The following is a 57,671-nucleotide window of genomic DNA, read 5'->3' as shown; positions in this document are numbered from 1 at the left end:
AATGATATGATATTCATTAAAATTTTTATTCAGAGCACTGCGAATTTGTTCTCCTTCATAAATTGGGATGCCATGCGATAAAACCCAAATAAGTCCAGCGATAGCAAGAATTGTTTTCATACGATCTACCTCCTTGGGAATATAGTGAACTTTTAATCCATGCTTTTTCAACTCTACGAATCATGATTGAAATAAACCAAGCCTTTTTGGAAATAAGTTCATTTCGTCTATTTTATGTTTATGCTAATTGTGACCGATTTGTGACAATTTTTTGTCTCTTTAGACGAAAAGTTGAAACAAAACTTTCGAAAAGGACAATTCTACATATTAAAAAAGGTTATGGAATGTTTTATCCATAACCTTTTTTCCTATACGTAACTAATAAACCTCAATCCTTTACTTAAAGACGTCGGCACAACAGATGCATGATTCTCCCCTTCAGCTTCATAAAACTTAAATTTAAGTTTATCGTGGTTTACTTGGAGAAGGCGCTCTGATAATTCATTTGCACCTACAACCATATGCTCTCGTTCTAGTGACCCAACTGTAAGGAACACTCCTGTTTCAAACTTAGCATTGTTTAATTCATGTATAAGGTTCTCTTCTTTTTCAAGTACGGATTTATTATTCCACCATATAGATGGACTACTAATAAAATAATTTTGAAAAGCATTTAAGTTTGTAAATAGTATATAAAGAGCAAATAGTCCACCTAGAGAATGTCCAAATAACGTTTGCTTACTTTTATCAATCTCAAAATTCTTTTCAATTTGTGGTTTCAGTTCTTCTTCAATAAAAGTATAGAAATTATGTGCTCCTCCTGTTTTAGGCCACGGTTTACCGTCTGGTTTTAAAGGGGCATCTTTTGAAATTACGCTAGGCGTAAAATCATAGCACCTTTCTGCCCCTGAAAATGCGCCTTCAATTGGATAACCCACTCCTACTATAATAGCTGGTGAAACACCGGTTTTTTCCGCTCTTACTGATTGTATTTTAACTGCTTCATGAAATGTTTGAAAAAAGGCATTGCCATCTAATACGTAAATGACAGGATATCCTGAATCCGGTGCTGGTTGCCTCGGCTTTGAAATATGAATTTGATATTCCTTACCTTCTAATTTTGAATACATTTTCCACTGCTCTGTATTAGATGTTATAATCTGCTGTTTTTCAACTGTAGTATTCACCCTATTCCCCCTCTTTTTTAACTTGTTACATATATTTCGATTTTTTCTTCTTCAGATACAAGGCTATCATATCCGAAACAAACAGGAGCCCCGTTATACGGATCAATCATGACACGTGCATCAATATGAAATACTTCTTTTAACACTTCATTTGTAATGATTTCTTCCGGGCTACCAGTTGTAACAATTTCTCCTTCCTTCATTGCAATAATTTCATCTGAAAATCTTGCTGCATGGTTAATATCATGTAATACCATAACAACCGTACAATTATGTTCTTTATTTAACTTCTCCACAATTTGTAATACATCTAATTGATGAGACATATCAAGGTATGTAGTTGGCTCATCTAATAGCAACACTTCTGTCTCTTGTGCTAATGCCATCGCTAGCCATACCTTTTGTCTTTGACCACCTGATAAATTTGCAATTTGTCTCGTTCGAAATTCAGAAGTTTTCGTTATATCTAATGCCCAATCAATCATTTCTTTATCTTTTGTCGTTAACTTATTTACGTTATTTCGATGTGGATAGCGTCCATAAGAAATTAATTCTTCCACTTTAAGTTCACCTGGTGCAATTGGAGTTTGCGGGAGTAAAGCTAACTGCTTCGCAATTTCTTTCGTTGGAATTGTATGTAAATCCTGTCCTTGCAAATATACTTTACCGCTTTTTTGTTTTAAAATTCTTCCCATTGTTTTTAACAATGTCGATTTACCGCAACCGTTTGGACCTATAATTGTCGTTACTTTTCCTTCTTGTATTTCCACATTTAAATCGCGAAACACTGTAAGCTTTTCATAACTTGTTTCTAAATTTTTTGCACTTAAAATACTCACTTTTATTCCTCCTCTTACGCTTTCGCCTTATAAAGTAAATATAAGAAATACGGTACACCGACAATAGAAATAACGATTCCAACTGGTAGCTCTACAGGTGTAAAAACTGTTTTCGCAATAAAGTCTGAAGCAATTACAAGAAACATTCCGATTACGCCGCACGTAGGAATTATATACTTATGTTGAATACCGACAAGCCTTTTCGCTATATGCGGTGCCATTAAGCCAATAAAACCGATACTCCCTGAAACAGCAACACATGCGCTCACAAGCCCGATACTACTTAATAGTAAAATCGATTTCTCTCTTTCTACTGAAACACCTAAACTTGTAATACTCGTTTCTTCCAATTGAAATAAATCTAATAAATAAGCTTTCTTTTGTATAAGCGGAATTAAGATAATAAGCCATGGTAACATAGCCACAATATACTTCCAGTTTGCACTATATATGCTTCCAGACACCCACACTGCGGCCATTTCAAAATCAGTTGACTTCATTTTGAGTGATAAGTACATAGAAAAGGCTCCAAATCCTGATCCAATTGCAATCCCTGTTAATAAAAGTCGCTGCGAATCTAATTTCCCGTTTTTCCAAGAAAACAGATAAATGATGATAGCTGCACCTAATCCGCCTACTAAACCAAACATTGGCATCATCATAATAGAAACCCAGTCTGTGCTTTTTAATTGCCCTTGAAAGAAAAACATAAAAATGACAATCGCTGTTCCTGCTCCGGCATTTACGCCTAAAATACCTGGGTCCGCCAACCCATTTCTCGTAATCCCTTGAATAACGGCACCCGCAACACCAAGGCCTAATCCTACTAATCCAGCAATTACGATGCGCGGAAGGCGAAACTCAAAAATAACTAAATCATGTTCTGGTACTGGATCAATTCTAAACAGTGTTTTAAATACATCTGTAATCGTAATGTCGAACGTACCATTTGTTAAACTAATATAAATAGCACATAGTATTAAAAATATAATAATCCCCATCGTCATTCCGAAACGTTGACTTGAACTTTTAAGCATGTCTCTCTCCTCCTCTAGTACGGATTAAATAAAGGAAGAAAGGAATTCCAATTAAAGAGGTAACGACTCCAATAGGTGTTTCAAATGGATAGTTTACAAATCTACTCAAAACGTCACATAACGCTAAGAAAACGCCACCAATAACACCTGCACATGGCAAAATCCACTTATAATCTACCCCAATTATAAAGCGCGTAATGTGCGGAATAATTAAACCTACAAAACCAACTTTCCCCACTAAAGCAACTGCTGTTCCTGTTAAGAAAATTACCGATAAAATTGCCATCGCTTTAACTAGTTTTGTACGTTGCCCTAAATTAATAGAAACCTCTTCGCCTAATGAAAGAATGGTAATAGATTTTGATATTAACAATGCTAAAATTATTCCAATTATCCCAAACGGTATCGTGATTTTAATGATATTAGGATCTACTTGATCTAACTTTGCATTAAACCAAAAACTAACATTTTGAGAAATTTGGAAATACGAAGCCATTGCAGCCGATACACTACTTAAAAATGTTCCAATAACTGTTCCTATAATCGCTAACCTAACTGGTGATAAGCCATTTTGAAGGAGCGAACCAAAACCAAACACGATACCGGCTCCTAGTGCAGAACCAATCATTGAACATACAACCATACCAATTGATGACATTCCCGGAAGAAAAATCATACAAAGTGTAATAACAAAGGCAGCACCATCCGTCACACCCATAATAGAAGGGGATGCAAGATAGTTTCTTGTCATCCCCTGCATAAGCGCTCCTGATATGGCTAGAAATGCTCCGACTAAAAGAGCTGCAACTACCCTTGGTAAACGTGAAGTAATAATAATATTATGATTTACATCGCTTGAATCAAAATGAAATAATGCGTTCCACACTGTTTCAGCGTCAATACTTTTTGCCCCATACAAAATCGAAAGTATAACTGTAAATAAGATGAGTATGGGTGCTATACATAATATAGTTACTGGTACTGCATTTGTTTTCTGCATATCATTCAACGCACCTTACTTATTGTATTATTTAGATAAATTTTTCACTGCTTCTTTTAAGAATGCTGTTTTACTCCAAGCTGTACCACCTTGTGCCATTGGATCTACAACATTTACAAATACTTTCTTTTCCTTCGCAGCATTCATACTTTGCCAAATTGGATTACTTTCAATTTCTTCTAACACTTTCGGGTTTTTATTTTCACTTGCCTCATATTGTAAGAAAATATAATCTGGGTTAAGTTCAGCAAGTTTTTCAAATGAAATTTTCTCTTGTGCTTTTACAGTTTTCAATTGTTCTGGAGCAGTTAGTCCAAGATCTTTATAAATTACAGGATTGAAGTATACTCCTTCTGGATATAGGAATAATTCGTTTGCTCTTAGTCTTATGACAAGTACTTTTTTATCTTTTAACTTACCTCCTAGTTTTGCTTTTGCTTTTTCAGCGTCCGAATTGTAATCCTTAATAATTTTTTCGGCTTTATCTTTTTTACCAGTTAATTCTCCCATTAACTTTAAGTTATCTTCCCAATTTGTTGAAACGTGTGATACCGGGAATGTAGGAGCTACTTTCGTAAACTTTTCAGCTGTTTCTGCTGGGAATTTCGTACTCGATGTAATAACATCTGGTTTTAATTGTAGTAATGTTTCGAAATTGGGTTGCATTTTCTCACCAACAGATTTAGCACCTTCTAACTCTTTTTCAAGATATTTTGGTAATTTACCACCTACAGTAATGGCACCAACTGGTTTAATTCCAAGTACTGCCGCATCTTCCATTGACTCTAAACTAGCTGTCGCAATTTTATCTACTTTTGCTGGCACTGTATACTCTTTACCTAAATATGTGATTTTTCGTTTTTCATCTTTTTTCGTTTCCGTAGCTTTTGTCTGTTGTTTTTGCTCGCCTGAAGTTTTATCCGCACTATTACATGCTGCTAAACCTACACTTAAAACTGTAACCATCCCTAAAGTAAATAATTTCTTGTTCATCTTTATATGTCTCCTCTCAAATTTTCAAACTATATTCTCAATAAAATTTAACTATATGAACCTTGTCCCATATATATATTTCATTAGATTAATAATTTTATCCAGAACTCATTCCCGTTCACTTCCCCTAGACTATAATTCTTTTACGCCTCCATCACTTGATAATCATTTTCAATGATAATGATTATCGTTACTAAGTATATATTTAATATGAAATTATTTCAAGAATGATTTGAAAAATTTTAACAAATTGAATTAAAAAAGAAGTATCTCCCTGATATTAGGGAGATACTTCTTTTTTTAGAAATTTATATGCAATTCAACTGGACAATGGTCTGATCCCATCACTTCACTATTAATTTTCGCTTCTGTTATTTGGTCTTTCATTCGTTCCGAAACAACAAAATAATCTAAACGCCATCCGATATTTTTCGCTCTCGCGCCCATACGATACGACCACCACGAGTATGCACCTTCTTGATCAGGATAAAGGTAACGATATGTATCAATAAATCCTTCTTCTAAAATACTTGAAAATTTCTCTCGCTCCTCATCAGAGAATCCAGGATTTTTACGATTACTTTTTGGATTTTTCAAATCGATTTCTTTATGAGCAACATTTAAGTCTCCACAAAAAATAACTGGTTTTTTCTCATCTAATCGTTTGATATAGGACCTGAAATCATCTTCCCATTTCATTCTGTAATCTAATCGTTCTAATCCACGTTTTGAATTTGGTGTATATAACGTTATCATATAAAAATCTTCGAATTCTAAAGTAATAAGTCGCCCTTCTTGATCATGCTCTTCAATGTCTAAACCATATGTAACTGAAAGCGGTTCTTTTTTCGAAAAAATAGCAGTTCCTGAATATCCTTTTTTCACAGCATAATTCCAGTATGTATAATATCCCTCTAGATTTAAATCAATTTGCCCTTCTTGTAATTTAATCTCTTGTAGACAAAATATATCAGCACTTGATTCCTCGAGATATTCCAAGAATTCACCTTTTGCGATAACTGCTCGCAAACCATTTACATTCCATGAAATTAACTTCACTTTTAGCCCTCCTCTTGATGTTTATTTCCAAATTTCATGCTATCACAAAATAGAAAAACAATCATATTTTCACCTTTGTAATCTTGCTCTTACATTTATGAATACATACATACGCACTTTATTCAGGTTATACTAATTTCAGAGGTGATGTTCTATGCACAATGAAGGAGTTACATTAACAAATGAGTATTGGCAAGCAATTATTCATAATGATTCTTCCTATGATAGCAAATTCTTTTATGCTGTGAAATCAACTGGAATCTTTTGCAGACCATCATGCAAATCAAGAATACCGAATAGAAACAATGTACGAATTTTTCATCATGCAGAGCAAGCATTAAGTGAGAACTTTCGCCCGTGCAAACGTTGTAAGCCAAATGGGATCACTTTACCTAATGAAGAGTGGGTAGAACAAATTAAAGACTATATCGAAAAGCATTATGACGAATCCTTAACTCTCGACATGCTTGCGGAAATGTGTCACGGTAGCCCTTTTCATTTACAACGTACTTTCAAAAGAATAATAGGGTTAACTCCTATAGAATATATACAACAATTCAGGGTTCTTAAAGCAACCGAATACCTTTTACACACAAATCAATCTATTAAAGAAATTAGTACTGCTGTCGGGATAGAAAACCCAGAGTATTTCGCAACTTTATTTAAAAAGAAAACCGGATTTACTCCTACTGAATATCGAAAAAAGAACGAAATGAAAGAGGGATACGATAATGAATTCCTACAAAAATAATTATATATATTGGACGCTACTTACACATAAAAATTGGCGATTTCATATTGCTGCAACTGAAAATGGACTATGTTTCATTGGATCACAAGACGAAAACTTTGAAGAATTAAATATATGGGCTAGAAAAAAACTGCCCCAACATATATTGATCCATAGTCCAGATTACTTGCAAATATATACGAAAGAAGTTATCGAGTATTTAGAAAACAAGCGAGAAACTTTTACATTCCCTATCGATTCTTATGGAACTAATTTCCAATTATCTGTTTGGAATACGGTACGTGAAATTCCTTATGGAAAGACATATTCTTATACAGAAATTGCTGAAAGAATTCAAAAACCTAAAGCTGTGCGCGCCGTTGCTTCTGCTATTGCTGCTAACCCTCTTCTTATCGCCATTCCTTGTCATCGCGTTATTGGGAAGAATGGGAAACTAACCGGATTTAGGGGTGGATTAGAAATGAAGAAAAAATTGCTTACATTAGAAAAGTTGCAGGTGGAATTCATATGACAGCAGAATATAATAGCGTATTATCTATAGCAGTTCCAAAAGAATTTTGTTTCCAAGAAAATTTACGTTATCTATCACGTTCTAACAATGAATGTATGTTCCATATTGAAGATAACAAAATTTATAAAGTTATCCCTGTTCAAGATGTAAATCCTTTAGTTGAAATTAGTGTGAATACAGATGGCAATATTCAAATACATTGTTTAAAAGAATCATATACATCTGAAAAATCGATACGTGAAGCTGTAGCTAACTATGTAAAAGAATGGTTTGATTTAACTACTGATTTAGCTCCCTTTTATACATTAGCTAAACATGATTTACTCCTTCAAGGACCAATTGAACAATATTACGGCCTTCGTACTTTAGGTATTCCAGACTTATTTGAGGCACTTTCCTGGGGAATTATCGGTCAACAAATTAACTTAACATATGCTTATACGCTAAAAAGAAGATTAGTTGAGCAATTTGGAAGTTATGTAGAATGGGACGGTAGAAAGCATTGGATATTCCCATCACCTGAAACAATTGCAAATCTACATGTAGAAGATCTCCAACAATTAAAAATGACGACTAGAAAATGTGAATATTTAATCGGTATTGCGAAGCTTATTACAGAGAGAAAACTATTAAAAGAGGATTTACTGCAAACACAAGATGTAAAGGTTGCTGAGAAACAATTAACCGCTATCCATGGTATAGGACCATGGACTGCCAACTATGTTTTAATGCGTTGTTTAAGATTTCCTTCAGCTTTTCCAATTGATGATGTTGGTCTGCATAATGCAATTAAATTTATAACAGGTTCCGAAAATAAACCGACTAAAAATGAAATAAAAGATTTCGCGGCAAACTGGGCTAATTGGAAGTCTTATGCGACTTTTTATTTGTGGCGAGTACTATATTAAAAGAACCAAGTAGCACATTCGTACTACTTGGTTCTTTTTTAAGCTTGCTCCTCAAAACGTCTTGCAATTTCCACAATAACTTGAACAGCTTTTTCCATAGTATCTACCGAAACATACTCAAATTTACCGTGATAGTTTTCACCACCAGTGAAAATATTCGGCGTCGGTAATCCCATATATGATAATTGTGATCCATCTGTGCCTCCGCGAATCGGATGAATATTTGGTTCAATGTCTAAACTTTTCATTGCTTCATATGCAATATCAACAATTTCTCTTACCGGTTCAATTTTTTCAAGCATGTTATAGTATTGATCATTCATTTCTAAAACGACTGCATCTTCGCCATATTTTTCTTGCATAGTCTTCACAATATTTTTAACGTTATTTTTACGTGCCTCAAAATTTTCACGATCAAAGTCTCGAATAATATAATACGCTTTACTTTGCTCAACATCACCATTTAAAGAAAGTAAATGATAGAATCCCTCATAGCCTTCTGTATATTCTGGCGCCTCTTCTACTGGTAAATACCCGTTAAACTCCATAGCCAGTTTAGTAGCATTGCGCATTTTATTTTTCGCTGTTCCAGGATGTGTATTCGTTCCGTTAAACGTTAACTTAGCACCTGCAGCATTAAAACTTTCATACTCTAAACCACCTAATGGACCTCCATCCATCGTATAAGCGAATGATGCACCAAACGCTTCTACATCAAAATGCGCTGGCCCACGACCAATTTCTTCATCCGGTGTAAATGCTACTCTTATTTTCCCGTGCTTAATTTGCGGATTATGTATTAAATGGTTCATTGCAACCATAATTTCTGTAAGACCAGCTTTATCATCTGCTCCTAGAAGTGTTGTACCATCAGTTGTAATAATGGTATGTCCTTTATATGATGGTAATTCCGGGAACTGCTCTGGTGTTAACACAACATTTAGCTCTTCATTTAACGTAATTGCATTACCATCAAAATTTTCATGAATTTGTGGTTTGACGTTTTTCCCTGTAAAGTCTGTTGCCGTATCTAAATGGGCTAAAAATCCGATTACAGGAACATCCTTGTCCGTATTAGCTGGAAGTGTTGCCATTACATAGCCATTATCATCCATCGTTACTTCTGTTAAACCAATTTCTTTTAGCTCTTCCACTAATAACTTACCAAACTCAATTTGTCCTGGTGTTGTTGGTACTGTATGACTTTCTTCATTTGATTGCGTATCAATTTTTACATATCTCGTAAATCTTTCAATAAGTTCTTGTTTCAAGTTCATTCACTCCCTTTTATGTTCCTCCCTCCATTATAATCCTTAAAACGAAATATTTTAACTTTTTTGACTGTGAAGATGTATATTTCATTTACATTGTTAACACTTTTACATAACAAAAAGAAAATTAGTGAACATATTTAAAGTACAGCTTAATACAAATAAATTCACCCTATTTACGACTCTCATCGCAAATAGGGTGTTTCTGTTTTTATCTCGCAATTTAAGAATATATACTACTCATTTACAATAAAAGTATATACATCATCATAAATACAGCCATTTACTTTAATCACATACTTCCCAGGTTTATTAAAACTAATTGTGTATTTATTTAACTGAATTGCTTCTTTATCTCCAGAAAGAATATCAATGCTTCTGCCACTTAATACATACAATTCATTTAGATTCATCGTTACATCAATTGTATTGAAATTTTCTACTTTCACTTGCTGTGCTTCCGCAACGCTTACACTTGGTTCTAAAAACAGTAGTCCACTTAATCCAATCGTACCTGCTAAAGCAACTCCCGCAAACTTTTTAATCTGTTTCATTACAATGACCTCCTTATAGATTTTACGTAAAGGCAATGTCCTCCCTTACACCACAAAGCCTATATGTAATGAAATGAAAAGTAAACGGGGACTGTAAGACAAAATTCTACATCTTTTTCTCCTATTGAATATAAATCCAACGTTTGGAATTTTGACACATTTAAAATTGTTTCCCTAAACCAATTTCTCCATAATTTATTCAAAGACTGAATAATTACTTATTTATTTAACATTCTAACAATAGTTGATAAAGATGCTTTCTATTCAAAAAAAGACTTTGCTATAAAAGTAACTTTTACAACAAAATCCATGCAACTAATTTTATTCAGCTTTCCATAATCTCTCTACATTCATTAATTGTTCTTCTTTAAATTCCATCTTATATATATCCGGTTTTGACGTATTCATTAAAAATTCAAAACCATATTGTTTATCAAAATAGTTCATCATTAATGTCATGACAAGCCCATGTGTACCAATTACAATTTTGCATCCTCGAAAATCCATTAAGATTTCTTTTAATACTTTCACTACTCTTCTCTGGCAATCTGCATATAACTCTCCTTCCGTTCGTGCAAAGTCCGGATTAGAGAACATCTTCTGTACAAGTGGATACACCTCTTTGTCTGATATAACCTGATCCTCACTTGAAAACATACACTCTTTAAGATTTTCATATACTACTATTTCTTTTTCATGGAAATTAGCTGACTCCTCTATCGTTAGCATAGCCCGATTATAAGGACTGGAAATAAAAGTATCAATCCTCTCCGCTTTTAATATGTCAGTTACTCTACGGGCATCCATATGTCCCCTCTCAGTTAATCCACGCATTCTTTCATTTCCTTCTAGTTTTGGTGATTCACCATGTCTAACCATATAAATATATGTGCTCATAATTTCTCCTTAAAATTTTTTATAAAGTGAAACTTTAATCAGCCCTCACTAATCGGGCTGCCCGGCAAATAGCGAGATAAGTTAATAAATCACGTTCATTTATCCCATTTCAACACTTAGGGGTAATACTAAAATACTTTATAAACTGTGCTGATTTGTTCGTCTAATCCATTCTCCTACTAAACTCTCAAATAATTCAGGCTGCTCAATTTGCAAATTATGCCCTGCCATATCTAACACTGCTAATGTTGCCCTTGGATATTCTTCAATAATTTCTATAATATTTTGATAACCTACTGATATATCTTGTCTTCCAGTCAGTAAAAGAACGGGATTTTCATATTTTTCATGCTGAAAATCCATAGTAAGAGAGTAATTCTTTTGCAACCTTTCAATAAATTCATAATTAGCAACATCTAACCCAGGCTTAATTTCTTCTTTAAATCGCTTATATGTATATTCATTTGCTATTACAGCTAACTCACAAAATTCCTCTCTTTCTGTGGAAGTGAGCGTATTTAAAAATTCCTCATCTTGTACAATTACCTGTTTATATGGAAGAATCCTTTTTTCTGGCTCCGCTACAACAACAGGACATACTAATAGTAATCCGCTAACTCTCTCAAACATCTTTGCAAGTATACCTTTGGCTAAATAGCCTCCATATGATTCTCCTACCAATAAAAATTTTTCAGTAGAAATGATTTCCTCAATAAATGTGATAAGCACTTCTACTATACGATCTGAACTATTTATCCAATTTGGAGCATTCGATTTTCCCATTCCAGGTAAATCAATATATATTCGCTTATAACCTTCATATTTCTGAAATACTGATTCCATACATTTCATCATTAACCTATGGTCAGGGGCGCAGCCATGTATGATAATGACCGGTTTACCCTCTCCCACAATTTCATAGTATATTTCTGCATCTTTAATTCGATATATCATAAAAAAAGCCTCCCTATTTAGTGGCAATACTATTCCACTCTGTAAGAATACACGTTCTTATTTTATATCTTTTCTCAACATTTTCACAAATATTAATTTTCAGATTAAAAATAAAAAGCTCACCAAAAAAAGATACTCATCATTTTATATGCAATTTTGCATCTCCACTTACAAATCACTAAAAAAACTTTACAATTCAAAGGATGACTAAATATACAATTTCTATTTAAAGTCTTAATACAGTCTGTACTATCAACCGCAATATTTTTTCAACCTTAAGAATACTTACACTCTTTAACACTTTCCTTATAAACATGATTTTTATAAGGAAATCTGATACAATTCTTAAATAATATTATTATGTATAGATATAACGAACATAGTGCATAATTAAAGAAGGTGATTTCATTGAAATTAAATAAAAATTTACAATTATGTATATTAATCGGAACATTAATATGCTATTCAATCTATTTTATGTTTTTCTATCTATTCCCTACTCATTTTTCAAATTCAGATGTACGCTTCGCTTCACTTGTCGTTGAAGCCATTACATTTGTATCACTGATTTACTCTATATATTCTAAAAAAGTCAGTTCAAATCCGTTTTGGATATGTATTACAATAGCAATTGGTAGTTTTTTATTAGGGAAAATAGTATATACATATCAAGATAGCTTCTTCGAAATTCCAATACATCGTTTTACGGTTTCTGATGTATTTTACATGTTTTTTCTATTTTTCTGTCTTATCGCTTTCTGCTATAAAATCTTAAAGGAATGCAATAAATGGGAAAAAGCGTTCTTTATTTGTGATATATGCATAGTGCTTACTTCCATATTTACATTAGAATGGTATTTATTTAATCAACCAAATTTAAATATATTCGCTCTTTCACTAGGAGATGTTTTCCTTTCATTTTTATACCCAATTGCAGATTTATTATTTCTACTGCTAGGTGTTAGTCTCATTTTCCGTCCAACAATTTTTAATTCCAAACGGAAAATTTATATCTTTATTTTTGTATTAATAAGTTCTGCAACTTTTAACTATATTTATTTTTACTTAAATAACCACTTATCAACTGAAATGATAATATTATTACGTCTTTTATATAGAATACCTATATTACTTATTGCAATAGCTGGCTCTATTTCAGAAGATCATAATAGCCATAAAAATTATTTCCTTGTAAACCCTATAATAGGAAAAAAAGCTTTAGTTGTATTTCCCTATCTTGCTGTTGCAATACTAATCGGGTTTACATTAAAAGAACAAACATCATCTTCAACTCTCATTACAGGAAATTGTATTACTTTTATTTTCGTACTCATTCGTCATTCTATCGTACGTATGCAAAACAATTCCTTAACAAAACGTTTGCAGGCATTTAATGCCCAACTAGAAGAAAAAGTTACTTTACGGACGTCTGATTTAGTTCATAAATCAGAGGCTCTTTCTCAAAAACAGCAAAAGTTTAAATCATTATATGAATATCATCCTGACCCTATCTTCACCATTGATTTAAATGGAATATTCTTAAATGTAAATAAGGCTGGGAGTGTACTACTTGGGGCACCAACGGATGAGTTACTAGGTGAAACTTGTTTTTCGATCATTTTAGATGAAGATAAGCATAAGCTAGCATTGGCATTAGAAAAAGTGAAACAACAAGAATCGGCATTCTTACAACTTAGTTCTCAATATAAAGATGGCTTTACTTATTTTTTATACGTTACAATCATTCCTATTATAATAGACGGACAAATTTCAGGAAGCTATATTATGGTGAAAGATATTACTGCACTAAAAAAACAGCAAGAAGAAATAAAATATTTAGCATTCCATGACACTGTAACGAAAATTGGTAACCGTGCCTTTTTCCATAAGAAATTAAAGAGAGTTATAAAAAATGCTGAAATAACAGAAAGCGAGTTTGCATTATTATATTTAGATTTAGATCGCTTTAAAGCAATTAACGATACACTTGGACATTCATCAGGAGATTACATATTAGAAGAAGTAGCAAAGCGATTCCAATCATGTCTTCCATCACATACTCATCTTTCAAGAATCGGTGGCGATGAATTTACAATCATAATTGAAAACTATACTGACGAAGATTACTTATTCCAATTATGTAACCAATTATTTAAATGCATGAAAAAGTCATTTATCATACATGAGCATAAATTAACTTTATCACTGAGTATCGGCATCGCTATTTATCCACATTCCGGAATCGATACCGCTACACTTCTGAAAAACGCTAATGTTGCAATGTATGATGCAAAAGCAAAAGAACTTAACTCTGTATCTATTTATGACGATGTAATCGCTAAAAAAATTGAAAGACGATTGCGATTAGAAAAAGATTTACCAAACGCACTACAAAATGAAGAATTGTTCCTTTTGTATCAACCTCAAGTTGATAGTGAATCTAATAAAATTATCGGTGCAGAAGCTTTAATTAGGTGGAATCATCCTGAATTAGGTATTATTTCTCCATACGAGTTTATTCCGATTGCAGAAGAAACACTACAAATTATTTCAATAGGTAAATGGACATTAGAGCAGGCTTGTAAACAAATGAAACGTTGGCACGCACTCGGATATTCACATTTAAAAATAGGTGTAAATTTATCTGCTAAGGAATTTGAACAAGAGGATTTTGTAAAATCTATTTCTTCTACTTTAACAAATACAGGTTTACCAGCAAGCTCTCTTGATCTTGAATTAACAGAGCGAATTGCAATGATGGATGAGAGAGAAACATTGATAAAACTGCGTACACTAAAAAGTTTAGGGATTCACATTTCTATCGACGATTTTGGTACAGGTTATTCTTCGCTAGCCTACTTACCTTTGTATCCAATTGATACGTTAAAAATCCCGAGAGAATTTATTACAATGTCTGAAACATGTGATGATGGAATGGAAATTATTAAAACGATCATCACATTAGCAAATACATTAGGAATGTCTGTCATTGCTGAAGGTGTAGAAACGAAAGAGCACGTAAATTTCCTTCAAAAAAATAAATGTCAGTTTATTCAAGGTTATTATTACAGTAAACCTATCCATATTCATGCATTTACTGAGCTATTAGAAAACGGCATTCACCCATAGTACATAACTAATTAGAACAAATATAGCAAAAAGGAAAGAAGATACCTTCTTTCCTTTTGTTTTTCTATTTACATTTCTATTACTTCACCACTTCATTTATTATATCTATTATTTGATGAATTCCCTCATCATTTGTTTTCTTATATCCATTCATGTTTTGAATATATTTCTCCTTATTTGTATACAACTTATTTACTGCATGTATAAATGTATTCGTACTTACTCTGTCTTGGAGTATAACTTCCGCATATCCTTGCCGTGAAAAATATTCAGCATTTAAAACTTGATCTCCCCTACTGGAACTGTTAGTTAACGGGATAAGCAACATCGGTTTCTTCAAAAATAACAATTCAGAAATAGCAGTAGAACCCGCTCTAGAAACTACAACACTTGCCATATTTAGTATATGCGGCAACTCGTCGCCTATATATTCAAATTGCATATATCCCTCCATGCCAATAGATGGGTCTACCTTCCCTTTACCACATATATGAATAATATTAAAGTTTAATAGTATTGTATCTACACATTCCCTTACCATATCATTTATCCACTTAGCACCCTGACTCCCACCCATAATTAATAATACTGGTTTATCTTGCTGAAATTCACAATATCTTCTTCCTCGTAATACGTTACCCTTCTCAATTTCTTCCCTTACAATTGGTCCTACATAAACCTTCTTCTCATTACTTACATTTTCTCCTGTCTGAGGAAATGTTGTGCATAGCTTTGTAGCAAAAGGTAATGCTATTTTATTGGCAAGCCCTAATGTGCTATCTGGTTCACGTATAATTATAGGCACACGATTTAACCATGCTCCTATAGCTACAGGAACTGAAACAAATCCTCCTGCTGAAAAGATAACGTCAGGCTTTGTTTTCTTAATTAAATTATAACTTTGTAAACAACCGCGTATAATTTTAAAAGGATCTTTAAAATTCTCCCAATCCCAATATCTCCTAAGCTTTCCCGTTGAAACACTATTGTATTTAACATTTTGCACTAATGATTTTTCAATTCCATTTTTGGATCCAATATACTCGACTCTCCAGCCTTTCTCTATAAATTTAGGAATTAATACAATATTAATCATAACGTGTCCGGCTGTACCGCCCCCAGTAAAAAGAATCGTTTTGCTCATAACTTATACCCACCTTTATTATTAAAAATCTAGCTTTCTCTTTACCTTTTAAATGTAAATAAACTTATTATTTTTTATATAAATCTTTAACTCCACCTCTATATCTTGTAAAAGATCGTTAATGAGTTCATAAAAATCATTTCCATACTCACTACACTCGTATTGAGCAAAGATTTGAATCACATACCTAGTTTCCGTCTCTAATGCTGACTTTATTTGATTAACCCTTTTTTCTTCTACATACGCTTGATATTTATGTATTGCCTCATACAGACGCAATACATGCGCTTCTTCATCTCTCCAATCCAACGTATCAACAATTGAAAGAAATAGCGTATTTTGATTATCTATTATTTCATAATCATTCATATATTTCTTACACCCTTTTTTGTTTTTCATTGCATGCAGATGTCACTACACTTCGCATACTCAAGTACATCTTTTAATGATTGATGAAATTCAATTTCTGGGATCCAACCTAACCTTTTTATTTCCTCTATTGCTAAACTCTCATTTGAGTCGCTCCCACTTTTCCCTGTTTCCTCTATAAAAAAATTTAGCTGTGTTAATTCTTTATATTGTTCTAGTACATTTAATAAAGATTGTTTTACTCCTGATCCGATATTATATTGTTTTCCATTTATTCCATCTCGTAATAACACATGATACGCTTTAATCGCATCACGTACATCTAGAAAATCTCTACTATCTTTCAAACTGTTTACTTCAATAATGGCTTTACTTCTACCTGATTCTATATCTATCATTTTCTTTGCGAGAATCGAACAAATGCCATTCGATTCCCCTGGACCAATTAAGTTTGAGGGCTTTGCAATGATAATATTTGAATCCATTAATCCTCCCCAAGCCTCTGCAATAATGACTTGCATCGTTTTACTTAAACTATATGGATTTGAAATTTTTATTTCGTTCATACTATCTGCTTGCAAAGCAGATCCTATAACTAATGTTCTACAATGCGAGGCTTCTTGCTTAATTGCTTCTAATAAATATAACGTTCCTATTACATTAATCTCTATATACTCAAGAGCAGCTGTCCAAGATTCTATAACCGAATTCCTTCCTGCTAAATGCAATACGTAGTCTGGCTTTATTTGTTTCATTACCTTCATTACTTCGCTCTTATTAGTTAAATTACACGTAATACCATTTCTAATTTTTTCTCTATGTGCACGATTTTGAAACATAGGAATTACATGAAAGCCCTGCTCTAAAAAATAGTGGCAAGCATGGCGTCCTGTGAAACCATTTGCACCAGTTATTAAAAGGCTCGCATTTTTTTTCATCGCAAAAACCCTCCTTTTAATAGCATTTGTTTCACCTCATGTTTTGCAAGCAAGTCTTGTTGAGAACTAAAACTCTTCACATCCACTAGCGGATAGCTAGAATAATATTCTTGAAGTCCTTCAATAGGAATCGTCGGTAGTACCACAAAATAATTTTGATCAAAACTTATACTTGTTTTACTCTCTACCTCAGATAGAAGCATTTCACTTAATTTTTCACCCGGTCTTATCCCTACCTCTTTCACCTTAATATTTTCTTTTTTTGAATCTTCAATTAATATTTCTGCTAAATCTGTTATTTTACATGCCGGCATTTTCATAACAAAGATTTCCCCGCCTCTACCTTGATATACTGCTTTAAATAACAATCCAACAGCATCTTCAACTGTTAAGAAAAATCTAGTCATATTCGCATCGGTAATCCCTACTTGTGAAGATCTTTTAATTTGTTGTTTAAAAAGTGGTACTACACTTCCACTCGTTCCTAAAACATTTCCACCACGAACACAAATGAATTTTGTTTTCTTCGTTTGTATATTCGCATGAACCATTAATTTTTCACCAATTGCTTTTGTCATCCCATACGTATTTGATGGATCGGCTGCTTTATCCGTTGAAACATATATAACTTTTTCAACTTGCATCTGTATAGAGGCTTCAATTACATTTTGCGTACCATGTATATTGGTTTTTATAGCTTCATAAGGATAATACTCACATACTGGAACATGTTTTAAAGCTGCAAGATGGAACACATAATGTACACCTTGGCAAGCATAGACTAGTTGATCTTTATCACGAATATCTCCAATAATAAATTTTAACCTATCATCATTTATATACTTTTGCTGCATTTCAAACTGAACCGTTTCATTTCTTGAAAAAATTCTAATTTCTTTCGGTGATTTTTCTAATAGTTGTTTTATAAGTTCATGCCCCCACGAACCTGTCCCACCAGTAATTAAAATTATTTTATTTAACATTCTTTTTCCTCCTACGAAACATCTCAATTTAAATAATATTTATTGAATTATTTTCAATTGATTCAAATCATAATCGTCGTTTGTTACATTTAATTGACAAAATAAAAAAACAGAAACTATTAAACATAGTTTCTGTTTTTCATTTCACCTCACAACAGTAAGATTTTTTATACTGTTTGCATGATAAATAAATTCCTTGTAAAAAAACACCGCTCATTTATTTCTTATACTCGTAATAAAATAAATAGAATGATTCATAGCCAATAATCATGTTTAAATTTATGAAAAAGGGAGGTAACGGAATGGACCGAAGCAATTCAAATCATACATATAACGGACCTTCCAAAGCACTGCCTCTCTCCCTATTCGACGTAAAAAATGAATTAAAACAAAAAAGCAAGCTTATTCCTTCTGACACCATGTATAAATTAACGAAAGAAGAACAACTCATCATCAACAAAATAAAAATACAAACAGAACAGCTAAATAAAAATAATGTTACAAGAACACGCGCATACTACCAATTTTACATTCAATATCCAGAAATACATTGGGCACTGCTTGGACATATGGTATCACGTAACGGCGGTTGGAATATGACTGATTTAAAGGGGGATTTATATACGAGAATTTTATCAGAGAAAGATCAATTCATATTTTTTTCTTTTTTAGAAAGAGGGAATTGGCTTATTTTCCAAGATGTATACCCTCAATTTTTACTTTACGAACAAAGTGTAAAGAGATCACAAAAGTTATTTCACCTTCTTTCTCACCTAAATGTTTCTACATTTATGGAAACGATGTGGAACCATTTTTGGAAAACAGGTAACAAAAAAACTTTAGCGATTGCAACTATTATTAATGAACAAAACTACTTAGAAAAAAGAGTGATTCAAAATGTACAATTTAAAAAGACTGTACTAAATAGTATTGGATTTAAACTCTTTGATTTCTTTCAGTTTAATCATATTCTTTTCCCATTCTACGAAAATGATAAGAAACAAAAAGTATTACTATTTGGTGATACAATGAAACATTTCACTTCCTTACATGAACGGATATTAATCGGAAAAAGATTGTACTCATTATTATTTCGAGATACACATGTTTTATCTCAAATAATAAGCTGGGCTCAACACCATCCACATACAGGATCAAGGAAAGATTACTGGCCCCATTTATTTTCAAGTGTAAATGAATCTTTTTCCCGTGAGTTTTATAAGCGCCGAATAAAGAAATGCCAGTTACGAAATGGCGCTTATCGCATATACAGCCCTGCACTCATCTATGCATGGCGAGATATGAAGCATGACGAAGTTGACAGTGAAGATTGGTTTACCGATTGGCAAGTTGTAAATTACTTAGTTGATAAGGAGGAAAATATAAATGGACAAATTACAGAAGACTACTGCAAAACACTCGAAAAAATTGAACTCGCCATTCTCGCAAAGAAAAATGTCCTCCTCCGAGAAGAAGAATGAGTTTCTAGCATTAGTAGTTACAATCTTTCTCTCTTCTATTATTGGAACTTGCTTAGATGCCTTTTTTGTTCATAAACAAATATATTCCTTTCCGGCTAGGCCCTTCTCATCCACTTTTTCGGTTAATATAGCTTTTACATTGTTCGTACTGCCGATTTTAACAGTTATCTTTATACACATTTCAAAAAAATTATCTAAAGTTTCTAGAATTTTATTTATTATTTCAATCGGTATTTGTGCTAGCCTTTTTGAACAGGTTGCTGAAAGTTTAGGTTTATTTGTACATAGCGCGAATTGGAACCATACATATTCTTTATTTGGTTATATGATTTTTCATTCTTTTATTTGGAACGTATATAATTGGATAAAAAAATAAAGAGACCATTATAGGTCCCTTCTTAAGCATACTCTTCCGTTATTGCTACTGGTGCCAATGTTTGAAGGCTTTTAGAGCGTAAACGATAGGCAACGACTTTCTTCTTATATTGCTTAATGACATCAACATGTTCCTCATAGCTATATAGAGAAAATCTAATCTCTTTATTCCCTTTCTTCGTATCAATGACTATTGGTTTCCCTTCTCCTTGCGGCGGGAAATAATGTTTATCTAAAAACAAAGCCTCATTAAATTCATGAATAACTTGTAGTTTCATTTCTCCCTCTATATTTTTTCCATCTATCGATATAGAAGTATTTTCCGCCTCAAGCTTTTGATGCAATTCAAATCTACTAATAATTGATTCTACAACAGAAGTGGGCATACTAGAAACTAGCACTTTAAGAGCGCCAAAAATAAATAATGTAACTATAAACCATGTTGTCATTTTCATCATCTCCATTACATTTTAAAATATAAATTTCGTTCCATACGGTATGAATATACTAATGAGTATTCCAGTTACAATCATCGTCACCGAACCGATTGTCGCCTCTTTCTCGCCTTCCTTCACGAGACGGCTCACACCGATAATATGTGATGCACAGCCCATTCCAACTCCTTTTCCAATCGTACTTGTTATACTGAAAAACTTAAGTACTGTTGGTCCGATCATAGCGCCTGTTATTCCTGCAACAACTACAAAACTAGAAGTCATAGATGGAATACCACCAATTTGATCCGCTAATGATAGGGCAATAGGCATCGTTGCTAACTGTGGTAAAGTAGTTAATATAAGTTCCTTATCTATATTTAAAATTCCGCCAATCACTACATTCATACTCGTTACAGCCACTATACCTATCACTACTCCAATAAGTATCGATAAAAAATTTTTCATAAGTATCTTTCGCTCTTTAAATAGAGGTATGGCTAATGCTACAATTGCAGGGCTCAATAAGCTTGAAAGAATGTCTCCTCCAATTTCCCTATACTCATGATGAGAAATACCAAAAATGAAAAATAAACAAATCATAATTGCCGTAACTGTTAACACCGGTAACGTAAATGCAAACGTAAATTTTTCATATAGCTTTGTCGCCAAGAAATAAATTGCTACAGTAATAATAATTAAGACCATTTGAATCGTGCACCTTGTCGATTTTATTTTTTTGTTGTTATTAATAATTGACTTATATACCCTGAAACAATCAAAGTTACTACAGTACTTGCAACTACTAAAAGGAATATAATACTCCCCTTACTGAAAAGAAAAGACCCGTATTCCATCAGCCCTGTTGTCGAAGGGATTAAAAATAACGGTAAAAATACGATTAACTTTTCCGCACCTAACTCAAACCATTTTAACGGTAAAATGCGAGTGGAAAGGAGCAGGAACAGCATTAACATCCCTATTAAACTTCCTGGCATTGATAGATGGAATACTCCTTGAATCCACGTACCCACTAGGCTAAATACATATAGCACGCCTACTTGAAGTAAAAGCGTCACGTACTTCATTTCTTTCCCTCATTTCACTATCACACATCCATATTATGAAATCTCATGTAGCGTGTCGGCAAACCGTTTAATTCCAAGTTGAATTTGTTCTATATTCGCTCTACCAAACGTAAATCGTATATATTCATTTTTCGAACCTAAAACACTGCCCGGAACAAATGCGACACCATTCCGTATAGATTCACCTAATAAGTGATATTCATCAAACTTTCCTTTCACTTTACACCATACATGTATTCCACCCTCTGGCACGAAACATTCAACTCGGTCTCCCAATGTTCCTTCAAGCTCTGCAATTAATTCATCTCTTCTTTGCTTCAATTTTCCACGAAGTATCGTAATATGTGTATGAAAATCCTTTGATTCTAAAAATTGATTTGCTACCCACTGCGTAAATACACTATGGCCAAAATCAACTTGTTGCTTTGCATCTGCTAAACGCTCAATTACACGTGTAGGACCAATTATCCATCCAATACGTAATCCTGATGCAACAATTTTTGATAATGAACTTATATAAAGAACATTTCCATTTTGGTCCATTGATTTTAATGTCGGGTTCACTTCTCCATTAAAAGAAATTAAACTATACGGATCATCTTCTACAATTGGTATACCGAACTCAGAAGACAGTTCTAAAATTTTTTTACGTCTCGCTAATGAAAGCACAGTACCTGTTGGATTTTGATAATCTGGATTCAAAAATACCATACGAATGCGATGCTTTTTGTGCAAATCTATTAAGTCATCTGGATTCATTCCATGCTCATCAACAGGTAAATGAAATATGTTTAAACCGGCCGATTTAAACATTGGAAGCGAAAAACAATATGACGGATCTTCAATCGCAATCGCATCGCCAGGTTTTAATAAACATTGAACGATAAGATTAAGCGCCTGTTGTGCTCCTGACGTAATAAGAATAGAGCTTGAATCTGCTTCAATTTGTTTATATTGCTGAACATGTGCTGCAATTGTTTTTCTCAACATCTCATTTCCAAGTGGATGGTCATAGCCGAGGTTTTCCATAAATGTTTTCTCCGACAAAATTGTTCGAAATCTATCACTTGGAATTAATTCTGGTGACAGTTCACCACTTGCTAAATTAATTAAATCATCTTTTTGTGTTTCCGTTCGAATTTGTTGAACGAGTGGTACGTTAGGTAAGAACGATCCATCCTCCACGTACCTACCCCAGTTCGGTATTCGTTTATGTGAGACACCCCATATATCTGTATTGACCCGTGTTCCGCTTCCCTTTTGTCGTTCTACTACTCCAAGTGATTTTAATTCTTCATACGCAGCTACTATTGTACTCCGGTTCACCTGTAATTTCTTTGCTAACATACGCTCAGAAGGTAACTTACTATCAGAAGGAAATTCGCCTGAAGAAATGCCTCTTTCAATATAATCCGCAATTTGTTTATATACAGGTGTCTTATCTGCACGATTTGGTTTCCATTCCATATAGTTGCCCCCTCTCAAAACTAACTATATTTTACTCACTAATAACAGTATTGACTGTAATAATAGTATTAATTAATTAATTAATTACATGATTTAAAAATCTTTCTACTGTCATATTAAAGCTACTTGGCTTTTCTAAATAAGGTAAGTGTCCACTATTTTTAAACTCAATAAAAGTTGTATTTTTCAAACGGCTTTCAAACTCTCTTACATATTTCTCGGGGACAAAATCATCATTTTCCCCTCTTATAATTAAAGCGGAACATGTAATATTCGAAAGAAATGGTCTTTGATCATAATCTACTAATTCAGCAAATAATCTTTGAATATGTACCGGATTAATAAACTGTAAAGATTGATAAAATCCCCTGACAATTACTTCATTATTCGCTACTCCCATCGCCTTCAACAATGTATCCGCCCATTTTTTCCCGTTATCATGTAAGCTAAGCAAATCATATACTTCAAGCCGCTTCTTTCGATCCTCAGGCTCCAAATAGGGAAATGCATTTACAATAATTAAGCTAGAAACACACTCTGGATATTGGATAGCAAAATCAACACCTACTCTAGCCCCTTTTGAAAGTCCACAAATGACTACTTTTTGTAACTTTAAATAATTGCATAACTCATACAAAACATTTACATATTCTTTAAAGTTAATTTCTAGCCCTCCAGATTTTCCATGTCCTGGTAAATCGAGTGAGATCACTGTCCATTTTTCCTTAAAATATTGCCTTTGATATAACCAATTATTTGCGTTTCCTCCAAGCCCATGTAAAAACAATATGACTGGACCTGATCCTTCTATATTATAAAAAACCTTTCGATTCTTATATACAAAATACATATTCATCACCTTCAGCTGTAGCATCACTTATTTTTATCTTTGAATGAATATATCCAAAACGGTTCTCTTTCTAACCACTCGACTGTTTCCGGTACACCATCTTCATACTCTCTTTTTAGTTCTGTTACTTTAGTCGTAAACTGTGATGCATGTGCTTGCAATGCTTCTAGCTTTTTTGGAACATATTCTTTCACTTCATTTTTAAAATGTGGCGGACCTATTTCCACTTCATGATTATTTGAAAAAGCTACCGCATAAAACGTTGGTCTTTTATTTTCCTGAATAGTAGCTAAAGCCGCAGCCACCGCTTCTCCTGTTGCATCATGATCTGGATGAACTGCATATCCCGGATAAAAAGAAATGACCAATGAAGGATTCAATTCTTCTACACATTTTTGTATTACACGTCTTAACTCTCCAGGAATTTCAAATTCAAGGGTCTTATCACGATATCCCATCATACGTAAATCTTTAATACCTAAAATATTTGTAGCCCTCTTTAGTTCTTTCTCTCTTATAGCATATAATGATTCACGTGTTGCAAAAGGAGGATTTCCCATCACTCTCCCCATTTCACCTAACGTTAAGCAAACATAAGTCAGAGGAACATTCCGCTGGACATAAGCTAAAATTGTACCCGCCACGCAATATGACTCATCATCTGGATGCGGAAAAACAATTAAAACGTGACGTTCATTTTTTATCAAAATCATCTTCCTCCATCATACACAATATTAACCTTTTTCTTTAAAAACTATTAAATCACTACTGCATACCACGTTACTCCAACAAGTAGTACGAAAAGAAGGATAATATAAATAGTTGATAAGTTTTTCACATTTCTCTTTGTAGACTTTCCGTAATTCTCCTCCACGTTTCTTGCAACTAGTACAGTCCCAAATAGCGATACAATTACAATAATAACGACTAGTGAAATTGCAAAACTCATTGTCTTTTCACCTCTCTAAGACCCATCTATTTTAATTAAAGAACTTACATAAAAACCTTCCTCTTTAAAACGTTGATAACATACTACCTTTCTTCTCTTATCATAATAGATGTTTGTAAAAAGCGGACCAACCACTTTCGTGTTTTTTTACTCATCCACTTTAAAAATAAAAAGCAACTGATCACTTAGGACCAGTTGCTTTTTTCACACGATAATTTTTCATTTAAAATTAATTCAATTTAAAAGTTTAGTCTTTTCATAATGAAACATCAACTGAGATAACTCGAAAATTGTTCCATTTACAAGATACACTGTATCTCTAATGTTGGTTATTGGAAAATAAAAAGAAGCGATATATTTTATCGCTTCTCACTCTCATCATCTTTATTCTTTTATTAATGACTTATTCGCTCTTATAACTTCTTGATACAATAATGGTGACCACTTTTCATTTATGTAGTCTTGAATTACCCAGCCTACTCTCGCAGGATTCTTTTGTTTTATATGGTTTGCAATTTCAGGATTTATATAAGAGGCATAGTAATATGGACTATTCCATGCTGTACCACCAGAAGACAAGCTTGTAAAATTTATATATAGATGATTTAAATCCTCACCATTGTTCATCGTTTCATTCATTGTATCTTTAATAGATTTTACTTTCTCATCATAACTCACTTTATATTTATCTTGTACTGTTACATTTACATTTTGATTTACAGTTGTGGTAAACGTCTCATTATCTGGCCAATAAAAATTATTATATCCTCCAGATTCATTACTACCACTATATCTTTTTAGTAGTACAATTTTCCCACGAGCATCTCCAAGTTTTATATTTCCTTCTGTTTTTAAAAAGATAGGATCAACAAAATAATTTTTTTCAAACGTACTACTAAATGAATCTTCTGCCCCTTTCATATCCTCATACTCTTTTTTTAAAGACATAATAATCGTTTCACTCGGATTATCTCTTAAAAATTGTTTCGCTTCGTTTATGAATTCATGCAGTGTTACATAAAGATATAATGGCCCATGATGAAGAACTATCGTATTATCATCTGTTAAACGTCCTCTTATATCAAAAATGCGAGCTCCATGGTCCATTTGATAGCGAAAATCATATTCTTGCGTCATTCCCCATACTTGCTTAATCGGATTTTGCAACTTGAACGTCCCACTATCGTGTGTTCCTGGAATTGAAATTCGTGCTAACGGGATATTATCAGGTATAGGTTGCATCCATTTCGACCAATTTTCAAGCTCATTAACAGAGCTAGCTGCAACTACTTGCTTATCATGTAAAGCAAATACAAATGTGATAAATATTGTACTACATATGAATAATTTCAAAATTAACTTCTTATTGCTCATTATTATCCCTCTCTTTTTCTGTTTTTATATCAAACTTATTGAATATAATATAAGCTAGTTCAGAAAAAATAAATAACATTTCATCAATATGAAATATTGCATAGAAGTAAAGTTAAAAAATCATTCACATATACTAAATTAGAAAAATTTAAAGGAACTTCATCTGAAGTTCCTTTTACTTATTTTATGTTCAATACGTATGAACCATCTTTATTCTCATATTTATAGACGTATAAATAATATTTACCTGGCTTTGCATTATAAGTTCCTTTAACTACATTGCCTTCATTTTCACCATATGCTACATAGTTATTTAAATCTGATTCATGATGAAGTACCCATGTCATTCCGATATTTTGTTCATTTAGTAGAGAAATATTAATATTTTCCGGCGAGTCAATTTGGAAAGTAAATACATCTACTCTATCACTATTATGTAGCGTTCCTTTCACCGGTGTATGAAAGTTAACTTTATTTGCCTGTCTAGGATCATTATTTGGTTCATTTTCTGTTACTTGTAATTCATTCCCACCGTTTGGTTTTCTTTGTTCATAGCCTAAGTTTACTAGTATAGACTTCAAATCTGGTAAAACACCAATTTTATCTGCATATGGATCTTTAGATTTTGTTCCTGTGCTCTGGTTGCTTAATATTGCTCTTAGTTCACTAGGTCTATATGGTTGTCCTAAATGTTCTTTAGCAATGCTTTGTACTAAAGTCGCTGCCCCAGCAATAATTGGCGAAGCACTAGATGTTCCGCTAAAGCTTGAAGTATAAAGATTTACAGCACTTCTACTTTGTTCAGCTGTAGTTGTATCTACATTTTCTCCCCATCCGTACACATCAATACGGCTTCCATAATTCGAAAACCACATACGTTCATGAGGGAAAGATGAAGAGCCAGCGCCTACCATAATTGCACCCGAATCTTTAAAATCTTTACTATTACGATTTAAGACTTGCTTACCTTTTCTATCTTTGAACTGGTCTAAATCATTCCACCCATTTGCTCCAGCCTCTATAATTACAATCCCTTTATCTGTACCAGCACGAATTGCATCAAAGATATCTGGTTGTACTTCAACAGGTAAATATTTATCACCATATCCATCGAAAGATGCTTGCGCCTCTAACAATAAAACATCCCCAGCTTCTAACTGATTTACAGCGCTTAATATTGCATCAGCCGTATTATACTGTCCGTTATCTCTTATTTGAGAGATAACCTTTGCTTTCGCTTTTGGCGCAATCCCAATATTCCCGACTTCATTGTCCTCAGAGGATACAATTCCTAGTACAGACGTCCCATGACCGACATGCTGATCTATATTTCTTCCAGACATTAATTCAATATTTTGATGTAATAAATCCTCATGATTTAATAGCCATCCGTATTCCATATCAACAAAAGTGATACCATTTCCATTACCGCCTTGAATTTCCCAGGCGAAAGGCGCATTAATACCGTATGGGGCCGCTTCAAGATAACCTTGCTTTTTAAATCTAGGATTGTTACTAGGATTAAGAGCTACACTTGATGATTGCACTTCAGGTGGCATTATTTTCTCTTTTCTCTTCATATATGCATCTTCTATTAAAGAAGATGCCTTTAACTTATCTACTATTTCTTCTTCATACCCACTATTTTGATTTTGAAGAATATAGTAGTTTAATAAACTTGTAGATACATGATTAGGTGCTTTCACTTCAAGGTTTTGTATTTGTTCCGGGCTTACAGATGTGAATAAACGAGTAAATGTTACATCTGGATATTCTGTCAAAAGATCTTTTATTACTTTATCATTCGTTTGAGATTGTATTTGTTTTTCAATACCATCTTCATATGGCAAATCCAAATCCGCTTTAAATTTTACAATGATTTGCTTATCTGTTTCTTGTTCTATCCCTGATTTAATCTGCTGTTCTATAGAATCAGCATGTACACTATTGATAGTACCTCCTGTTCCTAAAAGTGCTGTAATCATTACAGTTGACGCACACATTTTTTGAAATATTTTCATTCCATTAATCCTCCTATTAATAATTAATTATTATATTAATCTATAATGATTTTATTTCTATAACGTATTCCCTTTCTACTAAATAGATTATAGTAATCAGAAATATGAACTTCAATGTATTTTCATATGCAATATTTCATATTCGGACTCTACACTACACGAATATGAAACTTATAGTGATTATTTATTTTATATATGCTAATATACTTACATTAATATATTACGCATATATACATTCCAAACTACATTACTTAATAGTTTCACCTTAATTTTTTCTTAGGAGGATTTACAATGAAATTACTAAAACTAAAACATATAATCCCTTTATCTGCAGCTGCAATTACATTCGTATGTAGTCAAAGCACAGCTGAAGCTTCTACCATTCATACAGTAAAAAAGAACGATACACTTTGGGGCATTAGTAAACAATACGGAGTTTCAATACAATCCATTAAACAGGCTAATAATAAAGGAAACGATCAAACCTTTATTGGCGAACAGTTACATATTCCAGGGTCCGTGAAATCAAATGAAATCACTGTTCCTCAAAACGCCAAGCCAGCGAACATTTCTGGACAAATTATTTATCAAGTACAACCGGGAGATTCATTAGAAACGATAGCAAGGCGTTACAATGTTACTGTCCAATCTATAAAACAAATAAACAATACAGTCGGAAACAAGCTTTATACAGGACAACATTTAAAAATCAACTCAAGCATTTCACAAAAAGAAAAAGACTTAATGGCACGCTTAGTTACTGCTGAAGCAGGTGGCGAATCGTATAAAGGAAAAGTAGCAGTAGCGAAAGTTATACTAAATCGTGTAAATGCAAAAGGTTTTCCAAATACAATAACAGGCGTTATTTATGAACCTATTAAATACGGATATGCATTTACTCCTGTTACAGATGGAAGAATTAATCAGCCTGCAAGCGCAGAAGCAAAAATGGCTGTAGAAGAGGCTATCTCCACAAATGGAGTACATTCTGACTGGCTTTATTTCTACAATCCAAAAACATCAACAGACAAGTGGATTACGACACGTCAAACAGTAGCAGTAATTGGTAACCATGTGTTTGCTAAATAAGATTTAAAATCATTAACAGACCTCTTCACTTAAAAGGTCTGTTTTTTTCTATGTAAGATGTTATTAATCATATGACATAGTTATTTTTCAAACTATTTTTTCTTTCAAATAAAAATTTTTGTATTTACTCCACCACTCGTAGAAATTAATAAAGCATCAAGTTCAAAAACTCCCACTTTATTAATAAAAGCTATTTCTTAACTTCATAAAATTGTTATACACTAGAAAAATAAAAAACAAACTATTCGTTAGCAGGTGGAAGAATATGTATGATGTTACGATTATCGGCGCTGGAGTAAGTAGCATTTTTATGGCTTATTCACTAGCTAAAAGTAACAAAAAAGTTTTAATTCTTGATAAAGGTAAAGCGCTAGAAGATCGCCATTGTCCTTTAGACGAAGGAAAAGTGTTTAATTGTACTACATGTGATAAATATTTCGGGTTTGGTGGTTTAGGCAAATCTGAAGGGAAATTTAATTATACAAACGGATTTGGCGGAGAACTTGAGAAAAAAGTCGGTAAAGAGGGTTTTATACAACTCATGGCTGAAGTAGATGAAATTCTATGTCAGTTTGGTGGAAGTTCAGTTTCAAAATATTCTACTGAAAATTCAAGTCTCACTAAGAGAGCTGAAGCGTGTGGTTTACAAATGCTAACAACAGAAGTAAGACATCTTGGTACTACACTTTCCAGTAACATTTTTCAGCAGCTCTATGAATTTTTACTGACGAAAATAAAGATCCAATTTCATATAGATGTACAACATATTCTGAAACAGGAAGATCATTTTACAATAGAGACAAATCAAGGAACAGTTCAAACTAAGCAACTAGTATTAGCAACTGGGCGCTCTGGAGCCGATTGGTTAAAAGAAATGTGCAGTTCCCTAAATATTTCTCAGGAGCAAACACGTGTAGATTTAGGAATTAGAGTAGAAATGAAAGAACATCAATTACGCTCTATATTAAAAGATACTTTTGAAACAAAACTTTCTTATCAAGGTGAGCATTTCATAGCAACTACTTACTGTATGAATCCAAAAGGACGCATCATTCGAAAGTACGAAGAAGGTTTAGTTATGCCTGACGGTCAAAATTTTCGAGAGCAAGGAACTGGCACTTCTAACTTAAATTTCACTTTATTTATTCCTCGCTATTTTCCAACTCTCAAAGAAGCAAATGTATACGCAAGTTCAATTATTCAAGGCATTAACCAAGGACGAGATCGGATTGTTATACAGCGCTTAGAGGACTTACTAAAGAAACAACCTACGGTGGAAAACAGCATGGAACATAATCGTATACAACCTACACTACAGGGAGATTATGGAGATTTGAATCAAGAAATTCCTCAATTATATATTGAAGGGCTAAAAGAATTTTTATTACGTTTAGAACAATTTATACAAGAGCCTATCGATCAACATACTTTACTATATGGAATTGATGGAAAGTTCTATGCTCCTACGATAAAAATTAATAATCATTTTGAAACTAGTGTACATGGGCTATTTTTAATTGGAGATTGTTCAGGCGTTACGCATTCATTATCTCAAGCAGCTGCAAGTGGCCTGTATGTTGGAAAGTACTTATCTGACATTTAATTTTTATCATTAAGATGTCAATCAAATATTTTCAATTTCAAAACACTTTACTTATATAGTAAAAGTATATTAATAAGTCCCCTACCCTTCACGGCTAATGATTAACAGACAAAAAATCTTGATTTTACAAAATACATATGTAATATAACTGTATATTTAAAACGATTGACATTCAATTCTAATAAATTGAATGTCAACCGTTTTAAAAGTCTCTATCCATTTTCACTTTTATTTGTTCGATATTTTGTAACATCATCATAGTGTTTAATATGGTAGGATGTCTATAAGTCAATTTCACTACAACTATGACTTGTTCTGCCCGTTTCTCAAAAAGAGTTATATTTATGCTACTACGCTTTAAAAAACCCCATTATATATATGAATACTTCAAATTATTCCCTTTAGAAAACAAAGTCTAAATGGTTCATTACACTCTAATAGTTATAAAAACATAATATATAACTTTAGTTAAATAAATTATATAAAGAAGGTGTAAAAATGAAGAACAAAATAAATTTACAAATACAAAATATAAGTTTTGTTATAATAATGGGTTTAGCAGTATGGTTAAAAACATATCTTATTACGCGATTCAGTTTTGATTTAAAAATCGAGTCTTCGATGCAAGAGCTCATTTTGTTTATTAGCCCTCTAGCCGCATCATTAGCATTTGTTGGATTAGCATTATTTGCAACTGGTGAAAAGCGAAATTATATAGCGCTCTGTATTAATTTCTTATTAACAATCGTGCTTGTTGGAAATGTAATGTTCTATGATTTTTATAATGATTTCGTTACATTACCAGTACTTGGACAAACCTCAAACTTTGGCCAATTAGGCGGCAGTATTATAGAAATATTAAACTACAAAATTATACTCGCATTCGTAGACATTGTTTTCTTCTTTATTTTATTAAAAAAGAAATCATTGGTCTTTAAAACAGAACGTGTAACTCATTCTACGCGCTTGTTATACTTTCTTTTAACGATTGGTGTATTCTTTGCGAATCTACATCTTGCAGAAAAAGAGCGCCCTGAATTATTAACAAGATCATTCGACCGAGTCATGCTTGTCAAAAATTTAGGCTTATATACTCACCAAGTATATGACTTAACACTGCAAGTAAAAGCTGGGTCACAAAAAGCACTTGCTGATAGTAGTAAATTACAAGAAACTGAAAACTACGTAAAAGCAAATCAAAGCGAGCCAAACCCTAATATGTTTGGTGCAGCGAAAGGAAAAAATGTAATTGTCGTCACTCTTGAATCCTTGCAGACCTTCTTAATAGGCGCATCAGTGAACGGGCAAGAAGTTACACCATTCCTAAATGAATTCATAAATGAAAGTTATTACTTTGATAACTTTTTCCATCAAACTGGTCAAGGGAAAACATCTGATTCTGAATTTCTAATCGATACGTCGTTGTATCCATTAAATCGAGGAGCTGTATTCTTTACACACGGTAACAATGATTATACTGCAACTCCAGAAATTTTACGTCAGCAAGGTTATTTCACTTCTGTATTTCATGCGAATAACGCAACATTTTGGAATCGTAATATTATGTACTCCGCTCTTGGTTATGACCGTTACTATAATGAACTTGATTACAAAATCACGCCAGAAACAAATTTAAATTGGGGATTAAAAGATATCGAATACTTTGATCAATCAGTAGATATATTAAAAACTGTTAATCAACCATTCTATGCTCGTTTCCTTACTTTAACAAACCATTATCCATTTACGTATGATGAAGATACAAAATTCATTGAACCATACAACTCTGGTAATGGCGTATTTGATCGTTACATCGTAACAGCACGTTACTTAGACGAATCCATTAAAAAATTTATTGAACGTCTAAAGGCCGAGGGGCTTTACGATAATTCTATTATTGTGTTATACGGTGATCATTATGGCATTTCCGAAAAACATAATCGTGCAATGGCACAGTTTTTAGAAAAAGATCAAATAACAGAATTTGATACTTTAAATTTACAACGTACACCTTTATATATTCATATTCCTGGACAAACAGAAGGTCAAACTATTTCAAAGCCTACGGGACAAATCGATATGAAGCCTACTATTCTAAATTTATTAGGTGTTGATTCTACGAATGATATCCGTTTTGGCCATGATATGTTTTCAGATGAATATACTGGCTTTGTTGTTTTACGTGATGGTAGCTTCGTTACAGATAAGTATGCATACAAAAACAACACTTTCTACGACCGTATAACAGGTGAAATTGTAGATTTACCAAAAAAAGAAGCTCAAGCCCTCATTAAACGTGCACAAAATGAATTACGAATGTCTGACAAAATTATTGAAGGCGATTTATTACGTTTCTCAGAAAGTAATAAAATTAAAACTGGCGAAGTACAAACTAAAATTAAAGAAACAGAAAAATAATCTATATGAAAAAGGAGCAACTGTAATAAGTTGCTCCTTTTTACTTTCTTATAACACATCAGATTTTTTATTCTACGCTTGTTTCTAAAACTACATCCGCAAAAGTATTATTATCATCTATATTTAAAATCACTTCACATTGACGCAATCTCAATTCAAAGAGCATGATAGAATCGTGATAGATTTCAGGATTTGATTTCATCTTATGTAATATCTCTTGTTTTTCTTGTATTTCTAAATGCGTGTTTTCTACAGCTTGCTTTAAGGAGTTAAATGGATTTCTAAAGAATATATTAATATCTCGCTCTTGTGTGTTTTCAAACAGCTCAAATTGCAAGAAAAATTTCTTCATAATAGAAGCCGTTACTTCAGTATAATCTTCATTTTCTACATACTGTTTGTATTTGTTATATAGCATAGATTTATTTTTAGGAAGAACTCCAAATAATTTACCGGCACTTTTCAGTAAAAATTGTGCTGGCGTAAATCGACGTAAAATATTTACTTCATCCATTTGTATTCTAGTCGTCATCCTGTCAGTATCTCTGCGCCAGTCATCAAGTACTTTAAAGTCACATTCTAACTGTATTCTATTTTCTCCAAATAGTGAATTAAGCCCTTCACTAAGTTCTTCTAAATACGTTTGACTTTGAAGAAGCTCATTATTAGAAGTTGCAATCCAATTTTGCATAGAAAGAGCCAGATTAGGTAACACAGTTTGTTCTAAATATTTATGCACTCTTTCATTCATTGCTTTATTTAGTTCCGTATCCATGTGCCCGAAATCACTTTCTTCACTAATTAAATTAGAACAGCTCTTTAATATCTTCGGAATATTTTCAGTAAGATCATTTGTAATTTCAGTCTTCATTGAACGATATGATTGTGTAATGAAATGAATTTTTTCCCTCTCAAATGTAGTAAGGTTATTAATGCTACCGTTTAGTTTCACTAGCATATCTTCATTCCAATTAATAGCATCCACCAGATTATTTTCTTTCTCAACACGTTTATCCAAAAGATATGTAATTGTTTTTCGAATGAAAAATAATAACTTTTCAGTACGTTCTGCATCGATATTTTTATGATTAAAGTTAAAATGAATAAACTCAGTTAAATCATTTAATTGTTGACTACTTGTATATAACGAGGAATAAGGGAAAATTCTCGCATACGGGAAATATGTGTTTATTCTCGTTGCCGTATCATGTAATACCCTTTTCACTTCTGCTTCACTGTAAATGTTATCGATTTTATTTAATAAGAAATGAATTTGTAAATTTGGCGTATGCTCTTGAATACTTAATAGAATGTCACGTTCTTTATCAGTAAAAGGTGAATCCGCATTCAATACGAACAGTAATTCGTCTGCAGAATTTAAATATTCGAATATCTCATCTCTAGTGTCGTTATTCCTATTAAAGCCAGGTGTCACTACAAATGTAAGTTTATTTTCATTTAAAAATCTGCATGGTAATTTAAATTCAACACACGCTCTATCTCTATATCTTTGATGGTGCTGAGACATCATATTATGGTAATCAGAGACATCTTCCGTTGTTGTAATTGCTGAGTCTGTTATAGCGTTTATTTCTATATGAGCATCATTTTTTAAAACTACTACATTTGAAATTGATTTTTCTAATATATTTTCTCCTAATATAGAGTTAATAAATGTAGTTTTTCCGTTCCCTGAAGTTCCCGTTACTAAAATACGATTTGTTCTTAAATCTGCGAGCTCGTCAACTAACCATTTAAATCGGTGACCTATTTCTATATTCTGCTTTTGTGCCCACTGTGTAATAGATTCAAAAAGGTGTAAGCTGTACTCTAAGCCATTTACATGATTAATAGAATGTGACAGTAAGTTTTCCGCATGTTCTATATTTGCTGAATCTATTTTGGAAGGGAAAATCTCATCCCATGCCAATACAGCTGCAGATGGAAATACAGCATAAGATGGATTGACTACCTTTAACCAATTTGCTAACAGATTTGGTATGATATCGTTTAATTGTCTAAGCGTATATTGACCTTGAATTAATGCAAAGTACGTTTCTTCGTAAAGAGCAGAAACTTTGTTCCATATATCGGACGAATGTATTTCAATATGTAAGAAAAATTCATTTATTGTGTTAAGCCACAATAAGTAATTTTTTTCATTTTTATAACTGTTCCAGAGTGATGAAACCATTTGCGTAAATTGTACTTGATCTACATTATTTAATGTAGCTAATGCATCATAAAAATAGTCTGGTGAAATATGTTTAGTAAACCCTTTATCGATATATCCTTTTAACACCTCAAACCAAGGATACGATTCTATGCGAATTAACTCATTCACAGCAAGCTCTACTGCACTATCAAAATCTTGCTGTTCCTCATAAAAGGAACGGGCAATTTTTGTGACATTCGGATAATCAGGATTTAAAGAAACTGCTTCTTTAATAACACCGAAAGCTGAGTCAAAATTATTTTGCTCAATGTAAAGAGAAAGTAATTGTAGTCTAATTTCGGTCATCAATATTTTATTATCAGTAGTAATAGAAGTATAAATATTTTCAGCAAATGATAACTGATTCAGTTCGAAATAAGCATCCGCAATATTTTTTTGTGCCCATGGTGCTAATTCATTACTAACCTTCTCCCATTTAAAAATAGCTGCTTCAAAATCTTGATGACGATAATAAAATTCACCTTGTGCAAAACGAATATAAGACCCATCAGAAATCTCATTTTTTTCTTCGTTTACATAAGCTTGTCCAAGTACGTCAAGAGTTGGTTTTGTTTCATTCTCCATTAGGAATGTTTCATAATACATCTTTTTTATTAATTGTTTTTCTAATCTCATCTTTTCCCCCACTATATCTTGAAAATACATTTTTAAGATATGTCAATACTTTTTGTATGTATGCTTTTTATCTTAACAAAGAATATCTTTTGGAAAATTTCATTTTCCTTTCATTTTTCAAGTTAGATTGAATTTTTATGAGAAAAGTTTCAGTTTTTTTTCAATTCCCTTTCAGTTATGAAACAGCATTAAATGTTCCTAATAACCTAATAACACTATAATATTCCACATTATATTATCAAGAAAATCCCATATAAACCATATTATAAAAACAATCTATATTGAATTTATATACACAATTCACTGTGCTGTCAAACAAAAAAACAACAATAGGAGCCAACAGCTATTCATACCATTTCTTTCTCAAATTGTTTTCCTTTAAAATGTTTCAGTAGTTATGTAATTAAATTCCATTAACCTATATAAATAACTAGTCCAAAAAATATCTATATGCATATCATGTTATAGTAAAGAATTTAGGAGATCCTAAAAGGAGGCATTTTCATGTTTGAAGATAAATCTAAAATAAATTACCCATATGAATTTACTGAAACTACAACAGTTCCTCTAAAGAACCCCATTGATAAAAAATTCAAGAACGGCACAGGTACACATAACTTCCCAATTAAGAAGCACTATAAAGAGCAAGTTCTATACACTGAAAAAATTAATAATAATAAAAATAAATAATTGTATAGACCTTTATAACAATTAGCCAAATAAGAAGCAACATTCAACCATGCATAGTTATTTAGTTAGTAATGATACAATTCATGCACATTTTAAAAAGTGCTGTATACAGCGCTTTTTTATACATAGATAAATTTAAGCTAACACAACCAAGAAATAAACTGTAAAATTACTCCACCATATTCTCGTTTAACTATTAAATCTACATATGAAAAGGGAGCAACAGTAAATGTTGCTCCCTTTTGAAATATAATTTATTCACTCTACATAACCCTCTTAAACATCTTCTCCAACTCATAAGTAGAATGATGCACAAGAATCGGTCTTCCGTGTGGGCATGTGTATGGGTTTGTTGTTGTACGTAATTCTTCCAGTAAGGCAAATATTTGATCGTTCGTTAAATATTGATTCGCTTTAATGGATGCTTTACAGCTCATCATGATGGCTGCTTCTTCACGTAACTTTTTAATATCCACTTTTTTTAGTTTAACAACTTGCTCCATCATTTCATCGATAATTTCTGTTTCTTGTCCTTTCGGGAACCATGTTGGATGCGAGCGGACGATAAAGGATTGATGGCCGAATTGTTCTAAAAATAGCCCAACTTTTTTTAGTTCTTCTAACTGTTCTTCGACACGTAAAAATTCAGTAAGAGATAGATCAATACGGTACGGTACAAGTAACTCTTGTACTTCTTGCGCTACCCTTCCTACTTTATCACGGAAGTATTCATAATTAATACGTTCCTGCGCGGCATGCTGGTCAATCATATATAAGCCTTTATCATTTTGAGCGAAAATATATGTTCCATGCATTTGTCCAATTGGATAAAGTGGTGGTAAGTCATTCCCGTTCATTTCAATCTCTTTTATTTCCCGAACTTCTTCTTCTAATTCCTCTAGTTCAAAATCCTCTTCATTACTGTCCCACGATTTCTCTTCTTGAATTGGTTCTTCGATTATCGGTTTAGTGGATGGTTGCCAACTTTGTTCTTCTCTTATGAGCGACTGTGGTGGTTGCCATTCTTGTTTCGGCGGTTGCCACAGTTGTGGTGGCTGTTTCACAGCCTGCGGTTCTTCTTGTTTTGCATCCATGCCAGTTGGTAAAACAATGTCCGGCATAGATGGTTCTTTCGGCTTCGCATGCTCAAACTGGAACTGTTCTTGCACACTTTCGTCTTTTTCTTTTTTCTTCGTTGTTACGCCTGCATCTGGAATGAGCTGTATTTTTTTAAATGCAGCTTGCAATGTTTCTTCGATCAGCTTTAGCAATTCTTGTTCTTTACTAAAACGAACCTCTAACTTCGCTGGATGTACGTTAACGTCAACTAACATTGGATCCATTTCAATCGATAAGAAGCCAATTGGATACCGGCCGACTGGCAGTAATGTATGGTATCCTTGCTGAATTGCTTTCATTAGTACAAAGTTTCGAACGTAACGACCATTTACGATCGTTGACATATAATTACGAGATGCTCTCGTTACTTCTGGTAATGTTACATAGCCTTTAATTGTAAAGTCTAAAGATTCAGCTTCAATTGGAACAAGCTTCTTCGCAACTTGAATACTGTAAATCGATGCAAGTACTTGTCTTACATCACCGTTACCTGATGTATGAAGCAATTTCTTTTCATTATGAAACAGTTTTAACGATACTTCTGGATGTGACATTGCAATACGATACACGATATCTGTAATATTCCCGAGCTCCGTATGAATGGTTTTCATATATTTAAGACGCGCTGGTGTATTAAAGAATAAGTTTTGTACTGTAATATCTGTTCCTTTTCGGCTCGCAGTCTTCTCTTGCTTGATAATGTCTCCACCTTTAATTATGAGGTGTGTACCAGGCGCATCACCTGTGCTAGTAATTAATTCTAATTCACTAACAGAGGCAATACTCGGTAATGCCTCACCGCGGAAACCGAGTGTTCTTATGCGAAACAGATCGTTTTCATCTTTAATTTTACTCGTCGCATGGCGTTCAAAAGCGACGATACAGTCTTCTTCTGCAATACCATCACCGTTATCAATGATACGAATTTTCGATAACCCAGCTTCTTCTAAGTGGATTTCAATAGATGTACTATTCGCATCGATAGAATTTTCCACAAGTTCTTTTACGACTGAAGCAGGGCGCTCTACTACTTCCCCTGCCGCAATTAAGTTAGAGAGTTGGTCATCGAGTTTGCGAATTTTCCCCATCTACTTACTCATCCTTTCTTTAACTTTTTCTGTAAGCGATACAATTCGTTCATCGCTTCTAAAGGTGTCATATCAAGTAAATCGATTTTTTTAATTTGCGCCAATACTGCTGTTTCTTTTTGATCTAGCAGAGGTTTGTCTTGTTTCTTCGAAGACTGTTCTCCTCCAAAGAAAGATAGTTGCGATTCTTCTTCAGTCTCTACTTTCGTTTCCTGTATTTCTGCTATTTCCTCTTTTACAACTACAGGTTCTGGAGCAGCTTCTTGTACTTTCACTTCTACTCGTTTTGGAATAATAATTTCTTCCTGTCCTTCTAGCTGTGCTAACACTTCTTTCGCGCGGGCGATTAAGCTATCTGGAAGCTCTGCAAGTTGCGCAACGTGAATTCCGTAACTTTTATCTGCTGCCCCGTCTTGAATTTTATGAAGGAATACTACTTTTCCATTCTCTTCAATTGCTGAAACGTGTACATTTTTCAGTTGATCTAAACTCTCTTCTAACACCGTTAATTCGTGATAATGCGTAGAGAATAACGTTTTTGCACCAATTTGGTCATGAATATGTTCAATAATTGCTTGTGCAAGTGCCATACCATCATAGGTAGATGTACCGCGTCCAATTTCATCGAATAAAATTAAACTTCTTTCTGATGCGTTTGCAATTGCATTTTTCGCTTCTAACATTTCGACCATAAATGTACTTTGACCTGATATTAAATCATCCGCTGCACCAATTCTCGTAAAGATTTGATCAAATACAGGTAATACTGCTTCTGTTGCTGGTACGAAACAACCGATTTGCGACATAACCGTTACAAGTGCTAATTGTCTCATATACGTACTTTTACCAGACATGTTCGGCCCTGTAATTAAAAAGACATCCATATTCTCTGGCATAATACAATCATTCGGTACATACAATTTCCCGTTCAATACTTTTTCAACGACAGGATGACGACCATCTTTAATAAAGATTTCGCGCTTCGTTGTCAGTACAGGTTTTACAAACTGTTCTTCTTCACTAACTGTCGCAAAACTTTGCAGTACGTCTAATTCACTAATTACTTTCGCTAAATGTTGTAATTTCGGAATAAATACTTTTACTTCTTCACGAAGTGCTGTAAATAAATCGTATTCTAGCTGTACAATTTTTTCTTCAGCTTCTAAGATTAACGTTTCTTTTTCTTTCAGTTCATCTGTAATGAAACGTTCAGCATTAGCAAGCGTCTGTTTACGTTCATAGCGACCTTCTGGAAGTGCTGCAAGATTCGCTTTCGTTACTTCAATGTAGTAACCGAAAATACGGTTGTATCCGATTTTTAACGATTTAATTCCAGTAATATCACGTTCTCTTTTTTCAAGCTCAGCAATCCACGTTTTCCCGTTTTTACTCACGTAACGATATTGATCAAGCTTGTCATTATAACCATCTTTAATAATATCTCCATCTTTAATTGAAAGCGGTGGGTTTTCTTGAATACTTCTTCCTAGTAATTCTGTTAAGCTTTCACATGGATCTGCACCTTGAATTAATCTCGATGCATAAGCGTTATCTAACAAGCTAATTGCTTCTAAAATAGCTGGCACTTGAAGTAATGAACGTCTTAATTGTAATAAGTCTCTTGCATTTACGTTACCAAATGCAACTTTTCCTGCTAAGCGTTCTAAATCATATACTTCTTTTAACTTTTCTTTTAAATCTTCACGTAAGAAGTAATCATTTACAAACGTTTCAACCATTTCTAAACGCTCTTCAATTCTTTCTTTCTGTATAAGTGGACGTTCCATCCACTGTTTTAACATACGACCACCCATAGCTGTTTTCGTCTTGTCCAATAACCATAATAGTGATCCTGTTTTTTCTTTCGTCCGAAGTGTTTCTGTCAGTTCTAAATTTCGCTTTGAATGTACATCAATTTTCATAAATTGATTCGTATAATAAATTTCTACTGGTTGCAAATGATCTAAAGAACGTTTTTGCGTTCTTATTACATAGTTAAATAAACGTCCAACTGCTTTAATTAATTTTGCTTGTGAAACATTTTTCACAAGATGTTCTAATCCTTCCGGAATTGCCGTTGCATCTTCATACGAAATCGTCATTTTCAATGTTTCAGTTAACTTGTTTAGTTCATCTTTAGAAAATGAAGAATCAACAACAATTTCTTTCGAACCAGTTGCATACACTTCTAATAAAATATCTTCTACTGAACCAGTCAGTAACGTTACTGTATTTTGTCCAGTCGTTAAGTCGTTACAAGCTAATGCATATGATCCATCTTCAAAATGTGTTAATGCGGCTAAGAAGTTGTTTTCTTTCTCATCAATTGTACGCCCTTCCATCATCGTTCCTGGCGTAATTAATTGTACTACTTCACGACGTACTACACCTTTAGCTGTTTTCGGATCTTCTACTTGCTCACAAACAGCTACTTTATATCCTTTTTCAACAAGTTGTTCAATATAGTTTTTAGCCGCATGATATGGTACACCGCACATTGGTATACGTTCACTACTACCGCCATCTCGGCTCGTTAATGTAATTTCAAGTTCATGGGCTGCTTTAACAGCATCCTCAAAGAACATTTCATAAAAATCGCCTAAGCGAAAAAATAAAAAGGCATCTTGATAATCTGCCTTAACCTTTAAATATTGCTGTATCATAGGCGTATATTGAGTCATACTTTTCCTCCATAATTCTTACATGATAATCTATTTTCATATATGTCGCATTTCACGGACACTCTTATCTCCTATTTCAGGAGTCTTTCTTCATTATAACATATTTCATAAAGAATCATGTTCATTCAGCGCCACTTATGTAAAGTAAAAAGCTAGGAAGAACTTCTCCCTAGCTTTCTATTACTCTTCTTCTGCATCAACGATAAAGTTCGGATCTAATTCTTCAAATTCATCATCAGCAATTTGGAAATCATCATCTGATTCTACGCAGCCCTCAGGATTTACACTTACACAAATTTTCGTTTCTCCAACTACTTCTGTTACAAATTCACGTTCTACAGTTACAACAATTTTATTACCATTTGGTGATACAAGTGCTTCTAAACAATTTGGCGGCTGAATAACACGAGCAATAATTTCTAAATCGTCACCAGAAAAGTTTTTATCACGATAACCAATACTTACTTCGTCCGTGTAGTTCACACGTTCTGTTACAACTTCAGTCTTTGTATTTCCATCAAATGAATACCAAGTGTTCACATCATAGAAACCTTCAATTTCCACATGTTTTCCATTCTTTCTTGCTTCGTACGAGTGGTTAATTACCCAGCACCCTAAAATACTTGTTGGCTCATTATTCGATTCACATGTATGCGTTGACTTTGTATACTTACGTCCTTTTCCAACCACTGCTTTTGTAATAATCTCTCTAAATTCGGACATTCGTAACCCTCCTCAATCACTATTCACTTAATCATATGCGTGACAATAGCGGAATGTGTCATTCTTTTTTTGAGAAGACCTTACGTTTAATCCACAAAAAAAGAGATGTCAATATGACATCTCTTTAACAACCACAATTTCCTTTTTTACTTTCTACCGCTGCGCCAGTTTCACCCTTAAGTACATCGCCACCAGTTGAAATTAATATTTCATCTGTTACGTTGTTAGAAATTGTACTAGCAACTAACTGTAATAAGTCATTTACGTATGTTTGTGAAGATTTAAATTGTTGTACGACTGGAATACTGTCTAACTTATCTTGCAATGCATCAATTTCAGCTTCTACCTTTTTTAAAGCTTCCCATTTCCCGTAATGTTGCAAGTTTACTGCTTGTTTTTGCAGTGCTTTAATTTCATCGATTGCGCGCTTTACATTTTCATTTTTATGAATTTGCGCCTCTGCTTTCTTAAAAAAATCAACTTCTTCTGTTTCAGAAATCATTTTTGCTAATTCTTTCGCTTGTTCAACAATGTCATCTTTCGAATATACTTTCATCTATTATTTCACCTCAATCGGCTCTTCAACTAATTCCCCGTTAAGAGACCAAGTTTTTGCTTCCGTTATTTTTACTTTCACAAGCTGACCAATTAAAGATTTTGAAGCGACGAAGTTTACAAGTTTATTCGTACGAGTATAACCTGCAAGTACTTCCGGATTATTTTTACTTTCCCCATCAACTAACACTTCTACAATTTGACCTTTGTAACGACTATTCTTTTCAATTGCCAACGTATTTACTAGTGTATTTAAGCGTTGAAGACGTTCTTTCTTTACTTCCATCGGTACATTATCTTTCATTTTTGCAGCTGGTGTACCTTCGCGAGGAGAGTAAATGAATGTAAAGGCAGTATCAAACCCTACTTCACGATATAACGACATCGTTTCTTCAAATTGCTCATCTGTTTCATTTGGAAAACCAACGATAATATCTGTTGTTAATACTGCATCCGGAATTGCTTCTTTAATTTTTCTTACAAGTTCTAAATAATGCTCACGCGAATATTTACGTGCCATAATTTTCAGCATATCCGTACTTCCAGATTGAACTGGTAAATGGATATGTTCTACTAGGTTGCCACCTTTGCCAAGCACTTCAATTAAGTGATCATCGAAATCACGTGGATGGCTCGTTGTAAAACGAATACGGGCAATATCAACTTTACGAAGTTCGTCCATTAAATCGCCAAGACCGTATTCTATATCTTCAAAGTCTTTACCATATGCATTTACGTTTTGACCAAGTAAAGTAATTTCTTTATAACCATTTGCAGCTAAATGACGAATCTCTTGGATAATATCTTCTGGACGTCTACTTCGCTCTTTTCCGCGTGTATACGGTACAATACAATACGTACAGAATTTATCACAGCCATACATAATATTTACCCAAGCTTTAATATCACCACGACGTACTTTCGGAAGGTTTTCAATTACGTCACCTTCTTTTGACCATACTTCAACTACCGTCTCTTTCGAGAACATCGCATCTTTTAGAATGTACGGTAATCTATGAATATTATGCGTTCCAAATACCATATCTACATGCTGATTTTTTTGCATAATTTTATTTACAACAGATTCCTCTTGAGACATACAACCACATACACCAATTAAAAGGTCTGGATTTCTTCGTTTGAGTGACTTTAAATGGCCTAGCTCACCAAACACCTTATTTTCAGCATTTTCACGAATTGCACAAGTGTTTAATAAAACTACATCTGCATCCTCAGTTGAAAAAGTTGGTTCATATCCAAGTGCGGTGAAAATACCTGCCATTACTTCCGTATCATGCTCATTCATTTGACAACCATATGTACGAATATAGAACTTTCTTCCTGTACCAAAATTGCGAAACTCTTCAGGTAAGCCAAAATCCCGTTCAATTTTAACTTCTTCTTTCCCGCGCTTTTTCGCATCCTTTAAGGAAGGTGGTTGATATACATTTTCAAAGTATTTACTATAATCTTTCTCTTCTTTTTTCGTAGAGGAATTTGCTTGTTGACTTGCTAATCGTTGTTGCTCGTTCATCGGTAATCTCCTTTCACCCTTAACTATACATACTCTATAGTCCATTTTAATGCGCCTAGACTCACCTCAAAAATGGTTAGATAGCTTGAGAGATAACTTGTCCTTTGAAACTTGAGTAATCAATCTAATCATTCATAAGAATGAAGTCTTCCCCACGCAAATAGACATTCCCTTTTTATCATTTCTTGTTGTCCTACCAAAAAGCATATTGCTTTATCCCTATAAACATTACCATAGTATGATGTATTTCGCCAATTTTAACAATAAAGAGGCCCTTTATGATCTTACATTTCATAAGCAATGAACTTGCCATTTTCATACAACGATTTATATATTATTTTATCATTCTGAATTTTCTAAGTAAATAAGGCTACCCTATATTTTTGTACATAAAAAAAAGGTTACCAAATCGGCAACCTCCTCTTCTTACATTACATAAATTCAGCAACAAGCTCATCAAACATTTTCTGATCCATATTTAAATCAGATTTCACTAAAGGCTCTTCACTATAGCCTTTAACAAGTTCTTGATATGATGGTTGCTTAGTATTTTGATAAATTAACCCTGTTACTAAACCGTTATTTTCCATTAAAGTTTGCATAGCCATCATGCGATTAGATGGATCATATCCCTCTACTGTGCTTAGTTTCGTTAAATTCTCTTTAAACCAATCGTAAGTATTTACTTTATTGTAAGTAACACATGGGCTAAATACGTTAATTAATGAAAATCCTTTATGGTTAATACCAGCTTCAATAATTTGTGTTAATTCTTTTAAATCACTCGAAAAGCTTTGCGCCACAAATGTCGCACCAGCTGTTAAGGCCATTTCCATTACATTTAGTGATGGTTCAATTGAACCTTGTGGTGTGCTTTTCGTTTTAAATCCAGCTTCACTACGTGGTGAAGTTTGCCCTTTTGTTAATCCGTAAATTTGGTTATCCATTACGATGTACGTAATGTCGATATTACGACGAATAGAATGGATTGTGTGACCCATACCAATCGCAAATCCATCACCGTCACCACCTGAAGCGATAACTGTTAAATCACGATTTGCCATTTTCACACCTTGCGCAATTGGAAGGGCACGACCATGAATACTATGCACACCATATGAATTAATATAACCTGAAATACGGCCTGAACAGCCGATACCAGAAATAACAGCAAGTTCATCTGGATTTAGGCCAACGTTAGCTGCCGCACGTTGAATTGCAGCTTGCACTGAGAAGTCTCCGCAACCTGGGCACCAGTTTGGCTTTACACTGTTACGAAAGTCCTTAAATGTTGCCATTTAATACAACCCCTTTTTTGCATTCGTTGTAAATCTCTTTCGGCAAGAATGGGTTTCCATCATATTTTAAAAGACTAGAAATTTTCTCACCATTACCAAGATTCATTTTCATAATGTTAGCAAGCTGACCTGTTGCATTGTTTTCTACTACTACAACACGCTTCGCCTTTTTCACAAGTGGATCGATTTCAGCTGTTGGGAACGGGTGAATTAAACGCACATGAGCATGGTTTACTTTCATACCCTCTTGTTCTAAACGCGTCATTGCCTCTTCGATCGCACCACGAGTTGAGTTAAATCCAACAAGCAATACGTCTGCTTCTTCATGCTTAACATTTTTATAAACAGGGGTATTAAACTTCAAGTTCTCCATTTTACGGAAACGTTTGTCCATTTGATCTTTACGGTTTATTGCTGATTCCGATGGTTTTCCAGTTTCATCATGTTCTACACCTGTAACATGGTGAACACCATTTTTCATACCAGGTAAAACACGTGGTGAAACGCCGTCTTCTGTTACTTCATAACGCTTGAAGTATGCTTTATTTTCACGTTCTGGTAATTCTACTTCTAAATCAAGCTTACCACGACGAATTTCCACTTTATCTAATTTAAGTGGTTCTACTGTTTGTTTTCCTAAAGAAAGCTGTAAATCTGTTAAGAAAATAACAGGAACTTGATATTCTTCAGATAAGTTAAATGCTTCTACAATGTCATAGAAAGCTTCTTCAACTGTACTTGGCGCCATTACGATTTTTGGAATTTCACCATGCGTACCGTAAATCATCGCCATTAAGTCAGACTGTTCTTGCTTAGTTGGTAATCCTGTACTTGGGCCGCCACGTTGTGTATCAACAATTACTAATGGAGTTTCTGTAATACCTGCTAAACCGATTGCTTCCATCATTAATGAAAGACCTGGACCAGCAGATGCCGTTAATGTACGAACACCAGCATAGTTTGCACCGATTGCCATTGTACAAGCTGCGATTTCATCCTCAGTTTGGATTACTGTTCCGCCGACCTTCGGTAATTTTTTAATTAAGTATTCCATAATTTCTGATGCAGGTGTGATTGGGTATGCTGACATAAAACGAGCACCACCAGCTACCGCACCAAATGCGATTGCATCGTTACCAATCATAAACATGCGTTTTTTACCATCAGCTTTTTCAAGCTGCATCATGTTTACTTTCTCACCTAGTAATTCTTTCATATATTGAGAGCCGCGTTTAATTGCGTCCATATTCTTTTGAACGACTTGCTCTCCTTTACGACCAAAGATTTCTTCAACAACATCTAAATAAGCTGTTTCATCTAATCCTAATACTGCACTTGATGCTCCAACAGCAACCATGTTTTTCATTAATGATGTGCCTAATTCTGAAGCAATATCTGTAAACGGTATCACATATAGATTTACATCTGTATTGTCAGGTATTGTTGGATTAAATTTCGCATCCGCAACTACAATTCCACCTGGACGTAGTTCGTGGAAATTAAAATCAATTGTTTCTTGGTCAAAAGCAATTAAAATATCTAAATCATCTGAGATCGCTCGTACTTCTGTTGTACTTACACGAATTTTATTATTTGTATGGCCGCCTTTTATACGTGATGAGAAGTGGCGGTAACCGTATAGGTAATATCCTAATCGGTTTAATGCAATACAGAAGATTTCTCCTGTACTTTCAATTCCTTCACCTTGTTGGCCTCCAACTTTCCATGAAAGTTGACTAATCATCTCCTACACCCCTTTTGGCTGCATTCATTGTAGTGTATTTTTTTACAGTAATAGTTTAGCATTTTTTATGCAAATAAACTACAACGGACGCAAATTATGCCTCTTCTGATTTCCCTGAATCTTTAGTATAAAGCTATTTTGTTTTTCATTCTAGTATTAGGTCTTAAAAAAAGCAATAAAATCAAATGAATTAATTTTAATTTTTCTGAATTTTAAACCAAAACTTAAAAACTCATATGTTCTACAAAATTATCATATAAAAATCGTTCTACAGTAGATGCAGCATAGTGTTTACAAAGCTCATTCATTACATTTTCATAATCTCGATAAACTGATACATTTACAACTGTTTCTAAAATCCCATCAAAATCTGAACCAAATCCTATATTGTACTCTCCACCTAATGAACAAATATATTCGATATGTCTTACTATATCTGTTATATTTGCTTCATTTTCATTCGTTAGAAACTGCGGTACAAAAGTGACACCGATCATGCCATTTTTCTTTATAAGAGCTTTAAGTTGTTCATCGTTTAAATTACGTGGGTGCTCGCAAAGTTTCATACAATTTGAGTGGGAAGCAATAGGATTTTTTGCAATCTCTATAACATCCCAAAAACTTCTTTCATTCAGATGAGACACATCAGTCCATACATGTAGCGCATTCAGTTCTTGTACAACCTGTTTACCAAAATTCGTTAAACCCGCCCCACGTGTCTCTAGCGCACCATCAGCTAAGAGATTGGCATAATTCCATGTTAGTCCAAAAGAACGTACTCCTAGGCGATACAACAACCGTAATTTCATTGCTTCTTTTCCAATTGCTTCGCATCCTTCTAGTGTTAATATCGCTCCAACCTCGTCCTGTTTTAACATGTTAATATCATCTTTTGTCTGAATAAACTTTACACCTGGTAGGGATAAAATTTCATTATAAAAAATATCTACCATTTGTAATGCTGCTTCAAATCGGTTTTCATATGCCACTGTTTCTGGTACATATATAGCAAAACATTGTATACTTCCTTTTCTTCTCTTTAACTGTTCAAATGTAATATGTAATTGTGAATCATCGTTAAAATTCCTTTTCCCTTGTGCACTCCATAACTGAAGAAGCACGTCACAATGAGCATCAAAAATTTTCATTTTCATTCCTCCATTATAAAAACAACCTGTTTGCATACTGCAAACAGGTTGTTTAAAACTTAACGAGGTTCTACAATTAATTTTATTGCTGTACGCTCTTCGCCATCAATCATAATATCTGTAAACGCTGGGATACAAATCAGGTCCAAACCACTAGGCGCTACAAATCCTCTTGCGATTGCTACTGCCTTTACCGCTTGGTTCAATGCACCTGCACCAATAGCTTGAATTTCTGCTGTTCCGCGTTCGCGAATAACACCTGCAAGTGCACCAGCTACAGAATTAGGGACCGACGTTGCTTTAACTTTTAATATTTCCATTCCGCGTTTCCTCCTCGTTTCTTTAAAAAGTATTAGCAATTATTTCACTTTAACTTATATTCACGAGGAATGGCGCGTATTCCTGCTAAATTTTCGTAATTTTTCTAAAAAATTAAAATATAATAACTTATCTAAAATTTAACGAGAATTTACTCAAAAAATGGTTGATCGTCATTAATTAAAATACGTTCAATTTTCTTTGCTTTTCCTGTATTTGGATCCACATCAATTAACACTGCACTTAATTGCGTTCTACCATTTGTTACTTCAAATCGTACTGGTAAGTTTGTTAAAAACTTCTTCAGTACTGCTTCTCTGTCCATACCTAATATTCCGTCATATGGCCCTGTCATCCCAACATCTGTAATGTATGCTGTTCCGCTTGGTAAAATACGGTTATCTGCTGTAGGGACATGCGTATGCGTACCTACTACTGCTGTAGCACGCCCATCTACATACCAACCTAGCGCTTGTTTTTCACTTGTAGTCTCCGCATGGAAATCAACAAAGATAATATTCGTACGTTTTTTCGCAATATTAATTAATTCATCCACTTTACGGAATGGACAATCAATCGGAGGAAGGAAAGTACGTCCTTGTAAGTTAATAACTGCAACTTCTGTTCCATTACAGTTCACAAAGATAAGTCCTTTTCCTGGAGTTCCTTCTGGGAAGTTAGCTGGTCTTGCAAGATATTTTGCATCATCGATGAATTCAAATACTTCACGATTATCCCAAGCGTGGTTTCCAAGTGTAACTGCTTGCGCCCCACATTCTAAAAAGTTTCGATATATTTTTTCTGTAATCCCACGGCCACCTGCTGCGTTTTCTCCATTAATGATTGTTACTGTAGGTGTATATTTTTTCTTTAATGCCGGTACGTATTGTTGAATCATACCTCTACCAGGAGATCCTACTACATCCCCAACAAATAATATTCTCATATGTCTTACCCTTTCTATGTACTGCATTTTTTATTGCTATAGCATCAAGTAAATTCCTTATAATATGTTTTCATTATAAGTTTGTTTCACTTTTATACTATATAACTAACTGTCTTTATTTTATCCAATTCCAACACAAAAAAATAAAGTGGTGTTTCACCACTTTATTTTGCGTATTCCACTGCACGTGTTTCACGAATAACAGTTACTTTAATATGTCCTGGGTAATCCAGTTCATTTTCAATACGTTTTCGGATATCACGAGCTAAACGATGAGCTTCTAAGTCATCGATTGTATCTGGTTTTACCAAAATACGAACTTCACGTCCTGCTTGAATTGCAAATGACTTTTCAACGCCTTCATAAGACTCTGAAATCTCTTCTAACTTTTCAAGACGACGAATATAGTTTTCAAGTGTTTCACTACGAGCTCCTGGTCTTGCAGCTGATAAAGCATCTGCTGCTGCAACTAAAACTGCAATGATAGAAGTTGGTTCTGTGTCACCATGGTGAGATGCGATACTGTTTATAACTACAGGATGCTCTTTATATTTCGTTGCAAGTTCAACACCAATTTCAACGTGGCTTCCTTCTACTTCATGGTCAATCGCTTTTCCGATATCATGTAATAGACCTGCACGTCTTGCTAGTTTTTCATCCTCGCCAAGCTCTGCCGCCATAAGTCCAGTTAAATATGCAACTTCCATAGAGTGTTTTAAGACGTTTTGACCATAACTTGTACGGTATTTTAAACGACCTAAAATTTTAATTAAATCTGGATGTAATCCGTGAACACCCACTTCAAACGTTGTTTGCTCTCCGACTTCGCGAATATACTCGTCCACTTCACGTCTTGATTTTTCGACCATCTCTTCAATACGCGCTGGGTGAATACGTCCGTCCTGTACTAGTTTATCAAGAGCGATACGAGCTGTTTCACGACGAATTGGGTCGAATCCAGAAAGGATTACCGCCTCTGGTGTATCATCGATAATTAAGTCAATACCCGTTAACGTTTCTAACGTACGAATATTACGACCTTCACGCCCGATAATACGTCCCTTCATTTCGTCATTTGGAAGATTTACAACCGAAACGGTTGTTTCAGCAACATGATCAGCTGCACATCTTTGCATTGCAAGAGATAAAATCTCTTTTGCTTTCTTATCCGCTTCTTCTTTCGCGCGAACTTCACTTTCTTTTACCATAACAGCGATTTCATGAGAAACTTCACTTTCTACTTTACCAAGAATAATTGCTTTCGCTTGTTCGCGTGTCAGATTGGAAATGCGCTCTAATTCTGTTTGTTGCTTTTGAACTAACTCTCCCACTTTGCTTTCCAACTCTTCAATCTGTTGTTGTCTCGCTACAAGAGATTCCTCTTTCTTCTCTAACTGTTGCTCGCGTTTATCGAGCGTTTCGTCTTTACGATCAAGGTTCTCTTCTTTTTGCATTAAACGATTTTCTTGTTTTTGTAATTCGCTTCTACGGTCACGAATTTCTAATTCAGCTTCTGTACGAAGTGTATGAATTTCATCCTTTGCTTCTAAAAGCGCTTCTTTCTTAAGTGCTTCAGCATCACGATTCGCTTCGTCTAAAATACGTCTCGCTTCATTAGCCGCACCATTAATCTTCGCTTCAGCAATAGACTTTCGAACAAAAAAGCCAACAACTGCACCGACTGTTGCAAGCAAAATGGAGATGAGTATCCAAACTGTACTCGTCATGATTTCACCTCCCCTTGCTATGAATGAAAAAAGACTGTCGGCATGTACATTGAATTACAACATACAGCAAAGACCGTCGTCCCGCTTTTTTAAGGGACTTTCTTCATTTCACAATTAAAATGTCATATTATTATTTCGGTAAGATTTAAACCTTACTCCGAATATTACTTCTCTTCTTGAGAAGAGTATATTGTATATAAGAAAAAATATACATTCTCATTGTATCTATCGTAATTTTCATTGTCAAGCGTTGTCTACTTTTACTTTCTTTGCCTTCAGCCTTGAATGTGACCTAAATTTTAAAAGTAAGGAGCCTACTATACTGGAAAACCTTAGTAATTCCCATTTCTTTTACTTAAAATATTTAAATATCCCTCTTTACACAACGCATTTGAAGTAAAAAAATATTTTTTATCTATAATATTATGCTCCTTAATAGTAGATAAAAAAATAAAAGACACGAGGCCGTGTCTTTTATTTTTTTAATCAAGAAGAGTTGGATCTTCTGCGCCCTCAGCACCAGAATCTTCACTAATTCCGTGATGCTCACGAATAAAGAAGGCAATTTCTTCTCTTAAATCTGTATTTTCTTTTAAGAACTGCTTCGAATTTTCACGACCTTGTCCTAGGCGTTCTTCATTATAAGAATACCAAGCACCGCTCTTTTGAACGATATCAAGCTCAGAAGCCATATCCAAGATTTCACCTTCTCTTGAAATACCTTCTCCGTACATAATATCAACTTCAGCAACACGGAATGGTGGTGCTACTTTATTTTTCACTACTTTTACTTTTGTTTTATTACCAACGATGTCGTTACCTTGCTTTAATTGCTCCGCACGACGCACTTCAAGACGAACAGTTGAATAGAATTTCAACGCACGACCACCTGGAGTTGTTTCTGGGTTTCCGAACATAACCCCAACTTTTTCACGAATTTGGTTAATAAAGATTGCAATTGTTTTTGATTTGTTGATTGCTCCTGAAAGCTTACGAAGTGCTTGTGACATTAAACGTGCTTGTAAACCTACGTGTGAGTCACCCATGTCGCCTTCAATCTCTGCTTTCGGTACAAGAGCTGCTACAGAGTCAATTACGATAATGTCAACCGCACCACTTCGTACAAGTGCTTCCGCGATTTCTAATCCTTGCTCCCCTGTATCAGGCTGTGATAATAGTAATTCATCTATGTTAACGCCTAATTTTTGTGCATATACAGGATCCATTGCGTGCTCCGCATCGATGAATGCTGCTTGTCCACCTTGACGTTGTACTTCTGCAATTGCATGTAATGAAACTGTCGTTTTACCTGAACTTTCAGGTCCGTAAATTTCGATAATACGGCCACGTGGATATCCGCCTACCCCTAGTGCCACATCAAGTGCTAAAGAACCACTAGAAACCGTAGAAACTCTACGCTCCGCTTGTTCTCCTAATTTCATAATTGAACCTTTACCGAATTGCTTCTCTATTTGTTTTAACGCCATATCTAACGCTGCTTGACGATCACTCATTCAAAATTCCTCCTTAACTGAATTGCTAATCTTATTATACCTATTTTCAATTCAATTTGCCAACAAAAATCGAACATTTATTCGATTTTTTTATTTTCTATCAAATAATATCTAAATTTAACCGTAAAAAAACTAGAAGAAACTTATATCTCTTCTAGCTTTTTATATAAATGATAAAATCCATATTTTGCTGTTCGTTCTCTAATTTGTTGACGACTTCCGCTTAAATTAAGAGGAAAGACTACAGTTGGTTCATCCTTAATCGAAAGCCCAACAAATACTGTTCCTGGTTCTTTCTGTTCTGAAGCATCTGGCCCTGCTACACCAGTGAAACTAATTCCGATATCCGCTTTTAGTACATCCTTAACATTTTCAGCAAGATAACGAGCACATTCTTTACTAACTGCACCATCAGTATGCAACACTTCTTCAGGCACACGTAAAACATGTTGCTTCACATCATTATGATAACAAATGACACCGCCTTTAAACACAGAAGAAACACCAGCGTTTTCAGTTACTTGATTTCCAAAAAGACCACCTGTTAAACTTTCTGCACACGCTAAAGTTAACCCTTTTCTCTTCAATAACTCGATTGCCTTATAATGCAAAAATTCTTGGTCATATCCGTAGAAAAATTCTCCTACTCTTTCTAAAATCAAATCTTCCACATGTTGAATTAGTTTCTCCGCTTCGCTAACATTTTGATGCTTAGCGGTTAAACGTAATGTCACTTCTCCATCATTTGCTAACGGGGCGATTGTTGGGTTTGTTTGTCCATCAATTAAATCTTGAACTTTCACCTCTAATTGGGACTCCCCAATACCGAAGAAACGAAGCACACGAGAATAAATGTTTTCTCCTGTTGTAAAATTACGTAAAAAAGGCTCTACGTAACTTACATACATTGGTTTCATTTCTTTTGGCGGCCCTGGTAATAAAATATAAACTTTTTCGTTCTTATTTACCCCCATACCCGGCGCCATACCGTGGTCATTTGCAAATACTGTTGCTCCATTTAAAACGAGCGCTTGCTTTTTATTATTCTCCGTAAATTCACGGCCTGTACGCTTAAAGTAATTACTTATTAAGGCTAATGCCTTTTCATCATACACAAGCTCTTCATCTAAACTAGTAGCTATCGTTTCTTTCGTTAAATCATCTTTTGTCGGTCCTAATCCACCTGTGAAAATAAGTATATCAGCACGTTCTTCCGCAGCTTCAATCGCCTTTTGCAATCGCTTATTATTATCACCAACAACAGTATGATAGTACACGTTAATTCCGATTGAAGCTAACTTTTCAGATAAAAACTGGGCATTTGTATTTGCAATTTGTCCAAGTAATAATTCAGTTCCAACCGCAATAATCTCAGCATTCATCCCAATTCCCCCATAAACTTCTATTTTGAGTTTACAAAAGCAGCTCTATTTTTCCAGAAATAATCCCATCCTGAAATAACAGTAAAGATTAATGCAATCCATATGAAGATATCCGCAACTGGAATATGGATTAAATTTAAAGGTACATCGTGTAATAAATATGCTGCAATCGCAATAATTTGTGTCCATGTCTTAATTTTTCCTAGCTGGTTTGCTGCAACTACTTCCCCTGTTCCAGCAAGTACAAGACGTAAACCAGTTACCGCAAACTCACGACTGATAATTACAATAACAATCCAAGCCGGTACATATTGCATCTCTACCAATGTAATAAGTGCTGCCGAAACAAGTAATTTATCAGCTAACGGGTCAAGAAACTTCCCTAAATTCGTTACAAGATTATATTTTCTTGCGTAATGTCCATCAATCCAATCTGTAGCTGAAGCAATGATAAAGATAAGTGCCCCCACTAAATGTTGAATCGGTAAATCAACATCACCAATTTTGTATGAACCCCAATCAAAGGGTGCTAACATAATTACCATAAAAATTGGAATTAAGAAGATTCTAGATATTGTAATTTTATTTGGTAAATTCACAGCTATTCCTCCATCATATCAAAAACATTTGTTCATCGAAAAAAAGTCATCGAAGCGATGACTGTTATTGTGCAGGTTGCTCTATCCCTTGGTTTTTTATCACCAATCTTTGGTGAAGTTCTTTTTCTGGATCCAATGGATAAGCGACCACTTGGCCATTCAGTTTAACTTCAACATTCGTTGCATTTCCAATATTAAGTCGCACTTCTTTTAATGTTGATACATCACGTTTTTCTATTTGGCCCTCTTGTACTGTAGCGTTTAGAATCACATTCCCAGCATCATCTTTAACATCTACATAACTCGCACCTTTACCCGATAATTCCAGTTCTAATGTTTTATTATTATGAATTTCCAAAGTAGATACCTTTCCAGTTGTTCCAACTACTTTCACTTCTTGCTGTCCAGTTGGTTGTGCTGGTTGCTCCTCTTTCTTTGGTTCTTCTTTCTTTGGTTCTTCTTTCTTTGGTTCCTCTTTTTTTGGCTCTTCCGCTTTCACTTCATCTTTCTTCGTATCTAACGGAGAATCTTTCGCTTTTTGAACTTCAATTTTCTCACTTTGAGCGCTCGGAACTTTTTCATCATCTTTTCCAGTTAACGCTTGAAACACAAACCAGATTACCACTCCAACTGCGATTACTAACAGCGCAACTAAGATTTTCGGCATGTGATCTGCAATTGGCCATGATGAAGATTTTTGCATTGTTTCTTGTGTTTTTTGTCCCGTTGATACTTGTGGAACTTCACGCTTTTCAGATTGTGGTATCGTACTCTGATGTTCTACGAGCAGTTCCTCTCCATTTAATCCAACCGCATCTGCGTATTGTTTAATGAATGCACGCGCATAAAAAGCTCCTGGCAATACATCATAATTGCCTTCTTCAATTGCCACTAAATGGCGTTTTTGAATTTTTGTAATCTCATGCAGCTGATCAATAGACAAGCCTTTCGCTTCTCTTGCTTCTTTCAGCTTTTGTCCCAATTCCGTCACTACTAACACCTCAATATTTCTTTAAAAGTCAAACATAGAGAAATTATTTTGCGTACCTTGCTCAATTTCATCTACTAAATTATATTGAATTTCTTCATCATAATCGTTACGCAACTCGATAATATAATCAAAATCATCCAATGTGTATTCTGACTGACTCACAAATACATCAGGATGTTCCACAACTTTCGTTGCAGGCAATCTCATAATTTCACGAACGAGCTGCCAATGTCTTTCGTTAGCACGCTTCGTTGACACAATTCCATCTAGGATGAAAATATTGTCATCGCTATACTCATCTTCAATTAATTGACTACGAACAGTTTGCTTAATAAGAGTAGATGATACAAATAACCACCTTTTATTTGCACAAACACTTGCAGCAACAATGGATTCTGTTTTTCCGACACGAGGCATTCCGCGTATCCCAATTAGTTTATGGCCTTCTTTTTTCATAATTTCTGCCATAAAGTCTACAAGTAAGCCTAATTCATCACGCACAAATCGAAATGTTTTCTTATCATCTGCATCTCGTTGTATGTACCTACCATGCCTAACCGCTAGCTTATCTCTTAGCTTGGGCGGACGATATTTCGTTACCGTTATGTTATCCATCGTATTTAAAATTGATTCAAGTCTAGAGATTTGCTCTTGATTATCACACATAAGAAGTAACCCACGTCGTGCATTATCTACACCATTAATTGTGACAATATTAATGCCGAGCATACCGATTAACGAAGAAACGTCACCAAGCAAGCCAGGTCGGTTTTTATGTATTTCATATTCAAAATACCATTCAATCATCCAAGATCACTCCCCTTGCTTACTTTACACCTACGTACTATATTATATGATTTCACCTTAATAGGGAAGCTAAATGTATAATCTACCCTGTGTAATTATTATACAAAAAAAGTAGAGAGGAGAATCTCCTCTCTACTTTTACTTATGTTGTACGAACTTAACCATTAAATTTGCAATTGTATGTTGCTCCTGTTCATCAGCAACTTTCCAAAGCTCAGCTAATAATTTCTCTTGGTCATTGCGTCCTTCTACTTCATTAGCAAGATAGTCGCCAACACGAAAC

The 57,671-nt window shown here is 34.1% G+C and carries 52 protein-coding genes and 1 pseudogene (2 of these 53 cut by a window edge); 10 read left to right on the top strand and 43 right to left on the bottom strand.

All coding sequences use genetic code 11. From position 1 onward, the window contains the following. The 7 genes from ACTFP3_RS15605 to ACTFP3_RS15575 all read right to left on the bottom strand — a co-directional run. Positions 1 to 120, bottom strand: partial view of a hypothetical protein gene (locus ACTFP3_RS15605; RefSeq protein ID WP_000849104.1) — the 5' portion only. 108 nt of this gene lie to the left of the window's left edge; the window shows 120 of its 228 coding nt (coding positions 1-120); it begins with the start codon at positions 118 to 120; its stop codon lies beyond the left edge, outside the window. A 248-nt stretch (positions 121 to 368) separates the two neighbouring features. Next, a complete protein-coding gene (locus ACTFP3_RS15600) occupies positions 369 to 1,187 on the bottom strand; it encodes an alpha/beta hydrolase-fold protein (protein WP_326036297.1) in 819 nt (272 codons plus the stop codon). Positions 1,188 to 1,204: 17 nt separating this feature from the next. Beyond that, the gene (locus tag ACTFP3_RS15595; protein ID WP_000025763.1) at positions 1,205 to 2,026 is read right to left on the bottom strand and encodes an ABC transporter ATP-binding protein; all 822 of its coding nucleotides are present in this window, start codon (positions 2,024 to 2,026) and stop codon (positions 1,205 to 1,207) included. A 14-nt stretch (positions 2,027 to 2,040) separates the two neighbouring features. Continuing rightward, positions 2,041 to 3,063 (bottom strand): FecCD family ABC transporter permease, encoded by a 1,023-nt coding sequence (locus ACTFP3_RS15590; protein ID WP_000920450.1) that lies wholly within the window; start codon positions 3,061 to 3,063, stop codon positions 2,041 to 2,043. Further along, positions 3,056 to 4,063: a FecCD family ABC transporter permease gene (locus tag ACTFP3_RS15585; protein ID WP_001173058.1), complete on the bottom strand. Its 1,008-nt coding sequence runs from the start codon at positions 4,061 to 4,063 to the stop codon at positions 3,056 to 3,058. The genes ACTFP3_RS15590 and ACTFP3_RS15585 overlap by 8 nt, the downstream gene beginning before the upstream one ends. A 27-nt stretch (positions 4,064 to 4,090) precedes the next feature. Beyond that, positions 4,091 to 5,056, bottom strand: coding sequence for an iron-hydroxamate ABC transporter substrate-binding protein (locus ACTFP3_RS15580; RefSeq protein WP_001035510.1), 966 nt, complete (start codon positions 5,054 to 5,056; stop codon positions 4,091 to 4,093). 300 nt (positions 5,057 to 5,356) lie between these two features. After that, positions 5,357 to 6,115, bottom strand: coding sequence for an exodeoxyribonuclease III (locus tag ACTFP3_RS15575; RefSeq protein WP_000767598.1), 759 nt, complete (start codon positions 6,113 to 6,115; stop codon positions 5,357 to 5,359). Positions 6,116 to 6,269: 154 nt separating this feature from the next. Between ACTFP3_RS15575 and ACTFP3_RS15570 the strand changes: the two genes are divergently transcribed. The 3 genes from ACTFP3_RS15570 to ACTFP3_RS15560 are packed head-to-tail and all read left to right on the top strand — an operon-like array spanning position 6,270 to position 8,285. Then, positions 6,270 to 6,866 carry a bifunctional transcriptional activator/DNA repair enzyme AdaA gene (locus ACTFP3_RS15570; RefSeq protein ID WP_000551322.1) on the top strand — a complete coding sequence of 199 codons (597 nt, stop codon included), beginning with the start codon at positions 6,270 to 6,272 and terminating at the stop codon, positions 6,864 to 6,866. Then, positions 6,847 to 7,377 (top strand): methylated-DNA--[protein]-cysteine S-methyltransferase, encoded by a 531-nt coding sequence (locus tag ACTFP3_RS15565; RefSeq protein ID WP_440010789.1) that lies wholly within the window; start codon positions 6,847 to 6,849, stop codon positions 7,375 to 7,377. The genes ACTFP3_RS15570 and ACTFP3_RS15565 overlap by 20 nt, the downstream gene beginning before the upstream one ends. After that, a complete protein-coding gene (locus ACTFP3_RS15560; protein ID WP_326036300.1) occupies positions 7,374 to 8,285 on the top strand; it encodes a DNA-3-methyladenine glycosylase 2 in 912 nt (303 codons plus the stop codon). Before ACTFP3_RS15565 ends, ACTFP3_RS15560 begins: the two co-directional genes overlap by 4 nt. A 38-nt stretch (positions 8,286 to 8,323) precedes the next feature. Here the strand turns inward: ACTFP3_RS15560 and pepT are convergent, their stop codons facing one another. From pepT to ACTFP3_RS15540, 4 genes are all read right to left on the bottom strand, one after another. Continuing rightward, positions 8,324 to 9,556 carry a peptidase T gene (gene pepT / locus ACTFP3_RS15555; protein ID WP_000807014.1) on the bottom strand — a complete coding sequence of 411 codons (1,233 nt, stop codon included), beginning with the start codon at positions 9,554 to 9,556 and terminating at the stop codon, positions 8,324 to 8,326. A 236-nt stretch (positions 9,557 to 9,792) separates the two neighbouring features. Then, the gene (locus ACTFP3_RS15550; RefSeq protein ID WP_000809495.1) at positions 9,793 to 10,110 is read right to left on the bottom strand and encodes a hypothetical protein; all 318 of its coding nucleotides are present in this window, start codon (positions 10,108 to 10,110) and stop codon (positions 9,793 to 9,795) included. A gap of 321 nt (positions 10,111 to 10,431) precedes the next feature. After that, positions 10,432 to 11,007: a histidine phosphatase family protein gene (locus ACTFP3_RS15545; protein WP_440010787.1), complete on the bottom strand. Its 576-nt coding sequence runs from the start codon at positions 11,005 to 11,007 to the stop codon at positions 10,432 to 10,434. A gap of 138 nt (positions 11,008 to 11,145) precedes the next feature. Further along, positions 11,146 to 11,961 carry an alpha/beta fold hydrolase gene (locus ACTFP3_RS15540; protein WP_000640337.1) on the bottom strand — a complete coding sequence of 272 codons (816 nt, stop codon included), beginning with the start codon at positions 11,959 to 11,961 and terminating at the stop codon, positions 11,146 to 11,148. Between the two features lie 408 nt (positions 11,962 to 12,369). Between ACTFP3_RS15540 and ACTFP3_RS15535 the strand changes: the two genes are divergently transcribed. Continuing rightward, positions 12,370 to 15,090, top strand: coding sequence for a bifunctional diguanylate cyclase/phosphodiesterase (locus ACTFP3_RS15535; protein WP_326036301.1), 2,721 nt, complete (start codon positions 12,370 to 12,372; stop codon positions 15,088 to 15,090). Positions 15,091 to 15,169: 79 nt separating this feature from the next. Here ACTFP3_RS15535 and ACTFP3_RS15530 read toward each other — a convergent pair whose 3' ends face one another. Genes ACTFP3_RS15530 through ACTFP3_RS15515 form a run of 4 tightly spaced genes read right to left on the bottom strand, consistent with a single transcriptional unit; the run spans position 15,170 to position 18,524 of the window. After that, complete coding sequence (locus ACTFP3_RS15530) at positions 15,170 to 16,234, bottom strand: undecaprenyldiphospho-muramoylpentapeptide beta-N-acetylglucosaminyltransferase (protein WP_000047564.1); 1,065 nt, start codon at positions 16,232 to 16,234, stop codon at positions 15,170 to 15,172. Between the two features lie 48 nt (positions 16,235 to 16,282). Beyond that, on the bottom strand, positions 16,283 to 16,633 hold the full coding sequence (locus tag ACTFP3_RS15525; RefSeq protein ID WP_015055176.1) for a DUF6572 domain-containing protein: 351 nt from the start codon (positions 16,631 to 16,633) through the stop codon (positions 16,283 to 16,285). Continuing rightward, complete coding sequence (locus ACTFP3_RS15520) at positions 16,630 to 17,541, bottom strand: NAD-dependent epimerase/dehydratase family protein (RefSeq protein ID WP_000739075.1); 912 nt, start codon at positions 17,539 to 17,541, stop codon at positions 16,630 to 16,632. The genes ACTFP3_RS15525 and ACTFP3_RS15520 overlap by 4 nt, the downstream gene beginning before the upstream one ends. Continuing rightward, a complete protein-coding gene (locus ACTFP3_RS15515; RefSeq protein WP_016123264.1) occupies positions 17,538 to 18,524 on the bottom strand; it encodes a UDP-N-acetylglucosamine 4,6-dehydratase family protein in 987 nt (328 codons plus the stop codon). Before ACTFP3_RS15515 ends, ACTFP3_RS15520 begins: the two co-directional genes overlap by 4 nt. A gap of 302 nt (positions 18,525 to 18,826) precedes the next feature. On the opposite strand from ACTFP3_RS15515, the gene ACTFP3_RS15510 reads away from it, so the two are divergent. Together ACTFP3_RS15510 and ACTFP3_RS15505 are read left to right on the top strand one after the other, a co-directional pair. Next, on the top strand, positions 18,827 to 20,005 hold the full coding sequence (locus ACTFP3_RS15510) for a DUF2515 domain-containing protein (RefSeq protein ID WP_149215318.1): 1,179 nt from the start codon (positions 18,827 to 18,829) through the stop codon (positions 20,003 to 20,005). Further along, complete coding sequence (locus ACTFP3_RS15505; RefSeq protein ID WP_033692454.1) at positions 19,980 to 20,381, top strand: CBO0543 family protein; 402 nt, start codon at positions 19,980 to 19,982, stop codon at positions 20,379 to 20,381. The genes ACTFP3_RS15510 and ACTFP3_RS15505 overlap by 26 nt, the downstream gene beginning before the upstream one ends. Before the next feature lie 22 nt (positions 20,382 to 20,403). Here the strand turns inward: ACTFP3_RS15505 and ACTFP3_RS15500 are convergent, their stop codons facing one another. The 10 genes and pseudogenes from ACTFP3_RS15500 to ACTFP3_RS15455 form a co-directional block, all read right to left on the bottom strand. Further along, positions 20,404 to 20,829, bottom strand: coding sequence for a YfmQ family protein (locus ACTFP3_RS15500; protein ID WP_326036303.1), 426 nt, complete (start codon positions 20,827 to 20,829; stop codon positions 20,404 to 20,406). Between the two features lie 21 nt (positions 20,830 to 20,850). Further along, a complete protein-coding gene (locus tag ACTFP3_RS15495; protein WP_440010785.1) occupies positions 20,851 to 21,522 on the bottom strand; it encodes an LrgB family protein in 672 nt (223 codons plus the stop codon). 23 nt (positions 21,523 to 21,545) lie between these two features. Further along, positions 21,546 to 21,902, bottom strand: a complete 357-nt coding sequence (locus tag ACTFP3_RS15490) for a CidA/LrgA family holin-like protein (protein WP_000878492.1) — start codon at positions 21,900 to 21,902, stop codon at positions 21,546 to 21,548. A 33-nt stretch (positions 21,903 to 21,935) separates the two neighbouring features. Continuing rightward, on the bottom strand, positions 21,936 to 23,369 hold the full coding sequence (gene pdxR, locus ACTFP3_RS15485; RefSeq protein ID WP_139848863.1) for a MocR-like pyridoxine biosynthesis transcription factor PdxR: 1,434 nt from the start codon (positions 23,367 to 23,369) through the stop codon (positions 21,936 to 21,938). 76 nt (positions 23,370 to 23,445) lie between these two features. Next, the gene (locus ACTFP3_RS15480) at positions 23,446 to 24,219 is read right to left on the bottom strand and encodes an alpha/beta fold hydrolase (protein WP_324659866.1); all 774 of its coding nucleotides are present in this window, start codon (positions 24,217 to 24,219) and stop codon (positions 23,446 to 23,448) included. A gap of 23 nt (positions 24,220 to 24,242) precedes the next feature. Next, a complete protein-coding gene (gene bshB2 / locus ACTFP3_RS15475) occupies positions 24,243 to 24,923 on the bottom strand; it encodes a bacillithiol biosynthesis deacetylase BshB2 (protein ID WP_324659872.1) in 681 nt (226 codons plus the stop codon). 53 nt (positions 24,924 to 24,976) lie between these two features. Then, a complete protein-coding gene (locus ACTFP3_RS15470; protein ID WP_000006467.1) occupies positions 24,977 to 25,168 on the bottom strand; it encodes a hypothetical protein in 192 nt (63 codons plus the stop codon). A 234-nt stretch (positions 25,169 to 25,402) separates the two neighbouring features. Beyond that, positions 25,403 to 25,492: pseudogene (locus ACTFP3_RS15465) on the bottom strand (GntR family transcriptional regulator); the annotation flags it as partial. A gap of 60 nt (positions 25,493 to 25,552) precedes the next feature. Next, positions 25,553 to 26,542 (bottom strand): phosphatidylinositol diacylglycerol-lyase, encoded by a 990-nt coding sequence (gene plcA, locus ACTFP3_RS15460; RefSeq protein ID WP_000066287.1) that lies wholly within the window; start codon positions 26,540 to 26,542, stop codon positions 25,553 to 25,555. Positions 26,543 to 26,721: 179 nt separating this feature from the next. Further along, positions 26,722 to 28,563: a S8 family peptidase gene (locus ACTFP3_RS15455; protein ID WP_440010783.1), complete on the bottom strand. Its 1,842-nt coding sequence runs from the start codon at positions 28,561 to 28,563 to the stop codon at positions 26,722 to 26,724. Between the two features lie 291 nt (positions 28,564 to 28,854). Here ACTFP3_RS15455 and ACTFP3_RS15450 point away from each other — a divergent pair, with 291 nt between their 5' ends. The 3 genes from ACTFP3_RS15450 (at position 28,855) to ACTFP3_RS15440 (ending at position 33,673) form a co-directional block, all read left to right on the top strand. Further along, the gene (locus ACTFP3_RS15450; protein WP_000771174.1) at positions 28,855 to 29,652 is read left to right on the top strand and encodes a cell wall hydrolase; all 798 of its coding nucleotides are present in this window, start codon (positions 28,855 to 28,857) and stop codon (positions 29,650 to 29,652) included. A gap of 265 nt (positions 29,653 to 29,917) precedes the next feature. Then, positions 29,918 to 31,255 (top strand): NAD(P)/FAD-dependent oxidoreductase, encoded by a 1,338-nt coding sequence (locus tag ACTFP3_RS15445; protein WP_440010781.1) that lies wholly within the window; start codon positions 29,918 to 29,920, stop codon positions 31,253 to 31,255. A gap of 498 nt (positions 31,256 to 31,753) precedes the next feature. Further along, positions 31,754 to 33,673: an LTA synthase family protein gene (locus tag ACTFP3_RS15440; protein ID WP_440010780.1), complete on the top strand. Its 1,920-nt coding sequence runs from the start codon at positions 31,754 to 31,756 to the stop codon at positions 33,671 to 33,673. Positions 33,674 to 33,740: 67 nt separating this feature from the next. Here ACTFP3_RS15440 and ACTFP3_RS15435 read toward each other — a convergent pair whose 3' ends face one another. Next, positions 33,741 to 36,524, bottom strand: coding sequence for a dynamin family protein (locus ACTFP3_RS15435; RefSeq protein ID WP_440010778.1), 2,784 nt, complete (start codon positions 36,522 to 36,524; stop codon positions 33,741 to 33,743). Between the two features lie 504 nt (positions 36,525 to 37,028). On the opposite strand from ACTFP3_RS15435, the gene ACTFP3_RS15430 reads away from it, so the two are divergent. After that, on the top strand, positions 37,029 to 37,214 hold the full coding sequence (locus ACTFP3_RS15430; RefSeq protein WP_000461138.1) for a hypothetical protein: 186 nt from the start codon (positions 37,029 to 37,031) through the stop codon (positions 37,212 to 37,214). A 263-nt stretch (positions 37,215 to 37,477) separates the two neighbouring features. Here ACTFP3_RS15430 and mutL read toward each other — a convergent pair whose 3' ends face one another. The 17 genes from mutL to ACTFP3_RS15345 all read right to left on the bottom strand — a co-directional run. Then, positions 37,478 to 39,421 (bottom strand): DNA mismatch repair endonuclease MutL, encoded by a 1,944-nt coding sequence (gene mutL, locus ACTFP3_RS15425; protein WP_000516465.1) that lies wholly within the window; start codon positions 39,419 to 39,421, stop codon positions 37,478 to 37,480. A gap of 8 nt (positions 39,422 to 39,429) precedes the next feature. Next, positions 39,430 to 42,102 carry a DNA mismatch repair protein MutS gene (mutS, locus tag ACTFP3_RS15420; RefSeq protein WP_000196026.1) on the bottom strand — a complete coding sequence of 891 codons (2,673 nt, stop codon included), beginning with the start codon at positions 42,100 to 42,102 and terminating at the stop codon, positions 39,430 to 39,432. A gap of 180 nt (positions 42,103 to 42,282) precedes the next feature. After that, positions 42,283 to 42,825, bottom strand: a complete 543-nt coding sequence (gene cotE / locus ACTFP3_RS15415; protein WP_001288799.1) for an outer spore coat protein CotE — start codon at positions 42,823 to 42,825, stop codon at positions 42,283 to 42,285. A 124-nt stretch (positions 42,826 to 42,949) separates the two neighbouring features. Beyond that, the gene (locus ACTFP3_RS15410; protein ID WP_000870461.1) at positions 42,950 to 43,381 is read right to left on the bottom strand and encodes a RicAFT regulatory complex protein RicA family protein; all 432 of its coding nucleotides are present in this window, start codon (positions 43,379 to 43,381) and stop codon (positions 42,950 to 42,952) included. 3 nt (positions 43,382 to 43,384) lie between these two features. Beyond that, positions 43,385 to 44,914, bottom strand: coding sequence for a tRNA (N6-isopentenyl adenosine(37)-C2)-methylthiotransferase MiaB (gene miaB, locus ACTFP3_RS15405; protein ID WP_001005378.1), 1,530 nt, complete (start codon positions 44,912 to 44,914; stop codon positions 43,385 to 43,387). A 431-nt stretch (positions 44,915 to 45,345) separates the two neighbouring features. After that, entirely contained in the window at positions 45,346 to 46,212 is an 867-nt protein-coding gene (locus ACTFP3_RS15400; RefSeq protein ID WP_000190155.1) for a 2-oxoacid:ferredoxin oxidoreductase subunit beta, read from the bottom strand. Continuing rightward, on the bottom strand, positions 46,199 to 47,956 hold the full coding sequence (locus tag ACTFP3_RS15395; RefSeq protein WP_000625418.1) for a 2-oxoacid:acceptor oxidoreductase subunit alpha: 1,758 nt from the start codon (positions 47,954 to 47,956) through the stop codon (positions 46,199 to 46,201). The genes ACTFP3_RS15400 and ACTFP3_RS15395 overlap by 14 nt, the downstream gene beginning before the upstream one ends. 224 nt (positions 47,957 to 48,180) lie before the next feature. Then, a complete protein-coding gene (locus tag ACTFP3_RS15390; protein ID WP_000688045.1) occupies positions 48,181 to 49,104 on the bottom strand; it encodes a dipeptidase in 924 nt (307 codons plus the stop codon). 59 nt (positions 49,105 to 49,163) lie between these two features. Beyond that, on the bottom strand, positions 49,164 to 49,424 hold the full coding sequence (gene spoVS, locus ACTFP3_RS15385) for a stage V sporulation protein SpoVS (protein WP_000404341.1): 261 nt from the start codon (positions 49,422 to 49,424) through the stop codon (positions 49,164 to 49,166). A 149-nt stretch (positions 49,425 to 49,573) separates the two neighbouring features. Further along, entirely contained in the window at positions 49,574 to 50,368 is a 795-nt protein-coding gene (locus tag ACTFP3_RS15380) for a TIGR00282 family metallophosphoesterase (RefSeq protein WP_001221095.1), read from the bottom strand. A 164-nt stretch (positions 50,369 to 50,532) separates the two neighbouring features. After that, a complete protein-coding gene (rny, locus tag ACTFP3_RS15375; RefSeq protein ID WP_000204911.1) occupies positions 50,533 to 52,095 on the bottom strand; it encodes a ribonuclease Y in 1,563 nt (520 codons plus the stop codon). Between the two features lie 482 nt (positions 52,096 to 52,577). Next, positions 52,578 to 53,609: a recombinase RecA gene (recA, locus tag ACTFP3_RS15370; RefSeq protein WP_076875911.1), complete on the bottom strand. Its 1,032-nt coding sequence runs from the start codon at positions 53,607 to 53,609 to the stop codon at positions 52,578 to 52,580. Between the two features lie 143 nt (positions 53,610 to 53,752). After that, positions 53,753 to 54,991: a competence/damage-inducible protein CinA gene (cinA, locus tag ACTFP3_RS15365; protein WP_000990697.1), complete on the bottom strand. Its 1,239-nt coding sequence runs from the start codon at positions 54,989 to 54,991 to the stop codon at positions 53,753 to 53,755. A 20-nt stretch (positions 54,992 to 55,011) separates the two neighbouring features. After that, positions 55,012 to 55,590 (bottom strand): CDP-diacylglycerol--glycerol-3-phosphate 3-phosphatidyltransferase, encoded by a 579-nt coding sequence (gene pgsA, locus ACTFP3_RS15360; protein WP_001052967.1) that lies wholly within the window; start codon positions 55,588 to 55,590, stop codon positions 55,012 to 55,014. Between the two features lie 64 nt (positions 55,591 to 55,654). Then, positions 55,655 to 56,581, bottom strand: a complete 927-nt coding sequence (locus ACTFP3_RS15355; protein WP_000137459.1) for a helix-turn-helix domain-containing protein — start codon at positions 56,579 to 56,581, stop codon at positions 55,655 to 55,657. 21 nt (positions 56,582 to 56,602) lie between these two features. Continuing rightward, complete coding sequence (locus ACTFP3_RS15350; RefSeq protein WP_000574107.1) at positions 56,603 to 57,388, bottom strand: DUF3388 domain-containing protein; 786 nt, start codon at positions 57,386 to 57,388, stop codon at positions 56,603 to 56,605. Positions 57,389 to 57,526: 138 nt separating this feature from the next. Beyond that, positions 57,527 to 57,671: the 3' portion of a DUF3243 domain-containing protein gene (locus tag ACTFP3_RS15345; protein ID WP_000114450.1), read on the bottom strand. Its footprint extends 104 nt past the window's final position; the window shows 145 of its 249 coding nt (coding positions 105-249); its start codon lies off the right edge, out of view; it ends in the stop codon at positions 57,527 to 57,529.

Source organism: Bacillus cereus group sp. MYBK5-2, assembly GCF_051915685.1.
In the GTDB taxonomy this organism is placed as follows: Bacteria; Bacillota; Bacilli; order Bacillales; family Bacillaceae_G; genus Bacillus_A; species Bacillus_A cereus.
The sequence above is the reverse complement of the archived record's forward strand: the minus strand, read 5'-3'. Positions and strand labels throughout refer to the sequence as shown.

Bases quoted from the DNA above. Each gene is read 5' to 3' on its own strand.
- ACTFP3_RS15430 (WP_000461138.1), top strand. From the start codon at position 37,029: ATGTTTGAAGATAAATCTAAAATAAATTACCCATATGAATTTACTGAA.
- ACTFP3_RS15440 (WP_440010780.1), top strand. From the start codon at position 31,754: ATGAAGAACAAAATAAATTTACAAATACAAAATATAAGTTTTGTTATA.
- ACTFP3_RS15525 (WP_015055176.1), bottom strand. From the start codon at position 16,633: ATGAAAAACAAAAAAGGGTGTAAGAAATATATGAATGATTATGAAATA.
- ACTFP3_RS15480 (WP_324659866.1), bottom strand. From the start codon at position 24,219: ATGTATTTTGTATATAAGAATCGAAAGGTTTTTTATAATATAGAAGGA.
- ACTFP3_RS15550 (WP_000809495.1), bottom strand. From the start codon at position 10,110: ATGAAACAGATTAAAAAGTTTGCGGGAGTTGCTTTAGCAGGTACGATT.
- cotE (WP_001288799.1), bottom strand. From the start codon at position 42,825: ATGTCCGAATTTAGAGAGATTATTACAAAAGCAGTGGTTGGAAAAGGA.
- ACTFP3_RS15565 (WP_440010789.1), top strand. From the start codon at position 6,847: ATGAATTCCTACAAAAATAATTATATATATTGGACGCTACTTACACAT.
- mutL (WP_000516465.1), bottom strand. From the start codon at position 39,421: ATGGGGAAAATTCGCAAACTCGATGACCAACTCTCTAACTTAATTGCG.
- ACTFP3_RS15435 (WP_440010778.1), bottom strand. From the start codon at position 36,524: ATGAGATTAGAAAAACAATTAATAAAAAAGATGTATTATGAAACATTC.
- rny (WP_000204911.1), bottom strand. From the start codon at position 52,095: ATGACGAGTACAGTTTGGATACTCATCTCCATTTTGCTTGCAACAGTC.
- plcA (WP_000066287.1), bottom strand. From the start codon at position 26,542: ATGAGCAATAAGAAGTTAATTTTGAAATTATTCATATGTAGTACAATA.
- ACTFP3_RS15390 (WP_000688045.1), bottom strand. From the start codon at position 49,104: ATGAAAATTTTTGATGCTCATTGTGACGTGCTTCTTCAGTTATGGAGT.
- miaB (WP_001005378.1), bottom strand. From the start codon at position 44,914: ATGAACGAGCAACAACGATTAGCAAGTCAACAAGCAAATTCCTCTACG.
- ACTFP3_RS15540 (WP_000640337.1), bottom strand. From the start codon at position 11,961: ATGATATATCGAATTAAAGATGCAGAAATATACTATGAAATTGTGGGA.
- ACTFP3_RS15545 (WP_440010787.1), bottom strand. From the start codon at position 11,007: ATGAGCACATATATTTATATGGTTAGACATGGTGAATCACCAAAACTA.
- ACTFP3_RS15570 (WP_000551322.1), top strand. From the start codon at position 6,270: ATGCACAATGAAGGAGTTACATTAACAAATGAGTATTGGCAAGCAATT.
- ACTFP3_RS15455 (WP_440010783.1), bottom strand. From the start codon at position 28,563: ATGAAAATATTTCAAAAAATGTGTGCGTCAACTGTAATGATTACAGCA.
- recA (WP_076875911.1), bottom strand. From the start codon at position 53,609: ATGAGTGATCGTCAAGCAGCGTTAGATATGGCGTTAAAACAAATAGAG.
- ACTFP3_RS15495 (WP_440010785.1), bottom strand. From the start codon at position 21,522: ATGGTCTTAATTATTATTACTGTAGCAATTTATTTCTTGGCGACAAAG.
- cinA (WP_000990697.1), bottom strand. From the start codon at position 54,991: ATGAATGCTGAGATTATTGCGGTTGGAACTGAATTATTACTTGGACAA.
- ACTFP3_RS15580 (WP_001035510.1), bottom strand. From the start codon at position 5,056: ATGAACAAGAAATTATTTACTTTAGGGATGGTTACAGTTTTAAGTGTA.
- ACTFP3_RS15500 (WP_326036303.1), bottom strand. From the start codon at position 20,829: ATGACAACATGGTTTATAGTTACATTATTTATTTTTGGCGCTCTTAAA.
- spoVS (WP_000404341.1), bottom strand. From the start codon at position 49,424: ATGGAAATATTAAAAGTTAAAGCAACGTCGGTCCCTAATTCTGTAGCT.
- ACTFP3_RS15520 (WP_000739075.1), bottom strand. From the start codon at position 17,541: ATGAAAAAAAATGCGAGCCTTTTAATAACTGGTGCAAATGGTTTCACA.
- ACTFP3_RS15380 (WP_001221095.1), bottom strand. From the start codon at position 50,368: ATGAGAATATTATTTGTTGGGGATGTAGTAGGATCTCCTGGTAGAGGT.
- mutS (WP_000196026.1), bottom strand. From the start codon at position 42,102: ATGACTCAATATACGCCTATGATACAGCAATATTTAAAGGTTAAGGCA.
- ACTFP3_RS15530 (WP_000047564.1), bottom strand. From the start codon at position 16,234: ATGAGCAAAACGATTCTTTTTACTGGGGGCGGTACAGCCGGACACGTT.
- ACTFP3_RS15350 (WP_000574107.1), bottom strand. From the start codon at position 57,388: ATGATTGAATGGTATTTTGAATATGAAATACATAAAAACCGACCTGGC.
- ACTFP3_RS15560 (WP_326036300.1), top strand. From the start codon at position 7,374: ATGACAGCAGAATATAATAGCGTATTATCTATAGCAGTTCCAAAAGAA.
- pdxR (WP_139848863.1), bottom strand. From the start codon at position 23,369: ATGGAATGGAAACCAAATCGTGCAGATAAGACACCTGTATATAAACAA.
- ACTFP3_RS15410 (WP_000870461.1), bottom strand. From the start codon at position 43,381: ATGAAAGTATATTCGAAAGATGACATTGTTGAACAAGCGAAAGAATTA.
- ACTFP3_RS15590 (WP_000920450.1), bottom strand. From the start codon at position 3,063: ATGCTTAAAAGTTCAAGTCAACGTTTCGGAATGACGATGGGGATTATT.
- ACTFP3_RS15515 (WP_016123264.1), bottom strand. From the start codon at position 18,524: ATGTTAAATAAAATAATTTTAATTACTGGTGGGACAGGTTCGTGGGGG.
- ACTFP3_RS15505 (WP_033692454.1), top strand. From the start codon at position 19,980: ATGTCCTCCTCCGAGAAGAAGAATGAGTTTCTAGCATTAGTAGTTACA.
- ACTFP3_RS15510 (WP_149215318.1), top strand. From the start codon at position 18,827: ATGGACCGAAGCAATTCAAATCATACATATAACGGACCTTCCAAAGCA.
- ACTFP3_RS15450 (WP_000771174.1), top strand. From the start codon at position 28,855: ATGAAATTACTAAAACTAAAACATATAATCCCTTTATCTGCAGCTGCA.
- ACTFP3_RS15400 (WP_000190155.1), bottom strand. From the start codon at position 46,212: ATGGCAACATTTAAGGACTTTCGTAACAGTGTAAAGCCAAACTGGTGC.
- ACTFP3_RS15470 (WP_000006467.1), bottom strand. From the start codon at position 25,168: ATGAGTTTTGCAATTTCACTAGTCGTTATTATTGTAATTGTATCGCTA.
- ACTFP3_RS15585 (WP_001173058.1), bottom strand. From the start codon at position 4,063: ATGCAGAAAACAAATGCAGTACCAGTAACTATATTATGTATAGCACCC.
- ACTFP3_RS15490 (WP_000878492.1), bottom strand. From the start codon at position 21,902: ATGAAGTACGTGACGCTTTTACTTCAAGTAGGCGTGCTATATGTATTT.
- ACTFP3_RS15445 (WP_440010781.1), top strand. From the start codon at position 29,918: ATGTATGATGTTACGATTATCGGCGCTGGAGTAAGTAGCATTTTTATG.
- ACTFP3_RS15395 (WP_000625418.1), bottom strand. From the start codon at position 47,956: ATGATTAGTCAACTTTCATGGAAAGTTGGAGGCCAACAAGGTGAAGGA.